The organism is Acinetobacter halobius, assembly GCF_044130335.1.
Lineage (GTDB): Bacteria > Pseudomonadota > Gammaproteobacteria > Pseudomonadales > Moraxellaceae > Acinetobacter.
In genome coordinates, this window is record NZ_JBIQOD010000011.1 from 57,672 (window position 1) to 114,185 (window position 56,514).

At 39.2% G+C, this 56,514-nt stretch carries 63 protein-coding genes, 1 tRNA gene and 1 pseudogene (2 of these 65 running past the window's edge); 21 read left to right on the plus strand and 44 right to left on the minus strand.

Annotated features, from left to right (window positions below):
* Together ACE01U_RS10905 and queA are read right to left on the minus strand one after the other, a co-directional pair.
* On the minus strand, positions 1–737 hold the 5' portion of the coding sequence (locus ACE01U_RS10905; protein ID WP_395579438.1) for a hypothetical protein. The gene continues 292 nt to the left of window position 1, outside the view; only the first 737 of its 1,029 coding nucleotides appear in the window; it begins with the start codon at positions 735–737; its stop codon lies beyond the left edge, outside the window.
* Positions 738–745: 8 nt separating this feature from the next.
* On the minus strand, positions 746–1,786 hold the full coding sequence (gene queA / locus ACE01U_RS10910) for a tRNA preQ1(34) S-adenosylmethionine ribosyltransferase-isomerase QueA (protein ID WP_395579439.1): 1,041 nt from the start codon (positions 1,784–1,786) through the stop codon (positions 746–748).
* A 183-nt stretch (positions 1,787–1,969) separates the two neighbouring features.
* On the opposite strand from queA, the gene ACE01U_RS10915 reads away from it, so the two are divergent.
* The 3 genes from ACE01U_RS10915 to ACE01U_RS10925 all read left to right on the plus strand — a co-directional run bounded on the left by ACE01U_RS10915 (position 1,970) and on the right by ACE01U_RS10925 (position 3,920).
* Positions 1,970–2,056 (plus strand) — tRNA-Leu (locus ACE01U_RS10915).
* Positions 2,057–2,244: 188 nt separating this feature from the next.
* Positions 2,245–3,309, plus strand: coding sequence for a tyrosine-type recombinase/integrase (locus ACE01U_RS10920; RefSeq protein WP_395579440.1), 1,065 nt, complete (start codon positions 2,245–2,247; stop codon positions 3,307–3,309).
* A gap of 20 nt (positions 3,310–3,329) precedes the next feature.
* Complete coding sequence (locus ACE01U_RS10925) at positions 3,330–3,920, plus strand: hypothetical protein (RefSeq protein WP_395579441.1); 591 nt, start codon at positions 3,330–3,332, stop codon at positions 3,918–3,920.
* Here the strand turns inward: ACE01U_RS10925 and ACE01U_RS10930 are convergent.
* From ACE01U_RS10930 to ACE01U_RS10945, 4 genes are all read right to left on the minus strand, one after another.
* Positions 3,917–4,207, minus strand: a complete 291-nt coding sequence (locus ACE01U_RS10930) for a hypothetical protein (protein ID WP_395579442.1) — start codon at positions 4,205–4,207, stop codon at positions 3,917–3,919. The genes ACE01U_RS10925 and ACE01U_RS10930 overlap by 4 nt on opposite strands.
* A 93-nt stretch (positions 4,208–4,300) precedes the next feature.
* Complete coding sequence (locus tag ACE01U_RS10935; protein ID WP_395579443.1) at positions 4,301–7,042, minus strand: toprim domain-containing protein; 2,742 nt, start codon at positions 7,040–7,042, stop codon at positions 4,301–4,303.
* Between the two features lie 9 nt (positions 7,043–7,051).
* Entirely contained in the window at positions 7,052–7,447 is a 396-nt protein-coding gene (locus ACE01U_RS10940) for an ogr/Delta-like zinc finger family protein (protein WP_067666240.1), read from the minus strand.
* A gap of 131 nt (positions 7,448–7,578) precedes the next feature.
* On the minus strand, positions 7,579–7,752 hold the full coding sequence (locus ACE01U_RS10945) for a toxin-antitoxin system HicB family antitoxin (protein WP_151836570.1): 174 nt from the start codon (positions 7,750–7,752) through the stop codon (positions 7,579–7,581).
* Positions 7,753–7,858: 106 nt separating this feature from the next.
* Between ACE01U_RS10945 and ACE01U_RS10950 the strand changes: the two genes are divergently transcribed.
* The 3 genes from ACE01U_RS10950 to ACE01U_RS10960 all read left to right on the plus strand — a co-directional run bounded on the left by ACE01U_RS10950 (position 7,859) and on the right by ACE01U_RS10960 (position 10,383).
* Positions 7,859–8,215 (plus strand): helix-turn-helix domain-containing protein, encoded by a 357-nt coding sequence (locus ACE01U_RS10950; protein WP_395579444.1) that lies wholly within the window; start codon positions 7,859–7,861, stop codon positions 8,213–8,215.
* Positions 8,216–8,320: 105 nt separating this feature from the next.
* On the plus strand, positions 8,321–9,694 hold the full coding sequence (locus tag ACE01U_RS10955; protein ID WP_395579445.1) for a hypothetical protein: 1,374 nt from the start codon (positions 8,321–8,323) through the stop codon (positions 9,692–9,694).
* 5 nt (positions 9,695–9,699) lie between these two features.
* Positions 9,700–10,383: a hypothetical protein gene (locus ACE01U_RS10960; protein ID WP_395579447.1), complete on the plus strand. Its 684-nt coding sequence runs from the start codon at positions 9,700–9,702 to the stop codon at positions 10,381–10,383.
* A gap of 13 nt (positions 10,384–10,396) precedes the next feature.
* Here the strand turns inward: ACE01U_RS10960 and ACE01U_RS10965 are convergent, their stop codons facing one another.
* The 5 genes from ACE01U_RS10965 to ACE01U_RS10985 are packed head-to-tail and all read right to left on the minus strand — an operon-like array spanning position 10,397 to position 11,888.
* Complete coding sequence (locus ACE01U_RS10965) at positions 10,397–10,558, minus strand: hypothetical protein (protein ID WP_171494584.1); 162 nt, start codon at positions 10,556–10,558, stop codon at positions 10,397–10,399.
* 12 nt (positions 10,559–10,570) lie between these two features.
* Entirely contained in the window at positions 10,571–10,876 is a 306-nt protein-coding gene (locus tag ACE01U_RS10970) for a hypothetical protein (RefSeq protein WP_395579448.1), read from the minus strand.
* Positions 10,866–11,558 carry a hypothetical protein gene (locus tag ACE01U_RS10975; protein WP_395579449.1) on the minus strand — a complete coding sequence of 231 codons (693 nt, stop codon included), beginning with the start codon at positions 11,556–11,558 and terminating at the stop codon, positions 10,866–10,868. The genes ACE01U_RS10970 and ACE01U_RS10975 overlap by 11 nt, the downstream gene beginning before the upstream one ends.
* Positions 11,558–11,734, minus strand: coding sequence for a hypothetical protein (locus ACE01U_RS10980; protein ID WP_004984352.1), 177 nt, complete (start codon positions 11,732–11,734; stop codon positions 11,558–11,560). The genes ACE01U_RS10975 and ACE01U_RS10980 overlap by 1 nt, the downstream gene beginning before the upstream one ends.
* Positions 11,735–11,744: 10 nt before the next feature.
* Entirely contained in the window at positions 11,745–11,888 is a 144-nt protein-coding gene (locus tag ACE01U_RS10985; protein WP_171264921.1) for a hypothetical protein, read from the minus strand.
* Between the two features lie 318 nt (positions 11,889–12,206).
* Here ACE01U_RS10985 and ACE01U_RS10990 point away from each other — a divergent pair, with 318 nt between their 5' ends.
* The 3 genes from ACE01U_RS10990 to ACE01U_RS11000 all read left to right on the plus strand — a co-directional run bounded on the left by ACE01U_RS10990 (position 12,207) and on the right by ACE01U_RS11000 (position 14,226).
* Positions 12,207–12,623 carry a WYL domain-containing protein gene (locus tag ACE01U_RS10990; protein WP_395579450.1) on the plus strand — a complete coding sequence of 139 codons (417 nt, stop codon included), beginning with the start codon at positions 12,207–12,209 and terminating at the stop codon, positions 12,621–12,623.
* Positions 12,624–12,761: 138 nt separating this feature from the next.
* On the plus strand, positions 12,762–13,733 hold the full coding sequence (locus ACE01U_RS10995; RefSeq protein ID WP_395579451.1) for a YidC/Oxa1 family membrane protein insertase: 972 nt from the start codon (positions 12,762–12,764) through the stop codon (positions 13,731–13,733).
* Positions 13,734–13,743: 10 nt separating this feature from the next.
* Positions 13,744–14,226, plus strand: coding sequence for a hypothetical protein (locus ACE01U_RS11000; protein ID WP_395579452.1), 483 nt, complete (start codon positions 13,744–13,746; stop codon positions 14,224–14,226).
* Between the two features lie 65 nt (positions 14,227–14,291).
* Here the strand turns inward: ACE01U_RS11000 and ACE01U_RS11005 are convergent, their stop codons facing one another.
* From ACE01U_RS11005 to ACE01U_RS11130, 26 genes are all read right to left on the minus strand, one after another.
* Positions 14,292–17,042 (minus strand): TrlF family AAA-like ATPase, encoded by a 2,751-nt coding sequence (locus tag ACE01U_RS11005; protein ID WP_395579453.1) that lies wholly within the window; start codon positions 17,040–17,042, stop codon positions 14,292–14,294.
* 304 nt (positions 17,043–17,346) lie between these two features.
* Positions 17,347–18,336, minus strand: a complete 990-nt coding sequence (locus ACE01U_RS11010) for a contractile injection system protein, VgrG/Pvc8 family (protein WP_395579454.1) — start codon at positions 18,334–18,336, stop codon at positions 17,347–17,349.
* A complete protein-coding gene (locus ACE01U_RS11015) occupies positions 18,333–18,758 on the minus strand; it encodes a phage tail protein (protein ID WP_395579455.1) in 426 nt (141 codons plus the stop codon). The genes ACE01U_RS11010 and ACE01U_RS11015 overlap by 4 nt, the downstream gene beginning before the upstream one ends.
* 10 nt (positions 18,759–18,768) lie before the next feature.
* A complete protein-coding gene (locus ACE01U_RS11020) occupies positions 18,769–21,351 on the minus strand; it encodes a phage tail tape measure protein (RefSeq protein ID WP_395579456.1) in 2,583 nt (860 codons plus the stop codon).
* On the minus strand, positions 21,348–21,485 hold the full coding sequence (locus ACE01U_RS11025) for a GpE family phage tail protein (RefSeq protein WP_308463952.1): 138 nt from the start codon (positions 21,483–21,485) through the stop codon (positions 21,348–21,350). Before ACE01U_RS11025 ends, ACE01U_RS11020 begins: the two co-directional genes overlap by 4 nt.
* A complete protein-coding gene (locus ACE01U_RS11030) occupies positions 21,482–21,808 on the minus strand; it encodes a phage tail assembly protein (RefSeq protein WP_395579457.1) in 327 nt (108 codons plus the stop codon). Before ACE01U_RS11030 ends, ACE01U_RS11025 begins: the two co-directional genes overlap by 4 nt.
* 43 nt (positions 21,809–21,851) lie before the next feature.
* Positions 21,852–22,358 carry a phage major tail tube protein gene (locus ACE01U_RS11035; RefSeq protein ID WP_151707221.1) on the minus strand — a complete coding sequence of 169 codons (507 nt, stop codon included), beginning with the start codon at positions 22,356–22,358 and terminating at the stop codon, positions 21,852–21,854.
* A 19-nt stretch (positions 22,359–22,377) separates the two neighbouring features.
* Entirely contained in the window at positions 22,378–22,986 is a 609-nt protein-coding gene (locus tag ACE01U_RS11040; protein ID WP_395579458.1) for a phage tail sheath C-terminal domain-containing protein, read from the minus strand.
* Positions 22,987–22,989: 3 nt separating this feature from the next.
* Complete coding sequence (locus ACE01U_RS11045; protein ID WP_395579459.1) at positions 22,990–24,024, minus strand: phage tail sheath protein; 1,035 nt, start codon at positions 24,022–24,024, stop codon at positions 22,990–22,992.
* Positions 24,025–24,129: 105 nt separating this feature from the next.
* Positions 24,130–25,020 carry a phage tail-collar fiber domain-containing protein gene (locus tag ACE01U_RS11050; protein ID WP_395579460.1) on the minus strand — a complete coding sequence of 297 codons (891 nt, stop codon included), beginning with the start codon at positions 25,018–25,020 and terminating at the stop codon, positions 24,130–24,132.
* 8 nt (positions 25,021–25,028) lie between these two features.
* On the minus strand, positions 25,029–25,553 hold the full coding sequence (locus ACE01U_RS11055) for a phage tail protein I (RefSeq protein WP_395579461.1): 525 nt from the start codon (positions 25,551–25,553) through the stop codon (positions 25,029–25,031).
* Entirely contained in the window at positions 25,546–26,445 is a 900-nt protein-coding gene (locus ACE01U_RS11060; RefSeq protein WP_395579462.1) for a baseplate assembly protein, read from the minus strand. Before ACE01U_RS11060 ends, ACE01U_RS11055 begins: the two co-directional genes overlap by 8 nt.
* Entirely contained in the window at positions 26,442–26,660 is a 219-nt protein-coding gene (locus ACE01U_RS11065; RefSeq protein WP_395579463.1) for a hypothetical protein, read from the minus strand. Before ACE01U_RS11065 ends, ACE01U_RS11060 begins: the two co-directional genes overlap by 4 nt.
* Positions 26,657–27,022: a GPW/gp25 family protein gene (locus ACE01U_RS11070; RefSeq protein ID WP_395579464.1), complete on the minus strand. Its 366-nt coding sequence runs from the start codon at positions 27,020–27,022 to the stop codon at positions 26,657–26,659. The genes ACE01U_RS11065 and ACE01U_RS11070 overlap by 4 nt, the downstream gene beginning before the upstream one ends.
* A complete protein-coding gene (locus ACE01U_RS11075) occupies positions 27,019–27,537 on the minus strand; it encodes a phage baseplate assembly protein V (protein ID WP_395579465.1) in 519 nt (172 codons plus the stop codon). Before ACE01U_RS11075 ends, ACE01U_RS11070 begins: the two co-directional genes overlap by 4 nt.
* 95 nt (positions 27,538–27,632) lie before the next feature.
* Positions 27,633–28,457: a DNA adenine methylase gene (locus ACE01U_RS11080; RefSeq protein ID WP_395579466.1), complete on the minus strand. Its 825-nt coding sequence runs from the start codon at positions 28,455–28,457 to the stop codon at positions 27,633–27,635.
* Positions 28,458–28,500: 43 nt separating this feature from the next.
* Positions 28,501–28,614 (minus strand): Com family DNA-binding transcriptional regulator, encoded by a 114-nt coding sequence (locus ACE01U_RS11085; RefSeq protein ID WP_216070289.1) that lies wholly within the window; start codon positions 28,612–28,614, stop codon positions 28,501–28,503.
* Positions 28,611–29,048: a phage virion morphogenesis protein gene (locus ACE01U_RS11090; RefSeq protein ID WP_395579467.1), complete on the minus strand. Its 438-nt coding sequence runs from the start codon at positions 29,046–29,048 to the stop codon at positions 28,611–28,613. The genes ACE01U_RS11085 and ACE01U_RS11090 overlap by 4 nt, the downstream gene beginning before the upstream one ends.
* Positions 29,049–29,444, minus strand: a complete 396-nt coding sequence (locus ACE01U_RS11095) for a phage tail protein (RefSeq protein WP_395579468.1) — start codon at positions 29,442–29,444, stop codon at positions 29,049–29,051. It lies immediately after the preceding gene.
* Positions 29,445–29,447: 3 nt separating this feature from the next.
* Entirely contained in the window at positions 29,448–29,969 is a 522-nt protein-coding gene (locus ACE01U_RS11100) for a glycoside hydrolase family 108 protein (protein WP_395579469.1), read from the minus strand.
* A gap of 12 nt (positions 29,970–29,981) precedes the next feature.
* Positions 29,982–30,353 (minus strand): hypothetical protein, encoded by a 372-nt coding sequence (locus tag ACE01U_RS11105; RefSeq protein WP_151707233.1) that lies wholly within the window; start codon positions 30,351–30,353, stop codon positions 29,982–29,984.
* Between the two features lie 39 nt (positions 30,354–30,392).
* Positions 30,393–30,596, minus strand: a complete 204-nt coding sequence (locus ACE01U_RS11110; RefSeq protein ID WP_395579470.1) for a tail protein X — start codon at positions 30,594–30,596, stop codon at positions 30,393–30,395.
* Positions 30,593–30,991 (minus strand): head completion/stabilization protein, encoded by a 399-nt coding sequence (locus tag ACE01U_RS11115; protein ID WP_395579472.1) that lies wholly within the window; start codon positions 30,989–30,991, stop codon positions 30,593–30,595. Before ACE01U_RS11115 ends, ACE01U_RS11110 begins: the two co-directional genes overlap by 4 nt.
* A 5-nt stretch (positions 30,992–30,996) precedes the next feature.
* On the minus strand, positions 30,997–31,824 hold the full coding sequence (gene gpM, locus ACE01U_RS11120) for a phage terminase small subunit (protein ID WP_395579473.1): 828 nt from the start codon (positions 31,822–31,824) through the stop codon (positions 30,997–30,999).
* The gene (locus ACE01U_RS11125) at positions 31,824–32,852 is read right to left on the minus strand and encodes a phage major capsid protein, P2 family (RefSeq protein ID WP_395579474.1); all 1,029 of its coding nucleotides are present in this window, start codon (positions 32,850–32,852) and stop codon (positions 31,824–31,826) included. The genes gpM and ACE01U_RS11125 overlap by 1 nt, the downstream gene beginning before the upstream one ends.
* Before the next feature lie 26 nt (positions 32,853–32,878).
* Positions 32,879–33,763: a GPO family capsid scaffolding protein gene (locus ACE01U_RS11130; RefSeq protein ID WP_395579475.1), complete on the minus strand. Its 885-nt coding sequence runs from the start codon at positions 33,761–33,763 to the stop codon at positions 32,879–32,881.
* A 137-nt stretch (positions 33,764–33,900) separates the two neighbouring features.
* Between ACE01U_RS11130 and ACE01U_RS11135 the strand changes: the two genes are divergently transcribed.
* Positions 33,901–35,682, plus strand: a complete 1,782-nt coding sequence (locus ACE01U_RS11135; RefSeq protein WP_395579476.1) for a terminase large subunit domain-containing protein — start codon at positions 33,901–33,903, stop codon at positions 35,680–35,682.
* A complete protein-coding gene (locus tag ACE01U_RS11140; protein WP_395579478.1) occupies positions 35,679–36,740 on the plus strand; it encodes a phage portal protein in 1,062 nt (353 codons plus the stop codon). Before ACE01U_RS11135 ends, ACE01U_RS11140 begins: the two co-directional genes overlap by 4 nt.
* Before the next feature lie 481 nt (positions 36,741–37,221).
* On the opposite strand, the pseudogene ACE01U_RS11145 reads toward ACE01U_RS11140, so the two are convergent.
* Positions 37,222–38,154, minus strand: a pseudogene (locus ACE01U_RS11145) (IS5 family transposase).
* Positions 38,155–38,216: 62 nt separating this feature from the next.
* Positions 38,217–38,585, minus strand: a complete 369-nt coding sequence (locus ACE01U_RS11150; protein WP_395579479.1) for a hypothetical protein — start codon at positions 38,583–38,585, stop codon at positions 38,217–38,219.
* Between the two features lie 135 nt (positions 38,586–38,720).
* Between ACE01U_RS11150 and ACE01U_RS11155 the strand changes: the two genes are divergently transcribed.
* From ACE01U_RS11155 to ACE01U_RS11175, 5 genes are all read left to right on the plus strand, one after another.
* On the plus strand, positions 38,721–39,653 hold the full coding sequence (locus tag ACE01U_RS11155) for an IS5 family transposase (RefSeq protein WP_395579480.1): 933 nt from the start codon (positions 38,721–38,723) through the stop codon (positions 39,651–39,653).
* 791 nt (positions 39,654–40,444) lie between these two features.
* Positions 40,445–41,713, plus strand: coding sequence for a sensor histidine kinase (locus ACE01U_RS11160; protein WP_119064684.1), 1,269 nt, complete (start codon positions 40,445–40,447; stop codon positions 41,711–41,713).
* An 82-nt stretch (positions 41,714–41,795) separates the two neighbouring features.
* Entirely contained in the window at positions 41,796–44,540 is a 2,745-nt protein-coding gene (gene glnE / locus ACE01U_RS11165; protein ID WP_395579481.1) for a bifunctional [glutamate--ammonia ligase]-adenylyl-L-tyrosine phosphorylase/[glutamate--ammonia-ligase] adenylyltransferase, read from the plus strand.
* 33 nt (positions 44,541–44,573) lie between these two features.
* The gene (locus ACE01U_RS11170; RefSeq protein ID WP_086210440.1) at positions 44,574–45,500 is read left to right on the plus strand and encodes a branched-chain amino acid transaminase; all 927 of its coding nucleotides are present in this window, start codon (positions 44,574–44,576) and stop codon (positions 45,498–45,500) included.
* 198 nt (positions 45,501–45,698) lie between these two features.
* Positions 45,699–46,574 carry an ATP-grasp fold amidoligase family protein gene (locus ACE01U_RS11175; protein ID WP_086210439.1) on the plus strand — a complete coding sequence of 292 codons (876 nt, stop codon included), beginning with the start codon at positions 45,699–45,701 and terminating at the stop codon, positions 46,572–46,574.
* A gap of 230 nt (positions 46,575–46,804) precedes the next feature.
* Here the strand turns inward: ACE01U_RS11175 and ACE01U_RS11180 are convergent, their stop codons facing one another.
* On the minus strand, positions 46,805–47,827 hold the full coding sequence (locus ACE01U_RS11180) for an NAD-dependent epimerase (RefSeq protein WP_395579482.1): 1,023 nt from the start codon (positions 47,825–47,827) through the stop codon (positions 46,805–46,807).
* Complete coding sequence (locus ACE01U_RS11185) at positions 47,824–48,993, minus strand: nucleotide sugar dehydrogenase (protein ID WP_086210437.1); 1,170 nt, start codon at positions 48,991–48,993, stop codon at positions 47,824–47,826. The genes ACE01U_RS11180 and ACE01U_RS11185 overlap by 4 nt, the downstream gene beginning before the upstream one ends.
* 183 nt (positions 48,994–49,176) lie before the next feature.
* On the opposite strand from ACE01U_RS11185, the gene ACE01U_RS11190 reads away from it, so the two are divergent.
* Genes ACE01U_RS11190 through ACE01U_RS11205 form a run of 4 tightly spaced genes read left to right on the plus strand, consistent with a single transcriptional unit; the run spans position 49,177 to position 52,697 of the window.
* Complete coding sequence (locus ACE01U_RS11190) at positions 49,177–49,950, plus strand: glycosyltransferase (protein WP_086210436.1); 774 nt, start codon at positions 49,177–49,179, stop codon at positions 49,948–49,950.
* Between the two features lie 40 nt (positions 49,951–49,990).
* Entirely contained in the window at positions 49,991–50,962 is a 972-nt protein-coding gene (locus ACE01U_RS11195; protein WP_395579483.1) for a stealth family protein, read from the plus strand.
* 9 nt (positions 50,963–50,971) lie between these two features.
* On the plus strand, positions 50,972–51,730 hold the full coding sequence (locus tag ACE01U_RS11200; RefSeq protein ID WP_395579489.1) for a glycosyltransferase family 25 protein: 759 nt from the start codon (positions 50,972–50,974) through the stop codon (positions 51,728–51,730).
* A gap of 43 nt (positions 51,731–51,773) precedes the next feature.
* A complete protein-coding gene (locus tag ACE01U_RS11205; protein ID WP_086210434.1) occupies positions 51,774–52,697 on the plus strand; it encodes a glycosyltransferase family 32 protein in 924 nt (307 codons plus the stop codon).
* 37 nt (positions 52,698–52,734) lie between these two features.
* On the opposite strand, the gene ACE01U_RS11210 is transcribed toward ACE01U_RS11205, so the two are convergent.
* Both ACE01U_RS11210 and ACE01U_RS11215 read right to left on the minus strand, forming a co-directional pair.
* On the minus strand, positions 52,735–53,664 hold the full coding sequence (locus ACE01U_RS11210) for a lipopolysaccharide biosynthesis protein (protein WP_110974665.1): 930 nt from the start codon (positions 53,662–53,664) through the stop codon (positions 52,735–52,737).
* Between the two features lie 69 nt (positions 53,665–53,733).
* A complete protein-coding gene (locus tag ACE01U_RS11215) occupies positions 53,734–54,636 on the minus strand; it encodes a glycosyl transferase (RefSeq protein ID WP_395579484.1) in 903 nt (300 codons plus the stop codon).
* A 414-nt stretch (positions 54,637–55,050) separates the two neighbouring features.
* Here ACE01U_RS11215 and ACE01U_RS11220 point away from each other — a divergent pair, with 414 nt between their 5' ends.
* Complete coding sequence (locus ACE01U_RS11220) at positions 55,051–55,770, plus strand: putative nucleotide-diphospho-sugar transferase (protein WP_086210431.1); 720 nt, start codon at positions 55,051–55,053, stop codon at positions 55,768–55,770.
* Here ACE01U_RS11220 and ACE01U_RS11225 read toward each other — a convergent pair.
* Positions 55,763–56,514: the 3' portion of a WaaS/CpsH family glycosyltransferase gene (locus tag ACE01U_RS11225; RefSeq protein WP_395579485.1), read on the minus strand. Its footprint extends 328 nt past the window's final position; 752 of the gene's 1,080 nt are visible here — the last part of the coding sequence; its start codon lies beyond the right edge, outside the window — the gene reads right to left on this strand; it ends in the stop codon at positions 55,763–55,765. The genes ACE01U_RS11220 and ACE01U_RS11225 overlap by 8 nt on opposite strands.

Consider the following 56,514-nt stretch of genomic DNA (forward strand, 5'->3'; position numbering starts at 1 on the left):
ATGTCACTGCTATGCCACGGAAAGCTATAAGGATAATAAAATTTTTTATTGTATGCTGTGATGGCAATCCCTTGAGTCGGTACATCAAACACAAAACATCCCCATAGGTCTTTGTGCACTTCTTTGACTTTCATTTCATTGCCATCTTTGTCTCGCACCCGAATTTCATCGACAAAGTGATATTGAAATAATAAGACCTGATGTTGTTGTCCGTCCTCATCCTGCCAAATCGTGCTGGCATAGTAGGGAATATCATTACTGATGGTTCCTTGGTTAAAGATCGGAAACAATTGTTTGAGTTGTGGGATAAAATACGCAGGTTGTAGCGGAACACCAATGTACTGCGGTGGTGTGAACTCATTGAGCTGATATTTTTTATGAATAATTTGCTTTTCGAGGTGGTCTATGAGTTCCTCAAGGGCATCATCCTGTTCATAGCTTAAATAGGCCCAAAGCAAGCAAGCTAAGCCAAATAAAAAGCTAAATAATGTCCAAATATGTTGTCCTGCAAAAAACACAGGCACAATAAAAAAAATGCCGATTATTCCCAGTAGAATGGGCAACACATTTTCAAATTTAAGGGTAATCGGTGCTTTCCATGGATGCAACCGATCCAAGATTTCTTGGGCAGTGTCCGCACTCCGAGCAATGTCCCAAAGCCTGTCGATATTATCAAACACGACCTGATTCTTTTTACGTCGAATATGAATAGAATGTTTGATCGTATCGAGAGGCATGGTTCTTCTTATTTGGGTTGAAGTTGGTCGACTAACATGGCATCGCCATAACTAAAGAAGCGGTACTGGTTTGCAACTGCATGTTGATAAGCCATCAAAATATTATCACGATTTGACAGCGCTGAAACCAACATCAAGAGAGTCGATTCAGGCAGATGGAAGTTGGTGATAAGACGATCCACCACTTTGAACTCATAACCTGGGTAGATAAAAATTTGGGTATCTCCAGTCCAAGCTTTCAGTTCACCATCATGTGCCTGCGCTGCACTTTCAACCGCACGTGTCGCTGTCGTTCCGACAGAAATGACTTTATTACCACGTGCTTTGGTTTGACGAATAAGCTCAACTGAATGCTCAGGAACATCACACCATTCACTATGCATAATGTGATTGGCAATGTCATCGGTACGTACAGGCAGAAAGGTGCCTGCACCCACGTGTAAAGTGACAAACGTTTTTTGAATGCCTTTAGCTGCAAGCTGATCTAACAGTTTTTGATCGAAGTGTAGACTTGCGGTTGGTGCCGCGACACTGGCTAACTTGGTTGGATCATTAAATACTGTTTGATAGCGCTCGGTATCAATCGCTTCGGCTTCGCGGTTAAAGTACGGCGGAATGGGTAGTTGGCCGTATAAATCCAAAACATTGAGAATTGGCTGCGAAAACTCCACAATAAATAAATTTTCATGACGACCTAGCACCGTGACTTTAACAGCATCTGGACCAATAAAGAGCTCAGCTCCCGCTTTGGGTGTGTTGCTGGCTTTGATGTGACAGTGTGCAATAAATGCATCTTGCATGCGTTCGACCAGAACTTCGACTGCACCACCACTAGCACGCTTACCTTTGAGACGTGCTTTCATCACTTTGGTGTCATTGAGCACCAATAAATCGCCTTCATTGAGTAATTCGAGAATATCGGTAAATTGGTGGTCGTGGTATTGACCTTGTGCATCGAGGTGTAAAAGACGAGAAGCACTGCGCGTGTTTAAAGGATAACGAGCAATGAGTTCATCGGGGAGGTCAAAATTAAAATCAGAAAGTTGCATGATGGAAAAGCAGCGTCAAAATAGAGGATATAAAATTGGCGTTAGTATATGCTTTTTTGGGCATGAACGCTGATATTGCACAAATATAAAGCTAAAAAAGCACATGTGACTTAAAAATAGACAATTGTCATCAACTTACGTTGACAAGTTTTTCAAAAAGTTTAATATACGCATCAACACCTTCCCGAGGTGGTGAAATTGGTAGACGCGGCGGACTCAAAATCCGCTGTCAGAGATGACGTGTCGGTTCGAGTCCGACCCTCGGGACCAAGATTCAGAATAGAAATATTCTCCAAAGCCCTGAAGCCTTTATACAATAAGGTTTCGGGGCTTTGTCGTTTCTGGCGTTTGGGTTTTTTTCAGGTATTTAAATCTATTTTGAGGTATAAATCTCCACATATTTTCCACACGTTTTGAGAGTGGGTTTTTAGTTATAAGCTATTGGGTTTATTAAATTTATGAGCTTGTCGATTTATAAACAAAAAAATGGGACTTGGCGAGTTGATCTCGTTGCTTATGGACAAAGAAAAAGTAAAGTACTGAGTTCAAGGTCAGAGGCAAAAAAATGGTCAGAAATTGAGGAACGGGAACTTTTTCTAAATTATTCGACTCAGGTTGCACTCCAGCGAAAAACAATAGTGACCGTTAGTGAAGCATTGACTAGATATGCAGATGAAGTCTCGTTTTATAAAAAGACAGCCAAAAAAGAAATTCAGCGTATTAAATATTTTCAGAATCATTTACCCAATGTAGATTGGCCATTGATGGATTACCGAACGGAATTTCTTAAGCAGTGGGAAGATTTGGTTATGAAGCGGTCTATTCGTCCGTTAAAAGCTTCCAGTGTTTTAAGAGATTATTCCACATTGTCGGCTTTTTTTAATTGGTGTCGAAAAGATAAGGGGTGGATGGATTTTAATCCAGTTGAAAATCTTAGAAAGCCGAAGAAACCACCACATCGAGAACGTCGAACTGAGTTAGAAGAATTACAAGCCATTCTTGCCGCCTTAAAATATGTTCCTGGTACTGTTCCCGAAACTAAGATGCAAGAAGTGGGTCTGATTTGGTTAATTGCGATGGCTACGGGCATGCGGTCAGGTGAAATTGTCAATCGCCCAGTTTCCGAAGTATTTTTAGATAGAAAGTATATTTTATTGCCCGACACAAAAAATGGCACTTCTCGAAAGGTACCCTTAGATAATTTTGCGTTGCACTTGTGGGATTTGGCCTTGCGGATTAAAAGGAATAAGTCCAATCGGGTGTTTACAGTTGATAATGCATCGAGGGATACGCTTTTTAGAAAGGCTAGAAAAAGTGCAGGCTTGGAATTTGCTGATATTACCTTTCATGATTCAAGGCATGAAGCTGCTAGTCTTATGGCTAGGCGGATTAAGAATGCCTTAACCTTGTGTAAAATCTTTGGTTGGAAAGACCCGAAGCAAGCATTGATTTATTACAATCCGACCAATGACGAAATTTTAGATGAATTGAATCAATCCTCAGGTTTAAGTAAACTTATTTAAATTCAAGTCACTAGTGAAATATGAAATTAGAATTGGTTGAGCCGACACCCGAAGTAATCCATGAATATTTAAAAAAATGGGATTCATTAGTTAAATATCAATTACATGAAAAATCTTTAAATGAGTTATTTAATGTTTATTGCCAAAATAATATTGATTTATATAAGATAATTTTAAAGGTTAGTGCATTAAATGACTTTTATAGTACAAATATATTAGATACTTACTCTGTTGCGTTGCACATTCATAGTATGAACATTGATGAGCGCTTAGATAGAAGCGACTTATCTTTAGTCAATCAAATAGCAAAAATTAAAATAAAAGATAAAGAGTTAAATTTTTATTCGTTTGCTACTAAATATTGTAGTCATCATTATCCTGATGTCTATCCTATTTACGACTCCTTTGTTTCTAAAATGCTTACGGCATACAAAAAGAAGGACAAATTTGATCAATTCACATTAATAGATATGAAAAATTATGAGAATTTTGTGAGAGTTGTCTATAACTTTCGACAGTTTTATAAATTAGAAGAATTTACTATTCGTCAAATTGATATTTTTTTATGGCTCTTAGGTAAGGAATTTAAAAAAAGTACAGAGATAAGCTAATCTCTGTATTTTAACGCTTTCTTATCAAAGGCCATAGCGTATTTGATGACATCAGTGGCTTTCCATTTAGGAACAGTACGCTCCCCATCAATTGATGTAGGTAAGTCCCGACTTGGTGGAAAATAAGGATTTTTAATGATGTGCTTACGAGTGTAGTCTTCAGAATATTTAAAATATTGAGCGATTTCTTTTTCACTCCACAGTTGATGTTCGATAGGGATGAGGGGCTTGGCATCCAAATGCTTAATTATCTTTTGAAAAAGTTTTTCCAGTGATTCTTGGCTCATAATGATTCCCTGATTACTTCAAAGTTTCAGTCAAAAAATAGACAGCACCACAAAGGCTTGAAGTGCTTAATAAAATGGTTACTTCGGTCATATTCATTTTTTTCCACCTGTAACCTTTGCTTGATAAGGATTAGAGAAAATCCAGCATTTGACGATACGATCTTCTTTAATACTTGGCTGATTGCCATAGCCTTGAATGGCTTTACTTTCATCTGCAGGTTGGTGTGATGAACGAACGGTTTTGTTTGCCTCAATAAATTTGTAGCGTTTACTCGTTTTTAATAAATTCCGCATTTCATTGATCTCAGGTAAAGCCTGATAATTACGTGCAGCAACTTTATAGACTTCGTTTAGATTGATGGCGATCTGCGAGTCTGTATTTGAGTAATGGTTCAATTGGAAACTGGTACCACGAATACTATTGAGATATTCAAAGGCATCCCAAAACTGTTGAACAAATGGATGATCTGCTGCAATTTCTTCAATACGTCGCATAGCCATACCCTCTAAATATCTTTTGGCATCACAGATGTCAGATAAATCGATTGCATCTTTAAAGACATGCTCCGCAATGGCATCAATCATGGCCGACACTTGGGCATGACAGAGGGCGATACGGGTATTGGTAATGCCTTTTTGATGCATCTCAATTTCAATTTCTTTATGTTTTTCGGTATATGTTTTGAGGATGCTTTCCTCATTCTTTAAGCAAAAAGTCATGTATTTACATGCATCTTCTAAACTCATCTGCGTCAGTCGAGTGGCAACATGCTTTTTCTCTAAGCTGTGGTTTTTAGTGTCTACAGAAATATGCAGAGTACGAGATAGCACTGCTTCAGATGCTTGAATCGGGGTGTTTTGGCTAATCATCACCGCAGCACGGAAAGGAGGCTCATAGGTTTCATTGCCTGCGGTTTTTAAGCCTTTAGAGCGAATTGCTCGACCGTTATAAGCATCTTTTAATTCGTCCCAACTAAACTTTGCTTTTTGAGATCCAGCCTGGTCGTTACGGTCACCCTCAATCAGTACGATGGGCATGTTGGACGTTTGGGCAAAGTTACGGTAAATCGCCACGTTGGTTGATTTGTTTGGATCGAAACCTTCATAGGCTTCACGGCCACTCAGCTTCCATAAAAACTCAATGATGGTGGATTTACCTGAGCCAGCTTGTCCAACGAACTCAAAAAATGGATAAGAGGAATTGATAGCGCGAATCTGCTCGGCAAAATATGTGCCTGTCCACCAAGCCAAAAGGATTAATCCTTTCTCACCTTGAAGCGCATAAAAGTCTTTCCACCATGTCGGTGAAAACTCTTGTTTTGCATTTAAATGAATAACAGGAGATGCAGCTAAGGTTTTGATTTCCTTATTCCCTGTTTTGAAAAAGTCATGCTGATTTTTGTGGATAACTTGACCTTTATGCACAGCAAACTTATCAAAAATATAGGCTTCATATTCTTTAGAGTAACCAATAAAGTCGATAGTTTTTACTTCACGTAGACGCTCTGTTTTACGCTTGATGAATGTTTCTAGCTGATGGTCGTTACCTGACCAAATGGTTCCCGATAATACAGCTAATACACGCGGTTTAAACTTGCTGCGTGAGGACATTTGCTCTGCTGTAAATGTGGTTTTAACTTCACCCCACGGTGACTGAATATGAAAGTAGTACCAGGACTCATCGGTAATTTCATTTCGTTGGAAATAAAGCGGCTCAAGTTGAGCATTGCAAATTTCTTTCGCTGAAGAACAGGTCTTTAAGGCTTGAATCCGTATTTCTTCTTCAGTCAGTACAGTGCTTTGAGATTCTTCTACATACTGAACAGCCTTGTTATATTTTTCATAATCAAGCTCCCACCAGTAGGTACGGAAACGGTGATTAAAAAAGAATTGGCTTAGACTGCTGCCGTAAAAGTTATAGATAAATAAGCCTGTTTCTTCAGGTGTTTCAGAAATCTGTAACTTTCCAAAGTGTAGATATTTATCCTGGTCTTTTGCTGTGAGCTGTCCTCTTTGGAATAAATCATTCCAGTCGACAGATTTACCATTCATTGGCGCAGGCGGTAGGGCAGCAGTAGAAATCCAACCTTCATCCGTTGCACGTTTATGGTGTTTTGCTAGATATTTTTTTCCTGCAGGATCATTGTCCAAAGCCCAAACTATGCGCGGTCTGCTCTTATTGAGTTCATGGCAGCGGTTTTTAATTTGCTCCAAAAGAACAGAAGGATAATTCCCACTGTTCATATTACTCATACTGATCAATTCGGACTGACTAAGTGCGATCGAATTAAAGATACCTTCAGTAATCCAAATGCTACCCGCATTACAAAGTGCATCTAAATCATGCACTGTCCATGCTAGTCCAGACCACTTTCCAATGAAGTTAGCCTTCATGCGCTCGAAGCGCTCAGGACGATCGATCAGACGTTCCCAATAAATGCCTTCAGCTAATTTAAAACGAACGGTCGCTGTAACGAGGCTTCGGTTTTTAGGTGAACGATACAGCTCTTGGGTATACAGTCCCTTGAGCTTTGAGATATCAAAACCACGGCCTTCTTTGAGGTAAGCATCTGCTGCTGCATGTGGGTTTGCTGTTGTTTGAGGGTGATACTCTGACCAGTCTTTAAAAAGCTCCTCACAGATCTCTTTGACATGTTCTTCATAACCACATTTATTGATCCGTCCGCACTTCACCATGCGTGGGGTGATGGCATGTGTGTAGAGCTCTTTTTCTTTACATTTCGGACAGACTCCCTCTCGATACCATTCACCTTTTTTCTTGAAATGGAATAACTGGTTGAGTCGGTCATCTATCCGTTGCTGTAGTTGATACATATCTACGCCTTATAAGAGTCTGATTTGTTTAAGCCGATTGCGGTAGACACTGGCTTTGGTCAAATCAATCGTGGATGAGTGAAATAAGGCAGAGATAAAGCCTTCAACATAGTTTTCTTGTTGTTTGTCGATCACGGTCATCGTTTCTAAACTGGACAGGTGATGTTCAAGTTCTACTTCCCATTGACGTTTGTGTTGCGGTAACCCGGTTTGAACTTCGATATTTGGATTGATGCTGTTTTGAATGGGACGAACCATTTCTAGACTGGCTGCAAAGCTAGCAAGGCACTGGTCGTTCTGACAGCTCACAATCAGTTCGTGTAAGAGAGGAGAGGGCTTTTTGCGACTAGATACATACATACGTCTTCCACAGTGCGGGCAGTAGAAACCAATTGATTTACTCATCATTACCTCTGAATTGAATTAAGTAGTTGTTGCTCCCGACACCAAGTACTTAATATTTCTTGCTTTACACAGAATTGTAAAAATCTGTAAACGGAACCCCGCAAATCTGTGAGTGGCTCAAAAGGTGTGCCTTATGATGATTTTGTTTCTTGAGAGGAAGTATCTAGTTCAGCTTCAACAAGGCTTTTAATCCATTCGTTCAGTGACATGTTGAGCTTTGCTGCTTCGATACGAGCGAGACGACGATTTTCTGGTGTAGTGCGAAAGCTGATCTGTACTTCTTTTTGAGACTCTTGAGTAGCCATGTTTGTTTCCTTTTGAGTCCACAGTTATTAAACTGTGGTGAATAGAGAACTTTGTTAAAATGGTAAATAAGCAAAGCAATATTATCCCAATTGGGATAATTAATATATGGATTTATCCCAAATGGTAAATGAGAATAACGATCAAAGAGGCGAACGCCTTCGTCAGGAACGATCACGCTTAGATCTGTCACAAAAAGATTTCGCTGCGTTATTTGGTAAGAAAAACATGGCTGTAATGCGCTACGAGAAAGGCGAGCGCGTTATGGGGCAGGAAGACTTAGAAGCACTGCATAAAGCGGGTGTGGACGTTTGGTATTTGATTACTGGTGAACGGACTCAACCTGATTTGCTTTCTGATGAAGCCAAAGAGTTAATGAAATGTTGGGATCAGGTTGATCCTGAGCAGCGTCAGACGCTAATGACTTTAGTGCGTAATTTTGCAGAGAGTTTTGGGAAAAAGTAATTAAGAGGGTAAATGAGAAAAGCCCATTTACCCGAACTTCTATAAACAAAAGAAAAATGCTATAAATTGAGCAATTTAAAATTGTTAAGTTTATAAGAGCATAAAATGTATATTACAAAAGTACTTAGCTATAACGGAGCTTGGGAGAAATTACTAACTGACCATGAAGCCGAGCTTAATGAGTTGAAGAAATTTATTAAAAACTATGATTTTGAATATTTGAGAAATATTAAATTTGATACAGATATTCTACAAAAAATAATGTTTACAGGTAATGATTTTGAAAAAAAAATGGAAAAAGAAGGATGGATTGAATCTATAGAAATAAAAGATGTTAGAGAAAGCAGAAACTCTTTAGGATTAATCAAAAATAGAGTCTGTGTTAAGTTTGAATCATCTTCAGATACATTAACTAATTATATTTTTCGCAGATTGAGATTTGCAGAAGAAAAATTGAAAAATAACATTGATATTGGAATTCTGCTAAACCTAAATAAAAATGTTTTGAATTTAAAACGTAATAATATCACTGATATAATGGGTGATTGGGAAAGTACTATCAAAGAGTTCGAGGAGATGTTACCGATACAGAGTACACTTCCATTTTTGATTTTTGGTTTGAGCCTTGAAGCTGATAATATAGAATTAATAGAAAAAGAAAATTCAAATGAACCTATTATGATTGAACGTTCCATAGAGTTTAAACCAGAGCATTATCAAGCTGGATTAGGGATTCTCAGTTATTTTGGCACGGTTATGCGCAAAAAATATCCTGAACAAAATGCTAAAGTGAAAATTGAACAAGAAGATGATAGAGTTCGCTTAATTGTAGAATGTGAAAATGGTAATAAGGAAGTCATAGAACGTGCATTTGACGAATTTGGTCTTGTCATTCATCAGGATATAAAACCAGAGGAATTCTATGATAATTATTTAGATGTTGCTGAATTAAAAACCAAATTAGGGACTTTTGAATCAGAGTTAAAATTTCAGCATCAGCTTGTTGAAATGAAAGAACATAGAATTATTGAACTGCAAAAAGATAAAGAGTTTTTAAAAAATGTTATTGGTCAGGCATTAGTTCGTCCAAACTCACCGATTTATATCAATAATCAGCTACAAAACTCTCAAACTACTGTTATTAATCACAAGGCTGAATTTACTAAATCTAATGATGTGCTAGAAGATTTAATTGATCTTGCGGATAGTGAAGCTTTGAAGAATAGACTTGCCACAATTCAGAATGCATTAGAAGTTAATAGAAACTCTGAACAACCAGAGGAAGTTAAAGACTCCAGTGGTATGAAGAAACTTGCTAAGTTTTTAAGAGATGCTAACGAAGTTGGTACAGAAGCAAATACTTTAGCTGATAAAGGGGGCAAAGCGTTGGATCTGATCAAAAGTTTAGGAAGAAGTTACAATAGTCTAGCGCAGTGGTGTGCTATGCCTATTATTCCAAGTGTATTTGTAAAAGAATAAAAACTATGGAAATTGATTGGAAACTCGTTGCCCCTATAGCTGGAGCTCTTGTAGCTATCATTACTTTATTTCTTAAAAGACATGAGATAACAAGTCTGAAGCATAAGAAAATTTCTGACAGGCTTTCTTCAAGTATTCAATATTTTGAAAAATATTATGAGAGAGGGCAGACGAATCAGCTTGTGTTAGATAGAGCTGCTCAGGATTTAGCTAAAAGCCCAAATGTAGACCATAACTTGGTCAATAAACTGATAGAGCTACATCAAAATTATTTAGTTAATTTTGATCGGATGATTTTTTTATTTGATTACGGTATTCAATATATCTCTTATAAAAAAGGCCAAACTTTGGATATATCAAGAGATTTGACTATCAAGTCTTTTCCACTCCTAGGCCCTACCATTAGACGTTATTTATTTATAGCGGGATATTTTATTTTTGCTTTAATAGGGGCTGTGTTTTTTCTAGCAATAAATACTTCAAGTGGGAAGCAGGTAGTTGTTAATATTTCACTTTTTTTTATTGGGTGTGCTTTTATCGGATTAGCATTTTTGTTTTTAGTTTTAGAGGATCGGCTTAAAGACGCAGATGATTTCATCAAAGAATTAAATGCAGCAAGTGAAAAATATAAAGCAATAGAAAAACCTAGAACTATCATTCTTTTAGACAGAAATAGTAAGCCCTCCTAAGAGGGCTTTTTTATTACTCTTTATCTACAGCCTTTTGAATCTGCCGTACCTGTTCCTGAATGATAAATAATGTCGCAGCCACAGACTCTCCAGTTAAAGAATCACAGCTTTCCGTCGACTCAATGAGTAAAGATAAGTGCTGATCTAATAATGATAATCTTGTTTGAATATCCATGATATTCCCCCTCTAACGGTTAAAACCGTTGTTTATCAGGTCGGACAGTTCATTGAAGAATCGCCAGCTTTTTTCTGTATTTTCTAATATCAAAATGGCCTGCACAGCACAGATTGAAAGGTTGTAGGTTTCGTGCTGCTCATTGAAATGGTAGTCGATATTTTCACGCAGGCGAGACCAGGTAATGTTGGTTTCAACGAATGTTTTATATGACACGTCTGTGTCTAGTAAGCGATACAAATGCTTAGAACTGATGAAGAACTTACGCTTCTTCGTACTTGGCTCTTGTAGGCGCATAACGTGCTTTTCAATACCCATGATCAGTCCCTCGTAAAAATTCGCTTGGTAATATTTGTTCAGGCGTGTGCCATTGCCATCTGTTGATGTTTAGCCGTGTTGGTGCTGAAGCGGTGTAGGTAATTATTTTTCGGGCGATATTAAGCCACTGGTGCAGTCGTGGATCGTCATGAGCAATGTCCAGTTTGTATTGGCGAAGCTGTAAATACAGTGAACGATAGTCGCTATGGAAGACTGATAAATCTTCTTTTGTTGCAACTGGATGAATAGGCGTGTCGTTGCCTTTGATTGGCTCAGCAGGGGATGGAGAACCAGGATCTTTTTTAGTTGGCTGTGATGTGACGATGCCGAACAGTTGCTTTAGTTTTTTATAGTTGATGGTGTAGTAATTCACCCGTATAGACTTAATTTTTGAGAGCTTATTAATCTCAATTAAACCGAGTTCCTTGAGTTTGGCCACAGCTCTTTTGATGGTCGAAACACTAAACAAACCCAGTGTCGATTGCCATTCTTCAAAGGTGTGAAACCACCATTTACGGTTTAAGTAAACAGTGAGATTTTTCTTCTGCTTGTACTTGCGTGTCTCGCTGATAAGGAAGTGCAATTTCTGTAAGAACGTGGCTGCTGCAGTCCCCAGCTCTTTTACAAGCTGAGGGGAGGCAATGAGTGGATATTCCTGTTGTTGAAGGAGGATATTTTTCATTATTTTTCTCCCCGATAGGTTTCAGTGAAGCAAGCTTTACAATGTGATCTCCATTGTGTTTTGCCACGCCAAATACCATTTTTATAGAAGAAATCTGTGTCGAGAGGGTAGTAGTCGCCACAAAGGGTACAGCGTTTTTCTGTACCGAGTTCAGTGTTGATATAAATTTTAGGCATACGATTCCCCTTAACGTGTGAAACGTAGGCGAATAAAATTTAAAATTTGTTTATGAATTTGAGGTTGAGCAAAGTTAGATGCTTGTAAGCGTTGTAGACAGAGGGTGTCGAGGCGTACGGGTGCTGAATGCACACTTTTGTTTTGAGTGTTCATGTTTAAGTCTCTTGTAGATAAGTTTTAACACCTACCAACATCCTTTCCACGGAATGGTGGCAGACTAAACAGGGGTGGAAATACCGCTCTACAAGTAACGGCCAGCACGAAGCTGCCCTGTCTAGCCTACCATTACGGATAGACCTAAACAGTCAGACAAAAAAAATGCCGCATAAGCGACTTTGATTTTGCGCTTGTAGATAATAAACAGGTTTCCACGCCTGATCACAGATTTTGCTGTGATTTTTAAAAATATAGCTAGGTTGTGATTTTGAGTCAAGATAGAATTTAGCTTTTAGTGTTTTCTAGGGGGTGATAATGTTTGAATTAATAGCTATTTTGTTGGTTGTATGGTGCATTTACAGTTTGGCTACTGGGCAATTTAAGCCAGAAAATCAAGCAAAAAACAAAGAAGAATTAAGAGAAGCTTTGAAAAAACTATTTCCTCAAAATGTTGAGAAGACTGAAGTCGATTCTATAAAAAAGCTTAACCCAAGAAATCAGGATTATGTAATTCATTATGAAGACTTTAAACAAAATTTTTCATTCAGAAGCATTACGATCAATAGGGTGTATAAAGAAAATCGGCATTGGTATGTCGATGCATATTGCCACAGTGCTGGTGAAGACCGAACTTTCAGAGTAGATAGAATTCAAAGTATGTCGACTGAGAAGAATAGTTTTAACTTGCAGAGTACTGATGAAATTTTAAGTTATTTGAAAAAATATTTTTAGCATTCTTTTATAACTCTATTCTTTATTCTATTTATATATAGAAGAAAAGTTCTTTTTGATACAATGCTTTGGCTCATTGTGAGCTAATGGATCGGGTCATGCTGATACGATGCATGGGGGCAGAGTAAAGAGATAAGTATGTTTGATGATAACTATAATCGAGAAGAAGTTGATAATATAATTGAATCCGTAACACATCATATTGTTGGATTCAAGGAGGGCCTTGAACATCTAGGTATCAGACAAATCGAAGAAAATGTATCTCCGATGTCACTTCATGATTTCAATAAATTAGTAAAAATATTTCTTTCAAAGTTTGATTATTTAGTTTCTCTTGTTAATGAATTGAAAGAGTTTCGTAATACATCAGAAATTTTTGAGGAGTTAAATAATTCCTTAAGTTGGTTTGATCATGAGACAGAGACCTTACTTCATAGCCCAACGGATACAGATAAAATACAAGAACTTATAGATATTCTTGAGAAATCAATAATTTTACTAAATTCAAAAATATTACCTATTAGAATTTCTAACCAACAGTCTCAACAGTTAATTGAAGAAAATTTAGCACCTAAAATCAAAGAAATAGAAGAAAAAGTAAAGGATTTTGACTCAGCACGTTTAGCGCTTGAAATGAGAGAAACAGATCAAATTTATTTAGATTTACATAATAAATATAATAAAGAATATGAATTAAATAATATTTACTTTGGTGGAGCACTGATTACTAGTATTGTTTTTACACTGGTTTCTATTTTAGTTTCAGCTATATTTAAGCCTATAGATTGGGTTATTTTTATTTCTGTTAAAGTACTAATCTTAACTGTAGGAATAACTCTATGCACAATTTTTTTAAGGCGGTCTGCACATGCCAAAAAATTAAAAGAACAAGCGTACCAGACCCATGTTGAAATAACAGCTTTTCCAATTCATGTTCGATCGCTGAAAGAAGAAGACAAGCATGAGTTAATTAAAGAGTTGGCATTGAAGTACTTCGGTAAAGAACTGGATCAAACTCAGAATGATAAAGTTGGGGACTTGATAAAGGATCAGCTTGCTGCAGGAACAGAGTTAGTTAAAGCTAGTAGAGAATTACTTAAAAAACCATAAGGATGTAACTATGAGTTCAGATGAAATAAGAGATATGGCTGTAAACTTTAGAAAAGCAATTATTGCTTTAAAGCAGTTACCACCTGTAATTACAAAAGGCTATTTAGAAAAATTTCCTAGAGGTACTTGTGGCTGTACTTCTGATCTTTTTATGTATTATTTACTACAAAAGGGTATTAATTCTGAGTATTGGAAAGGTGATTTTTCATTTAATGGTATTTCAGTGATACATGGGTGGTTGAAAGTCGGAAACGATTATTTAGATTTAACTGCTGATCAATTTAATTATCACAATGAATTAAACTTTTCTGAACTGATTTATATGAATATGGATGAGTATCCTTTAATGCCGTATTTGCGCAATGTAGAAAAGGGAATTGGCTGCCAAGGTATGTTGAAAGCAAATATAAAGGAATATAATTTGATAATAGATGTAATGGAAAATGGATATTCAGAAGAAAGAATTATAAGAAGTACTTTTAATTTAAATTAATATGCATAAATTTGCATAAGAGAAATACGCATGTTCTTCATGCATGAAAAACATGCGTATATGTATTATGGAATCATTCGACGATATCGTTGTTTTAAAGCAATTTCACCACCTTCCATAATTTCACAAACTTTCTGCCTCACTTCTGCATCCTGCAAAGCTCCAGCAGAGCCAATCATGATTTGACCATGACCTTTTAGTGAAACTACGTATTCAGAGTCTCCATTGACTACAATGTTTGGGTTATGAGTTATTACAATGATTTGCCTTTTATGTTTGTTTTCATTTAATTTTTTTACAATTAGACTTGTAATTAAACCGTTATCTAGATCATCCTCGGGTTGATCCAAAATAAGCGGCTCTGTCCCGTAAGACAATAGGAATGAAAGAATTGCAGAAGCTTTTTGACCAGCGGAACCTTGAGATACATCCTTGAATTTTTTTCCATCGTTAAATTTGATTGTTAGCTTATCTTCAGGGAACCATAGTATTAAATCATCAATAGTACTTGGCGGTAATTGTGAAAAATAATCAATGAATCTCTTACTTAACTTTGTGTTAAGAATAGTTCCTTCTTCATATTTATATAGTTGTGATTTGAAGTTATCAAGTATTTCGTACCGTTTATCTAAAAATTCGTTTATATCATTTAATTCTCCTGATTCATTAATTATTTGATTTAAGTTGTACAAAATCCCAGTTTCTTTTTCGGTATCATAAATATCAGAGACAAATGTATTGTCATTTTTATGTATTTTTTTCCTAAAATCTCTTTCAATATCTCTTTCATCTGCAAGTGGAGATATTTTAATTTCAATTGCATCATTATCTTTTAAATTTGTTTTAATAAAAGATGCACGATTTTGGGTTAGTTTTTTTCTTAAATTTACTATTTCGTTGTATAGTATATTAATAGATGAGTTAATTTCTTTGTTTTCTTTTTCTGTTTCATCAAGGTCTAAAATATTTTTTTCGATCATATCTCTTTGGGTTAATAGAATGTGATACTGATCAGGGTTTTTAATATTTTCCTCGTTAAATTTACTATTTAAATTTTTATAATCTAAGTTGATTTTTTTGGAATTTTCCATATATGGGGACGTACTATAATAATTTATAAAATTGTTTAAACCGTTACGTATTATAGATGATTGTTGTTGTATTATATTTGAGGAGTTTTTAACAGTATTGTCGAGTTGGTTTAATTGATCTAAAAGTGGTTTTTCATTAATATTATTAGAGTCTAATATGCTTAAATAGGATAGGTTGATTTTTATTTGGTGAAATTTATTCATTTCTTCAAGTAGAGTTTGATATTCATTTATGATCTGATGGATAATTAACCCTTTGTTTATATTGTTGTTGTATGCTTCAAATATTGAACTATGACCTGAATTTTCAATAGTTTTAATTTTATTATTGATATCAAATAATTGTCCTTGTAACGTAGGTTTATATTGAAGTTTCACTTGTAATTCTCTTTGTCTATTTCGAAGAGTATTAAAGTGGGATTTTTTTTCGTTCCATTCCATTATCCATTGTTGATAATTAACGTTTGATGATTCATCAATTAATTTCAACAGAGAGTTTGGGTTTTTAGCTAATTCAAAAATTTGTTTTTGACTATAAATCTTTATTGGAAATCTACTCTTCACATCACCTGGTTCTATAGTCCATTGATTGCCATCCCATCTTGAAATTTTAACTTGATTAGATGAGTTATCCCAGTGAGTTTGATAGTAGAGGCCATCACGAATATACATACACATAATATTTGTATTTGGGAGCATGACACCTTCATCGTTTCTTTCATTCCCAGATTTCTTGAAACTTTCAAAAGTTCTTTTTAATTCATTATCTGCAGCAAGTTCTGAGAGTTCATTACTTCTATCCATTCCAATTCTAATAAATTCTAAAATTGAAGATTTACCACTACCTCGCCCTCCAATTATTGAATTCATCCAAGGATTAAAGTCGATTTGCAGGGGTTCCTTTCTTCCTGCATATTTTGCGTTATTGATTTGTATGCTATGTAAAAGTGTACTGGAGTATTGATTTGGATTTTCATTTTCTTGAAGATCATCGAATCTCTTTATTGACGTATTTCCATCAATTAGAGCTAACTTTAAGCCATCAATACTTGGCGTTGACATTTTTACCCATGTGTAACCTCTGCCAACATCATTTGGGTGATGCGAGTCTGAACCTATGACGGATGGTTTTTCAGAGTTTATATTTTTATATTTGGATAATGGGTATTTATCATTTTCTTTATTTGGAAAAATAATTTCTACAGCATGTATTTCTTCTAAAATACTAGTTATTGTTCTCGCATCTTGTGTACATAAACCAGCAGGACGATCAATGTGTGCAGGAATTGCAATACCGCCAAATTTTTTAATTTCTTTAATTACTTCTAATGCACTTTTATCTGAAACCGTTTCATTCTGGCCATGTTGGCCTCGATAACCTGCAGCACCTACTATCGCCGAAATTTCAGAACCTGTTTTTGAAGGATCAAATATTCCTAAAATATGAACATTTCCACTTGCTGTTATTTCCACGCCTGGAAATATATGTATCTTTTTATTCGTTTCTTTAAATATTTCCTCGGCAGCTATCTTTAGTGAATCTATTCCATCACCAGAGTTATGATCTGTAACAGCTACACATTCAATACCAGCAGCAATGTAATCATTTAACCATTCTTTAGGTTGAGGGAAAGTTAAGGATTTGTCTCCCTTTCCATAGTCGCAAGAATTTGGCGTGTGTGTATGAAAATCAAACTTCCACCATTTTGATCCTACTATATTCACTTAAAAAACCTTATAAATTATATAAATAAAGTTAGATTAATGCTTTGCGTGTGAAAATCAATCTGTAAATTCTTGTTTTTAGTCTTATATATTTTTATTGAATATAATTATTTAAAAGAATTATGTGATGTAGAGCCGTTAAATCTCTTATCTGAGCTACTCTAAATACTTCAAGCATGCATGCCTTAATTTACTCTTGAACACATTGTAGGCAGATACTTACACGCACATTAGTATTAATATTATGAGCGTTGCAGGCAGTGAGGATGACTAAGATCGTAATACACACTAAAAATTTCATCATCTAATGTTTGTTTGCCTCTAAATCCAATTGAGTAGTCAATCCGCCACTTTTAGCATAGCTATGAGTGGCTTTTTCAACGATCCATTTCAGCTTATCTACCTCAGCCTTAAAGCCCTGTAGATTGATTGGAGACTCAGTACTGATCTCAGGTAGCCCATAAGCTAAATTGATGCTGAATTTCGCCATTTGACGCTTAATCTCAGCCATCTTCGAAGCACTTGCTCGTTCCGCTTCAGCTTTGTTCGCAAATGTCCCTTTTAGGTGTTTAACCTTGCCTTTGTCACCATTCACCACCTTTTCACGTTTAGCTTTACCAGTGTCCTGATAACTGGCTGATACACCAGTATGGTCGGACTCACGATCCTGTTCACTGTAGCGGAATTGGTCGCCACTGTTCCTGGTCAAAGTGATGGTGGGTAAATCTTTACCTGAAGCGGTTTTGGCACTGCCTGCAGTAAAGATTAAAAGCCGATCTTTTTTCACCGCCATTTCCGCACCATTTTGTTTGGTCAACCGTTGCAGTAGGTTGAGATCCGACTCATTGGTTTGGTCAATATGGCTTAAAGTAATCGCCTTTAGAGCTGCTGCCATGACCAGCGTCAGTTTATGGTTTTGCGCGATTTCAGTTGCAATCGCACCAAAGGTTTTGCGGTGGTATGACTTAGACTTCGCTTCTTTGATATTACTTTTAAAATTGGCACTGGATGCCTTAATGGTGATTTGATCGGGCGTACCAGACCATTCAGTCTCATCAACAATAAAGTCGCCTTTATCGTGTAAGCCTTCACCTTTAAAACCCATCAGACAATTCAGACGTACACCACGTTTTGGCAGTTGTAATGCACCGTCATGGTCATCGAGCACGATACTCAATTCATCTGCTTCATTGGCGCGATTATCTGTCACAGTAACGCTTAAAATTCGCTTAGAAATAAGCTCATTTAACGGTTTATTGTCTGCGCTAATCATACAAATAGGCGTTTTAATCATGCTGAACCTTCTTGCTGTGGAGCAGATTGCATTTCAATGCGTTCATCATCAACACGGCTCAACTTGAGGGTGTAATCAACCTTACGCGGGACACCGTTGTCCATCAAAATAGATTTGGTTTCGTCGATGCTGTCGATGACAAAGACACCGTATAAATAACCTGAACCATCCATCAACACATAGCCTTGTCCTGTGTCGGCCATGCTTGCCAATTCATCCAGCGCAAAGCGTGTACCGAAGCCATATTCCTCATAAATGAGACCAGGCATTGTCACCGTGTCTGAACCTGCGCCAGTGAACTGCTTTTTCGCACGTCCATTGGCCACGGCATTTTCGGCATAGCTCCATGAGCGTTGGCGTTGGATCTCTTGAAAGGCCAATGTACTGGTCTGAAAAATGAATTGTCCTAAACTCATCAACATGATTGTCCCCTTAATCGTTGTCGCTATAGCTGCGGACGTTGCTTGGTTGTTGCATGCGCTGCGCCTTGGCCACTTCGATTGCCACCAATTGTGCTAAGGCATTTTCATCCATACCCGGTGCAGCATAAATATTAAAAATTTGCTGCACTGGAGCTGCTGTTGCAGAGACATTTTTGGTACTGGCTGAAATAGATGGACGTTGGTCAAAACTAAAAGCACTGGTATCAAAAAAGCCCAACATATCCTGACTGGCTGTACCGATTGCGTTGCTGGCTAGATGGCTATTGTTTGAGATCCCGTTCGCCAAACCTTGCATGTTGTATGCCCCCAACTGTGTAAAAACACGGGAGGGGGAGTGGATGCCAAAAGCACCTTTTACTGTATTGGTGACTTGAGCTGCAGCAGCTTTTGCCCTACCGATCACACCCGCAATGCCGTTACTGATCCCGTTGGCCAGTCCTTGCATGAGCATTTGGCCAAAGCCTGTGAATGTACTTGGCAATTGCACCCCAAAGTAATTCATCACGGCAGCAAAGGCGCGATAAAACAGTCCGATCGGAGACCAGTTCAAAATGAAGGTGGTAATTTTCTGAAGGGCAAGCTGAAAAAATAAAACGATCTTTTGCGTGGTCGTCATGCCTGACGTACCAATCGAATTCCAAATGTCCGCAAAGAATTGTTTGATTGAACCCCAATTGCGATAAATCAAATAGGCTGCCGTGGCCAAAAGTCCGATCGCTAAAAATAGAGGGTTGGCCATCATTAAACGACCGACAAAAAAGATGCCTTTACCGAGCCACATAAAGGCCGATCCAATCAGCTTGATGATATTAATTAAACCGAAGCCTTTGGCTCCCAGTACGCCAAACGTCAGACGCAGTAAAGCCATTGGACCGAGTATGGTCACCAGTGCAAGCGATAGCGCACTAAACGCAGCGAGCAGAATCACGATAATCGCAATGGTCTTCATAATGGCATTCGATAATTGAGGATTTTCTTTAGACCAGGCTCCCAGTTTTTCAGTCATATCCGTTAAGCCAGTGACGACTTGCTTTAGTTCAGGTGCGATCGCAGCACCGAAGTTTGTCATCGCACTGGTGAATGTTCCTGAAGCAGCATCCCATAGATTTTTTAAGGTACCGAGCTGCTCATTAACACGTGTCTGTAAGTCGGCTTGAGCATTCATTTTTGCCAATGTTTCGTTATAGCCTGCTTTGCCTTTGTCGATCAGTAGGTTTAAGGCTTGGATGGTTTCTGCATCATTGCCGAACATATCCGACAAGATCGGTAAACGTGCTTCGGTTGAAAGGCCTTTGAGTTTTTCAAGCTGCTTGAACATATTGTCCAGTCCACCAAACTCACCTTTACCATTGGTAAAGTTCATGGACATACCTGAACCTTTCAAGGCCTTTTGAATACCTTTACTGTCCATCATTGAGGCAAAAATCTTACTGTAAGCATTACCTGCAGATTCACCCGCCATAGCTGCTTGATCTGCCATGACCAAGAGGGGAGCCATCGCCTGAGCGCCTTCTAAGCCCTCGGCTTTAATCGTTTTCATCCCTGCCGATAGTTTGGAAAAACCTTGCAACATGTTGGTGGAGTCGACACCCAAGTAATACGAACGCTGAATCGTATCCATTAAACTGAGCATGTCTTTTTCTGAGGTTTTGGTGGCATCCTGCATTTTTGCCGCAAACTCAGCAGCATCTTCAAAAGGCATTTTCAGTTGTACGGCCAAATAACCCGCAGCCTGACCAACACCGCCAAGAATGGCTTTGTAGCTGATCCCTTGCTGGACGAGCTTGGCCATCATTAATTGGAAGTCTGCCGTTGTACCAGGAAGCTGTGTGCCTAACTTATTGGCCAGCTCATTGATGGCTGTAAATTCATTGGCCACTTGGCCATTCGATTGCATCATGGAGACTTTTAAAGTCGTTGCTGCATCTTCTGCTTCAGCAAAAGCTTTGATTGGGACACCTAAAGCACCCGCACCGACTGCAGCGGCTGCACCTGCACGTACTCCAGTATCAGAAACTTTACCAATTAAGTCCTGTGCATTTTTATGTTGCCGAACGAGGTCATTGAGCCGTTTTTGACTGGCAACTTGTTTATCGAGTTGAGTTTTTTTGCGTTGTAAAGCTTGAGTCGCTGTATCCACTTTGGCCTTTAAATCACGTTCATCACGACTCAGGGATTTGGTACTGATACCTGCTTGATTTAAGCCTGTACGAAGCATCTGCAATTGCCGAAGCTGATCTTGCTCTGCCTGTTTTAAATCTCTAACCGTTTGTTTGGCTTTTTCAAATTCTTTAGTCATTGCCCGAGTGGGTTTGGCAACATTGGCATGCGCTTGGGCAAGTTGAGCAACGGTCTGCTGTGCCGATTCTAAGTCCTTTTGAGTACCTTTAAGCGCACTGGATAAACGACGAAAAGAGGTAATATCAGATTGAGACTTGCTCAATTTCTTTAATTCTTCACGTTGGGTACGCAAAGCATCAGAGGTCTTTTCACTTGAACCCATGATGTCTTTAAGTGGGGCAGTGGCTTTGTCCACCAGTTCTAACATGGCTTTTAGGCTAATTTGACTCATTTGCTCTCTGTTTCCCAACGTGCCCGCGCACGTTCATGCCAATCCATCAATTCATCCAGTTCATAGTCATCACAGACGTCGGGCGTCCAATGGAACACCACGGCTAAATCTGCAATGACTTCATCGGTACTTATTGGAAGTCTTCGTCCTCGGCCTTCACAAAAAAACCGATCACTTCCTTTGACAACTTGGTGAGATCCGAAGGTGCCAGTTCATAAACGTCATTTTCAGTCATGGTTGGTGTGGTAATACGTGGAGCCAGTTTTGCCAAAGTGTCGACGTCGAGTTGCAGCACGTTCACCAATGTCAGTCCACGAAGGGCACGGGTTTTGGGTTTACGGATCACGATTTCGGTAATGGTCTGCTCACCGCGTTTAAAGCCTTCATCAAAGATGATGGTGCGGAGGTTTGGGGCTTGAATCGTGTCTTGGTTTTGTTGCTGTACTTCAGGTGTCATGTCATGTGCTCATTAAAAATATGGGGAGAGGAAAAGCCTGGTCTTATAGACCAAGCAATTCTTTGATGGTTTGTGCTAAATCCGTTTCACCGAAACGTTCAACACCGTTAATGAAGTCCAATTCGACTTCAACCACACCATCCACTTCCATGCGGTAATAGGTATAGTTGTAAGACATTTTGATCTCTGTCTTTTCGCCATTTTTTGAATCACCAGGATCAAGTTCAATCGCTTGGCCACGGGTATAAATTTCCACGATTTGCGATGTGCAATTGTCTTGACGCTCATACATCCCGACATAACGAACAGGGAGATCCGAAGTGCCACAGACTCCTAACTGGCGGTACTGTTTGACATCAAAGCCTGCATATACCACTTCACCCTCAAGCTTTTCGTAGCCAAATGACAAAGCGATGTCACCAATCATCCCCGCGCCACGATAGTCTTCAGTTTTCTTGGTAATTTTGGGAATGGTGACGCTTTCTGCGACACCTGCCCATGAATGTGTATTTACGAACACATTAAAATTTTTCAAAGTACGTGGAAGCATTGCATCCAGCTCCTATACGTTAAGCCGCGTTATTGATAAGTTGATCAAAGTTGACCAAATAACGGTCGGTAATGCGTTGATTGAGACCTAAGTTTTCCAGTGTTGGAACTGGGGTGTAGTCATAGTCAATCCACATCAAACCTTGCGATAAGTTTTCAGTGGTATTTTCAGCAGGGTCATACCAAACCGAAGCTCCAATCAAGCGTTTGGCATTTACATGCTCAGTCAATTTGGCATTGATCGAATCAATAATGTCTTTGGCCAAGAAGGGCGTAAGGGGTTGGTCGACAAATGGAAAACAGCCATTGATGATGGTGTCTAGCAAAAACTGTGCAGTTCGGGTCGCCACTTCAAAAGCAAAACGTGGATCATCAGAACAGTTACGGTTACCCCAAAAACGAGCACCATCATGCAAAATCATCGTGGTGATCTCATTGCTATTGAGGTAGCCAGCATCGGTGTCGGGGTCCTCAAGATCCCACGTAATGGGTTGGCTAATGCCCGTTGGTCCTGTCACTGCGATATTGGAAAGTGACTTATGAAAACCGACTTTTTTGTCAGTTTCGGCACGTAGTGCTGCGGCAACGACAGCAGCGGTTAAAATGCCTGATCCGTATTTAAGTGCCATAAGTTAGAGCCCCATGAAATTAGAGTCGCCTAAAGAAACAAGTTCGGCAGGACTGGCAAGAGATAACCCTGTGTTTTGATCAAGGAATAATGGGAAGATGTCATCAGCAGCTTGGCTATTACGCTTTAAAATAATGCGAACAGGTAAGTACATTTCTTCACCTTTTCCACCATCGACATAATTAGACTTAATTTGGAAATGTCCAAAACCTCCGCCAGCGTCTACAACCATTACTGATGGTTGACGATTAGCTAAGATTTGGTTGATGAGATTAAAGAAAACACTAGGAGCATTAGGTTGTTCTGCAGTTCTAACTACAGCATTACTTTCTAGTTTGTTCCCTTGAATATAGAGATCATAGGTTAGAGAGCCTTGGGTTATTATTGAGTCTTGCCGAATGTAAATTCGAGTCGCTGTAAGTTCGGTATCAATATCCTCTCCAAGTAGAACATTACCACTTGTCCATTCAGGCCAAATCAGTTCAATTTCGCGAAATGCCAACATGTTTCGGAAGTTCACCACATCTTCAGGATTTTCAAAAATAACGCCCTGGTCATCGCGGGGGGTAATGTAAGAATAGGCACGTAGCTTTTTACAAATTGCGCCCAATGCATTTGCAACGTCGATGGTTTCAGTGTCAGACACACAAATGATTTTCGGGATAAGTCCTAATTTTGATTTAACCGTGAGTAGGGCCTGTAACCCTGTACGCTGTCCATTATCAACTGTTGTACCAATGACTAGAGATTGATCAAACTCTTCATTTATAAATGGATTGGCAATGCGAATGACAACTAATGTTGGGGAGGTGATTGCGGAAATGATTTCGAGATTTTTACGTAAATTTCCCGTTGCACCAGCTTTTGGTAAAACACGATTAATTGAGGTAACCAATACAGGTGTATTTAGCGGAAATGTATCTTCATCTGCATCATCCGCATACGCTAGCATGGCCATAGTGTTGGTATCAGCATTGCGAATAGGAATTTTTCCTAGAGCGGATTCTTTCGCTGTAATACCGTGGTGAAACTCTGTCATGATGACTCCATAAAAGTTGAATTACTTTTGAAATCATCATGAATTGAAGGGGGCTATTTTTCTATGTGGTGAATCCTGAATAAGCTTTAATCAGGATTTTTGATTCTATGCAGTACGTTTCCATGCATCGACGATAATAGATTGTTGAATAATATTGTGTGCTTGACCGCTGCCAATTTCTTTCGTTTGTAAATTTGAAGCTGCATCTGTTCTTGTACTCAAAGATGGTCTTGCTGAACCTGCACTATCACTGGTATTTACATCAATATCCATTTTAAATTTTGGAAGTTCCGCCACGGTAAGTTGATGATTAAATTCACCACCAGTATTCTCTAAAGTTTTAAGCCAAGCAGGTGCATCTGCATTGGATTCTAATGCACGACTGACCAAGGCGTGTCCATCTCCGAACTTTTCCCATTCTCCAAAACCTTTATGCTCCTGAACGGCATTTGAGTCTTCAAAAAGGGTAGTGGTGATAAATAAATCTCCAACCTTAATGTCTTCTTTACGGTTGATCACATCCATCATTTCATTCAGCTTTTGCTCTACCCAAGCTTGGGTGGCTGTATTGGTATGAGGATCTACAACCAAGCTGATGTTATTGGCAGCTACGCTTCTAATGTCAATGGAAACGGATAGTTCTCCACCTGCACCATCTTCAAAAACTGATTTGTACCCACCATGGTAATTACCAATATAAACCAACTGTCCAGTTTCGTCCGTAAGACCAATTTCATGAATATTAAAGCCACCAATGTTTGCACCGACGGTTGCTTGAATACGAACAACATCGTCGATCACTTCTAGGTGCTGGATTAAAACACTGGCTTTTTGATTGACCAACTGCGTACGGTCAATTGCATTTAAGGGGTCATAGGGCACACCATTGGCATCGCCAATTACTAGATTTTTTAAATTTAGCGGTGCAGACTCATGCGCTTGGGCAATGAGATCTGAGCCATAAGTGGTCAAAGTTAAATAATATTTAGAGCTCATACATTATCCTAGATTGCTTCCATATAAACCGTTTCACCTGTGATACATGCTCCACCGAGCCATAAATAGCCTTCAGATTGAACATGTGCAGAAATGGAATAGTTATCTCGTGCAGATTTGGTCGCTTCAATTGCGGTTTGAACTTGTAACAGTTGATCAATACTAAGTAGGTGGAGTGGGTCGATAATCACCACGAAAGAAAAGGGTTGGTGCTTGGGGGTAAATTCGTACCATGCTTTGATTTGGAAATGACTGACTACGGTACTGAGCAGGCTTTGAATGGACGATCGTGTTCCGCGCTGCGCATTAAAGGATTGGCTTTGCTGGATGGCATTTCGCTTTTCTTGCTCATCCCATTCAGGTAGCCAATATTCGACACGGTGTTGCCATGCAAGCCACGGTAAATGAGCAACAGGACAACGATCAATACGATGTAAATCGACAAAAGGCACTGAAAGGTTAGAAATTTTTTCACCAAGCTGCTCTATGTTTTTTTCAAGTTTGGTTGCATTGGGAGGCAATAGCTTAGACATCGCGGAACTCCACAATATTGATTGTTACACCTGTACATTTTGAATATTTATTCTTCGGCAAAATAATATCTGCAGCGGGACTATTCAGAAGGACGTTTTGAACCCCACCTTGATGTAATGCATGAAATAGCCCGCTGCGAGCAACGTCATAGCCAAGCGCAGAAATCTTTTCGATATACGCTTGGGCATCTGCTTCGGCAGCTGCTTTGACCACGGCAGAATCAGGACCAGGGAAAAGCACTAATGTGGCATTCAATTGCCATTCTTGAACAGTTGCCGCTTTGACATGCACTTCGTCTGTAAACGGACGACGCGTATCAGGATCAAGCGATAGATCGACTGCATCCAGTAAAGTTTGGGGGGCAAGCTCATCCATATGGCTTTGAACCCAAATATTGACATGACCTTCTTGTGGCGTTTCGACGGAGATATCTTTGACGTGGCCATGCGCACTCAGTCCCCAAAACTGATATGCACCCACTGAGCCAGCAGACATGCTTTCAGGCTGTAAATGTGTTCGACGACGTAAAGATTCATCGGACTCCATCACTGCTTCAATAGGCGGATTTGCATTGGGCTGTGCAGGATGAATCGTCAGTCGATATACACCACGATTGGCAGCTAAATGGTCTAAATCCGATCCTGTTGCATAGGCCAACATAAGTGCTTTGGCTTTAGCATTGATTTGGCCAGTTTTAAGCAAAAGACGATAGGCGAATGTTTCGAGCACCTTAACAATCGGTTCACTTTCAAAATTAAGTGCCTCGGCAAGCTCAGGATCACGCGCCAAAATATCATTTTTGCATTGTTGAAGTTCGTCCTCAAAATCGAGCTGCTCGAGGACGTTTGGAAAGGGGAGTGACGAAAGGTCGACTCGATTGAGAGAACTCATTTTTTAAACCATCCATGCTCATTCATAATTTCTTCAGGTATTTTTTCGATCTCAAACTTTTGCCCATTCGGAAACGAAAAAAATAGAATTGGTCTCTTATTTAACTGGTTAAGCACATTCACGATTGATTCAATCTCTGATGGATCTTGTATAGAGATATGGATTAAGTCCCCATCTTGAAAAGATATAATTTTTTTAATTTCCATGTTATTCATGCAGCAGCTCCAATAGTAAAGGCTTGAGAAAATGCTTGTTCGCGATATTGGCTGATGTAATTTCCAATGATAGTAATGTCCCAAGCACTGGCTTGATCTGTACTTGAAACTTGAACTTGCTTAATTTTGATACGCGGTTCAAAACGAACGACCGCTGTTGCTGAAGCATTCATGATTTTGAGTTTGGTAAAGTCATTGCAGGGTTGGTCAATCAGATTCGGTACCAATGAGCCATAGTTGCGACGGCACAAACGTGTGCCAATCAAAGTGGTTAAAAGATCATGTAAAGATTGCTGTAAATGAGCAGGGAGTTGGCCATTATCTGAAATCGCTCTGCCTGTATGACGAGACATACCTTTCATGGTTGAGGCTCTCCTGATACGCTATTTCCACTTTGTACTTTGAGATGTTTATGTCCAACTAAACTAATGGTTTTGGCTTTGACATCGACATCTGATGAAATGGTTTTTTCAGCATGAACAGTTCCAGTAAAGACTGTTTCAGGCACATCAAAAGTGCATTTATTGAGTTTGAAAACGGCTTCGCCTGAAGCAATATTGACCTTAAAAAAATACTCACCGATTTGTACAAATACTTCATTTTGATCTGTACTCGGAGGTGGGAATGCTTCAGAGAAAAGGCTGATTTGTGGTACCGCACTGGTAAGCTCACCGCCTTGTGCAGATACGGAAAATTGCTCTCCTAACGAGGGGCATCGCCAAATTTTGACGATGCCTGCAGCCATCGTTGGAATGGGAATCCAATCCGTTTCATTTTCATCAATTTTTAGGCGCATTTTCCATGCAGATGCATCGACGGCAATGACTGTACCGATGCAAGCGAGATTCTGAAACTGGCGTAAAAGTTGATTATTCATGCTCATATAAACGTAGATTGCCCATGACCGAAATCATGGGCAATTTAGTTTTAAAGTGCGAGGAGCTGTATCCTGATTAACGCTTATTCAGGAATTTAAAAATTGGTAATAATAAGTTCTTTCCCGTTATTTTCATCTTGAGAATTACAGTTTAATGACCAGCGTATTTGTTTGGTATGAAAGTAAAAGCCCTCAAAAAGTTCTCGGACTGCAGGGACATCATTTAGGCTCAGAATGAATTTACCTTTAATATTTTTGAGTAAGTCTCGCAATTTTTCAAAGTCAGTACGGCTAAAAATATCTTTACCATAGTAATTTTCACAATTGTAATAGGGCGGATCCAAATAAAATAAGGTATCAGGGCGATCCATTTTACTGATTAAAGTGTCGAAATTTCGGTTTTCGATATTAACCTTTTGAAGGCGTTGATGGATGGTCGACAATACAGTTTTTAATTCGTCTCCTAGTTTTAAATGTGGTTTACGTTCCACATGGGAGAAGAAATTTGGCTCTGCAATTTTCGCCCCAAAACAAGTGCGAAGCAGGTAATAAAAACGCGCTGCGCGCTGAATATCTGTTAAGGATTTACTATTTTCAGCCTTCAATCGTTCAAACTCTTCGCGGCTCAAAAGTTGCATTTCAAATTCTTTTTCGAGTGCATCAGGATGATATTTAAAGACGCGATACAGATTGATTAGATCGCCATTCACATCGTTAATGGTTTCCAGTGTTGATGCCGATTTTTTAAAGAGCACCCATCCAGCACCACCGAACACTTCACAATAATGTTTATGCTCAGGCATCATATCAATGATGGTACGTGCCAGTTGTGATTTACCACCTAACCAACCTGAAAATGAACGACCTGAAGCGTTATACGTTGGTTTGGTTAAAGTATTCGGGTTAGTTTTCGGGGACATAAGTCATCTCCGTTGGTAGCTCTAGGCTATCTAACCTGACGCTCTAGGCGTTCCAATGATTGACCGCTCGACAACGAGGGCATTTGATTTCAATTTTTACTGTAATTTTTTCAATGCGACCCAGTAATTTTCCGCATTTACATCTAAGTTCGATCATATTAATAAGAATTTTTGTATTTCTGATTGAATCCAATTTTCATCATCTTTACTGAAGCCGACCAATTTCCGAATCGGGTATTGTGTGGCCTTGGCAAATTTATTCGGCTTAATATTTTCACCCTCTTGGTGAACTTTGGCCACAAATGCAGTACGTCCACCAAAACCGACGGCAGCATGGTCAGATGAATATTCCGTTTTAAGTTGCTTTCCAATGTTTTGAAACAGCGCACCTTGACGCTTAATCCGACCGATTTGATTGCGCTTGCGTGGAATAAATCGATAGCCATCAGGATCACGCTGCTGCTTGATTCGATCACGATGCCGAACTCTTAAACCTTGAGCCAATCTACGCATTAACTCTCGTCGTTGTCCTGGTTCTAAACGCAGGGCAATTTGGTCAAGCCAATGGTTTAAGCCAACGATCGCATCCACTTATTCAGTTCCTACTGGGACAAATTTATCCTGATCATCACTCCAAACCATTTCGGGGCAAACATGGTACCCACTTTCACCTGAAACAATTTTGTCACGTTGTGGAAAATCAATTTCAAGGTCAAAGGTATTGGTATCAATAATTTCGCTGCTAAACGAAATTTGAATGTCCTTTTTTGCCGCATCTAAATGCAGATTTTTAGACTGTAGCCAATTGCGCAACAGCATCAGGACTTCCACTGGATCACCACGATAATCCAATAATAAAATCCGAACCGTATATTCCATGTAGCCTTGAGCTTGGTTGCCATTTACGATGAGTAAATGGCATTTGTCTTGACTCATTTCAGGCAATTTTTCTGCAAGAAATGATTTCAAAGGGATAAGGGCTTTCATACCTTAATTATCCAAGGCCGCATAATTGAGCTGATCAGCCGTGCGAATTGTCCAGCCTTTACCGTAGCGAGGCCAAGTGCTCAAACTGGTGTAATGCTTGAGTTTTGCAGCATTGAATTTCATTAAAACATCATTCAGGTCTGCTTTTTTGATGGCTTTAATGGTCATCGGGCCAATGATCCCATCTTCGGCCATATTGACCGCTTTTTGCAGTTTACGCTTGGCCGTTCCCATGCCTGCATTCACGGCAAAGTCCCAAACCTGAAACACAATTGCAGAATGAATGTCATCGGCATTAATCCGATCCCACCAATCACGCTTATAAATGGCTTTGGCCTGATCTAGGGTTAAGTTTCGGATATCTAGATCAGGATAAGTCATGGCTGAAATGCCGTACTTAGTCCCTTTACATTGGCCTTTACCAATCACACCCGTTGTCCAGTTACCGCGATCTTTGGGATCGTCTGTAAAATTACCTTCATGGCCAATCAAGCGATCGAATGCTGTATCAAAAGTAAGACTCATATTTTGAGATCCTTATTTGAATAGTGCTGAAAAGGCTGCTTTCACTTCAGCGATAATTTCACTGACAGTTTTGCCTTTCCACAACTGTAAAGATTGATACCAAATGCCGATCATCAACATGCCAAATACCGCAAAAATCAGCATGACAAAACCTTGCGACATCAGGGTGTAAGAGGTGAGTTGGTAATATTCAATAAAGGCAGAACCACCATATAAACTGATGGCCACACTAATGGTGAATTTTAAAACCACACCTACTGTGATTTTGATTCGACCTTCCGTGTCGATGTCGCCACTTAAAATTAGTGCCAAAATTGCACCTAAAATGGCAGCAGCAATTTTTAATAACCACGGTAATCCTTTAATTGAAATCGGATCATTCATTGATTTCCCCTTCGGGGCTGTTATGCGCTCTAACATAACTTAATCCCATAATTTAAGTGTTTGGGTGGTAGATGTTGTTATCGCTTCAGGCAAAACCACAGCTTGGTGCTCAACTAAAATGACACTTTCAAGTGTCGGATTTAGCTCAATCAAGTCTGCTAAAACCTGAACCGGGTTATTCGGAAAATAACGGGTAGCAATTGAATCAAGCGTGTCCCCTTGGACGGCATAAACGGTAGTCATACCAGTTTGATCCGATTGCGTTTTTGATTGGTTAAGTCTGCGATCGTGTGGTTGACCACTCGACGCAATGACTGCGTTTTTGCTTGTTGGTTTTCACCGCGCGATTGACCTGCCGTGGTGGTATCAAAATCCAAATTGTCTTCACAAATCAGTGCTGCTGTTTCATAACAGACAGCACGTTTGTATTTGCGGATCTGCGCTTCAGTCTCAATTTTTAGCAACAGGACTTGATCATTAATGATGTCCATTGCCAGTGTGATTTTTTCGGCAAGCAGATCCTGACCTTTGGACTTGTCTAAACGAACCGTTCCGAGCAAGTCTGTGATACTGACGTTTGGACGGTCAGCTTCAGGGTTTTGCACCACCTGTTCAGAAATGGGTTCATTTAGCAGCATGATCCTTACTCCGTAGGCGTAGAGTCGGTGGACGCAGGATCAGACTCAGCAGCTGCCGAAGCAGTCGTTGAATCTGCCTGCGAGCCGACAGTGGCGTCGGGAGACGACTCGGTTGATTGCTTGTTCAACAGTTTTTCTAGTGCTGTAACTTCTTTTTTACAGCCGACTTTACTGTTGAGTCGCAACGCATTTTTATAAGCATTCAGGGCTTCTACAGGTTGAGCTTCATTGAGAGCATCACCTAATGAACGGAAAATCTTGGCGCGAACTTGATCGACCATCTGTTCTCCGACACCAAGATCAATGATTCGCTGAATCACTTCCGCATTCTCAATGGCGAGATCAATATCGTCATTAAAATCACTGGCACATTGCTCAGTAATAAATTCTGCAATACCACGGCTATGACCTTCAGGCATCACCATGTCATTTAAAAGGGCATACTCAGCAATACGGACGGCTAATTCATATTGACCCGCATCGACTGCCCAAATCATTAAGGTCACTAGTGAGGTGTTTTGAGCTGAAGGTGAAATTGCGAGGCAGCCGTCGATATAGCCGTAATATTCAGGTAACCATTGCTTTTTCAGCTCAATTTTATCCTGCACCGATTTATTGTCTTTCAACTGGTTCAAATGATTGAATAAGCGAAGCTCAATATTAGCCGTCGGTGTTGTTGCATCTGTATCCGCTTGAACAGCAGCATTTTCAGGAGCGGTTTCTAATCCTTTGGCCACTCGTTTTTTTAGCAAGCGTGGATCAGCGCTGAGTTCCATTCTCAAACGCTTTTCAGCTAGTTTTTTTTCACGATCTTGACGCATTGAATTTGACATTAGGCTGTTACCTCAATGTTTTCGATGAGGACGCATTTACTGTAGTCTTCGACCACAAAGTCTTCATTCACAGATTGGAAGTCAACCGCGCGATCCCATTCAGGTTGCTCAACGATAGAACGATTCAAAGTGCCTGACTGCAGATAAATCGAAAGGTTATCAGGCGTGGTAATCAAAATCGTTTTTGCAGGGAATTTCGGAACGTGCATAGCAGGCAAGGTGCCGAGTTGCTTGTTGGCATAAATGGTTCGTGCAGCCAGCTGCTCGGTTGGATCTTGAATGGTATTTAACAATGGCAGATATTTGTCACTTAAAATGCCACGGCCACAAATGGCAATCAGACCACTTTCACGGTGCTGTTCAGCAATATATTCTTCAACGGCAAACTCCACCAAGCCATCGACGGTTTTGAACTCATGGGTTGCACCGATCGCAGTGACCAATTTACCCGTACCATCGTCTTTACCTTCATAATGTTGCTCAGGGGCAAGGTCACGAATTTTTTGTAGCCAACCTTTTTTCACGTCTTGCAACATTGGATTGGCTACACGGTCGGAGGTTGGAGCACGATATAAACCATTAAAGCCAATACATAGTTTGTCTAATGCAATCGCTTTAATCACCATTGCCTGTAGCTTTGCTTTAAAGTCAGGGTGATGCTTCCACGCATTTAACAATGACCAGTAATAAGCCACGTCATAGTTGGTTTGGGTACAGTCATACTCATCCAGTAAATCTAGATTTCCAACTGGAACAGGAGTACGCGCTTTGACACGTGTGTCCGTGGTACCTGCGACGGTTGTACCTACTTGCAGACCGATTTTTTCCCCTTTGGCATTATCAACAGGGAATACGTTGATCATCTTTAAGAAGTCTGCAGATTCTTGATAAGCCGCAATAATTTTTTGTTCAGGTACAGGCTGAACCGCAAAGGTATGACGTGCATCTTCAACATTATTGGCACGTGCAATGTCTGCGATATAAGAGGAAAGTTTTGTCCGTGCAACTGGACTGAGAACGACTGCCATAATTGATTATTTCCTAGATGATTGAATTAGTATGAAACCTGGTCGGTATCACCACCGCTTGCAGCGGGAGGCAGGTTCACAGCAGTGGTTGAGAGCTGAGTAATCTGCGTTTGCATACCTTGAATCGACAGAAGAATTGGGGCTAATGCTTGGCTGAATTGGTCACTTGCACTAGGCACAAGTTGTTCAACTGGAGCAACGGGCGTAGTGGTTTGTTGGACGGGTGTAGTCGCAGGTGGAGCCGATAATTTGCTGAACTTTTCATTCAGGTCTTTAATACCATTTAAAGCCGTCACTAGGCCTTGAGTCACCACCGCTTGAAAATCGTCAGGCTGAGCAGGAATTTTCGGTTGGCTTGGGGTGAGCAAGGTTTTAAGCTGCTCAAAAAAGCCTTTTTGGTCATTTGGAACTGAATTGTCTTGATCAGTTGGAGCTGTCAGGGACATAAAAATCTCCACGTTGGGTTGAGTGCGTAAGGCAAATTGATTCGATGAAAATTTAATGGGTTCAGTACCAAGCGAAGCAGGAGTATCTGTTAAACCAAGGCCGACTTGATAGGCGATGCCAGTCCCCGCAAAGTTGCGATAGAACTCAATTGATGGATAAATTTTCTGACCTTTTTTATTCATCGCCACAAAGTTCGGTAGGGCTGAAAGGGTGTTATAGAGCACCCATTTACCATCCTCTTGTACGGCTTCAACTTTGACGATGTCGCCATAGGCATTGAAAGGTGGTTCAGGTGACCATCCTGAATAATGCTCAAGGTTGATTCGAGCACCATATTTTTCCAGACTGTAACTTGCACCCATCTGCTGAATTTCTTGTCCAGTGAGTTCTCGTCCATCGACTGTTTGACCTTCACGAGCTACACGAAAGCGTTTTTCTACACGTCCTTCACCTGCAAGTCCCATATAAATTTCCATCTATGTTTCTGATAAATGCAGTCTGCTGACTAATAAACTTGCTCGCAATTAGTCCAATCCTGAATAAGCCTTAATCAGGATTTTTTGATTCATAGCTTTCGTGGTCAAAAGGCTACATTAGGCACATGAATACGACCTCACCTATTACTTTTGATCAATTAAATCCTCGGCAACATGGACGAATCCTGTTTGCTATGGGGATGTCTGTATCTGAAATTTCAAAGCAACTTGATGAGAATCGTTCGACCGTTGAAAGCTGGAAACAGCGCGACGGTTGGGAAAAGGCGGATTTATTCGATGATGTGACTTTAGGCCTAAAAGTTCGATATATGGCTTTGACTTTCATGGATGGTAAGAGCAATGCGAATTACAAAGAAATGGATTTTATTGGGAGTCAGTTTGAACGTTGGGCGAGAATTGAGCGTTATCGTGAGGGCGGTAATCAAACCGATCTCAATCCAAAACTAGAAAATCGTAACGATAAACCGAAAAAACGAAAACTTAAAAATCAGCTGACCGAAGATGATCTCAAGTTGCTCGAGCAAGCCTTTGAAGATTTCTTATTTCTTTACCAACAAGAGTGGATGCAGGCGATTGAGGAAAGTGACATCTTCATTTTGCTTAAATCGCGTCAGATTGGTGCGACCCATATCATTGCACTATGGGCATTGATTGACTTGCTCAAAACTGGAAAGAATAAAATTTTCATGTCGGCATCTAAGGCGCAGGCCTACCAGTTCATTGAATACATCAAAGCCTTTGTACTTGAAGTTTGCGGGATTGAATTGACTGGTGATCCAATCGTGATTAACGGTCCAGTTAAGCAAGCAACGGTTTACTATTTGGGAACCAATGCCCTAACTGCGCAAGGCCGTCATGGTGATGTAATCATGGATGAATTCTTTTGGATTCGTAAATTTTTACAGTTCAAGAAAGTGGCCAGCGCGATGGCATCGCAGAAAATGTATAAAGAAATTTATATGTCCACGCCATCCAGTATTTTGCATGAAGCCTATAAATTTTGGACAGGTACGGATAGCGGTAGAAAGTTGCCTATCGAAATTGATGTCAGTAAAGCTGCACTCAAAATGCCAGTGAAATGTGCGGACGGAAAAACCCGCCAAATTGTGACGTTGTCGGATGCGGAAGACAAGGGTTGTGATCTGTTTGATCGTCAAAAGCTACTTAATCAATATGGCGATGATGAATTTTCAAATCTATATGACTGCGAGTTTATTGATGACTCAGGCTCCTATTTCCCTCTCAAAATAATCACACCAAATATGGTGGATTCATGGCAAGTGTGGAAAGACTTTAAGCCGAATGAGACTCCGCATTATCAAGGTGAGGTTTGGTTAGGCTATGACCCATCTTTTACAGGGGACAATGCAGCGTTAGCAGTTATTGCTCCACCACGTACTCCGCTTGAACCCTATCGAATCTTAGAGGTGAAACAGTTCAAAGGACTAAGTGCCCAAGAACAAGCGCTGTATATTAAAAAAGTGTGTGGGCGCTATAACGTCACGTTTATCGGTATTGATAACACAGGTAATGGTATTGCCGTGGCTGAGCACGTGGCTAAGTTTTACCCTGCACTAACTCGCCTGAACTATAACCCCGAACTTAAAATTCGCATGGGATTACGAGCGAAAGAGTTGTTTCAAAAAAGACGTTTGCATTTTGATGCTGGTCTCACCACGGTGGCCAAAGCATTCCTTTCAGTCAAAAAAGCATTAACAAGCGGTGGTGGCAACAAAACATTGATCACGACACGGTCAGCAGAAAACGGTCATGGTGATATGGCTTGGGCAATCATGAATGGATTAGAGAACGCTCCAATTGTCGACACTATTGATCCATCACAACAAGGCGTACAACGTAGCCGAATTCGAGTATTCAAATCATGAACTTAAAAAGTTTAGTCCCTAAAGCTTTACAACGGTTCAGCTCACCCGCAGCTGCTCCAATGGAAGCCCCAAGTAAAAAATCCATCGTTTGTAGCAACTTTGGCCAGCCGGAACCTGTTCTTGATGGTCATACCTTGTTTGAGTATGGCTATTGCCCGAAATGGCAGGACTGGTATGAATTACCTTATGACATGCTGGCCACTGCTAAATTGTTCAGAGCTACCAGTCATCATACCAGTGCCTTGATTGTGAAGCGTAACATCCTAACCAGTGATTTCATTCCTCATCCATTGTTAAGTCGACATGACTTTAATGCCTTGGCACTGAACCTTTTAACCTTTGCAAATTGCTATGCGAACATCAAAAGAAATCGCTTTGGTGGAATTATTGGACTTGGATCTCGTCCCGCCTTAAACATGCGGAGAGGTTTGGACTTATCCAGTTATTACCAACTGGATTATGATCAAACCCACAATCATGTATTTCAGCCACAGGATATGATTCATTTATTTGAATCAGACATTGGGCAAGAGGTATATGGTATCCCGAATTATCTGAGCAGCATCAATGCGATTCTTCTCAATGAATCTGCGACGTTGTTTCGTCGACGTTATTATAGAAATGGTGCACATGCAGGATTTATTCTGCATATCACAGATGCCATGCATACTCAGGCAGATGTTACTGAGCTTGAGGATGCACTAGAGAATTCAAAAGGAGCAGGCAATTTTAAAAATCTATTGCTCTATACACCAGGAGGGAAAGAAAAAGGGGTGAATGTCATCCCACTGGCAGAGGTCGCGGCTAAAGATGAATTTTATAATATTAAAATTGCAAGTCGAGATGACCAATTAGCAGGGCATCGTATCCCACCTCAATTGATTGGTGTGGTACCACAAAATGCGGGTGGCTTTGGTGATGTTGAAAAGGCTGCAAAAGTTTTTTATTACAATGAAATTATTTACTATCAAAACCTATTGAAACAGATCAATGAAAGACTGGGCGATGAAGTGATTAAGTTCAAACAGTATGAGCTGTTATCTACAAACGTGGCGTGAATAGCCACCTATATTTTACTAAAAAAAGCAAAGAAATAATGTGGTAATAATGTTTTAATTCAATTGTTTATATCTAAGTTGGCTATCATTGGTCAGCTTTTTTTATGCCTGAGATTTAATTGGTTTCCGCCTCCAGTCTTGGAGGACTATGATCAACTGCGATGGTAGGCAATGGACATCTTCTTTGATTCATTAAATATCAAATTTTCAAAACACAGCAACCAATAATTTCACCTTTGCCCCATGACCAAACGCAATCTCCTCTCCCGCCTGCGCGGTTCCTAAATATCGCGTTTTTGATGCAACAGCATAGAAAACCTAGCCCCTATGATCTAAAGGGCTTAGAGGCGATTCTATGGCTACTCAGTGACGCAATTTGATGCATATAGATGCGTATTACTTTATTTAAAGCTTTTTCTATTTTAAAAGGGCTTTGTTGCATAAAGATTTTAAAGATAGAGCTTTCCTAAGTTGCTCAAATTTAAGTTACAACTTGGGTATGAGGTCGGCCTAATTCTGTAAATTTATTTAAAATGGCTATACGGGCATGTACCTCATTGACTTGGCTTTGAAAGTTCCTAGCACTAAGTTTATCTCCTAATAATTTGATGCAGTGCATCTTGGTTTCAACCAGACTTCGCTGATAGTAGCCCGACCATTTTTTCCATAGTGTCCTGCCTAAATGTTTAACTGTTCGAAGTAATTCATTTCGCTCTAGCGAGCTGCTTTTTGTATCTTTCCATGGTTTCGCATTTTTTCTAGGTGGAATCACTGCGTGTGCTTGCCGATCTGCAATAACCTGACGGCATTGCTTGGTGTCATAAGCTCCATCGGTATAAACAGAGTCAATCTGTTCATCTTGTGGAATCTGATCGAGTAAATCACCAAGTACCTGTGAATCACTGACATTATTGGTTGTAAGCTGAACAGCTCGTATTTGTAGGGTTTTAGCATCTATACCAATATGTAATTTACGCCATTGGCGATGATATTCAGGCTGATGTTTCTTACGCTTCCATTCGCCTTCACCTAAAAATTTTAAACCCGTAGAGTCGACGAGTAGGTGTAACCCATCACGACTTTTCTGGTAGCTAATTTGAATATCAATATACTTTTGTCGTCTACAAAGCGTCGTGAAATCTGGTGCTGTCCAATCTAATCCACAAAGTTTAATTAAGCTTTGAACAAAGCCAGTAACCATGCGTAAAGTGAGTCTAAATAGAGATTTAATCATCAAACAGCATTGAATCGCTATGTCGGAGTAGGTTTGACTTCGACCTTGTTTGCCTTGAGGTTCTGCATACCATTGTGTTTTTGGATCGAACCAAATGGCAATATTCCCACGATTAATGAGAGCTCGGTTATATGCGGCCTAATTGGTTGTGCGGTAGATTTTGTGTGTAGGCTTCTTCATTTGGAAATTATATTGCCGAAGAAGCCCTTAAGAACAGCTTTGTGCAACAAAGCCCAATAAATCTACCTATTTGATTTTTTTGAAATATATTTAATGTAATGTTCAATATCTTTTCTTTCATACCCTAGAAGATAACCGATTTCCCGCTCTAACTCTAAATCTATTTCCTCTTTTGTGAACTTAATTTGAATTAAGGTGAAAAGCTTGTCAGCACTTAATTCTTCATTGGGAAGGAAAAAAATATATACACTTAATTTTTTATTAAGATGTTTATGATCAACTTGTTCTAACTTTAATTTTATTTCACCAAATTTAACTGGGTCTTCGAATTCTGGTGGGAAAAAATCAAATAATGCTATTTTTTTTCTGTTCGATCGCATTAATTCAAGTTCAATTTCTTCATGTGGTCCGATGCGTGGATTCTTACTCATACTAATCTCAATTTTAATAAAGGTATAGGAGTTGAAATACAACTCCTATAGATACTAGATTTTAGTTATCTAGTTTTTATAGGCTTTGTTGCACAAACCTACCGATAAAGTCTTATTCGGCAATATAATTCGCAAATGAATAAGCCTACGCCTAAAATTTATTGTACAACCAATTGGTCATCCTACAATCGCGCTTTGATCAATCGTGGTAATCTAACAATTTGGTTTGGTCCTGAGACTCAATGGTATGTGCAGCCACAAGGCAGGCATGGTCGAAATCAAACTTATTCCGACACAGCCATCCAATGCTGTTTAATGATTAAATCCTTATTTCGTCTGTCTTTACGCATGGTCACTGGCTTTGTGAAAAGCCTGATTAAACTTTGCGGATTAAATTGGACAGCGCCAGATTATTCCACCATTTGCAGAAGACAAAGGCATATTGATATTTCGATTTGTTATCAAAAAAGTAGTGATGGGCTCCACCTACTTATCGACTCCACTGGTTTGAAATTTCTAGGTGAAGGTGAATGGAAACGTAAGAAACATCAGCCTGAATATCGTCGCCAATGGCGTAAATTACATATTGGTATAGATGCTAAAACCCAGCAAATACGCGATGTTCAGCTCACGACCAATAATGTGAGTGATTCACAGGTACTTGGTGATTTACTTGATCAGATTCCACAAGATGAGCAGATTGACTCTGTTTATACCGATGGAGCTTATGACACCAAGCAATGCCGTCAAGTCATTGCAGATCGGCAAGCGCATGCGGTGATTCCGCCAAGAAAAAATGCGAAACCTTGGAAAGATACAAAGATCAGCTCGTTAGAGCGAAATGAATTACTTCGAACAATTAAACGTTTAGGCAGGACACTATGGAAAAAATGGGCAGGCTATCATCGGCGAAGTTTAGTTGAAACCAAGATGCATTGCATCAAATTATTGGGGGATAAACTCTGTGCGAGAAACTTTCAAAGCCAAGTCAATGAAATTCATGCACGTGTGGCAGTCTTAAATAAATTTACGGACTTAGGCAGACCTCACACCCAAGTTGCCACTTAAATTTGAGTAGATATGGGAAATCTTAATTTTTAAATCTTTGTGCAACAAAGCCTTTTAAAAGTCGAAGTAAAAATGGGGTTACAAAAGTTACGCCCATAAAAAACAATATATAAACACATGAATAATAACAGAAAAAGTTGTAACCTTTATGGGGTTACATGAGGTTACAGGAATTGGGTTAAATCCAATAAATATATTAAAAACAAATAGATATGAGGTTACATTTGTAACTTTTTTAAATGGTTACATGTAACTTAAAAGTAACCTAAATGTTACCTTTATAAAATAAATATTTAATTATTAAAAACATATAGTTAATACCTATTCTTGAAATCTGTAACTTTTGTAACCTCTTTTTTTTATGACCTAAATTTTTGAGCATTAATTACAAATCCCTTTAAATATTTGTTTGTTTTTCTCTGTTTCTCAAGTACTTTTCTCCACAGACTTCCACACTATTTAAGTAAGTACTTGCTTGGTAATAAAAAATTGGTTCCGACCCTCGGGACCAAGATATTAAAAACCCCAAGCATATTCAGTCTTGGGGTTTTTTATTGCCCGAAATTTATGGCTGAGGCTGTTGATGACTTGAAGTTATAAAAGTACAGATAAATCATGTTTTTTCAAATAGTAAAATAAATCCAAAGATAAAGTCTCGCCATAGTTGATTTTTTTGTTAAATGCCATCATCGTATTGTTGTATTTTTATATTGTTTTAATAGTGAAAGTTTGCTAATACATAGAATAAATAATGGGTTTGTGCCGATAAAATCACAAAAGATGAGGCAGAAATGGGTATTCAATTACTGGAAATCGGGTCTGATACAGAACAATTAAGTGCTTGTCACTTATCTTTATTATTGGGTGTAAATACTCAAGATAACAAAATTCAAAGCTTCCTTAAGTTTGCAAGAAAAATTTTGCGAGCAAGAACAGCGATTTTAACATTTATAGATGAGCCTTATATTTGGTATGTTGCTCAAAATTCCTTTAACGCTGTTCATCGACCCGCTGAAAGCAATTTTTCAGTTTATTTTGATGACCATTTCTTTATAGATGTACAACATCCAAATTATAAAAAAATGTCGCAATCTCTCTCCGATTTGGGCTTTGTGCATCATCGAATGGTCGCAATAGACTTAAAAGAGGATGCAAAGTCGATTGGTCAGTTGATTTTGTTTGATGAGCAACAGGATGCTTTTGATCGAGATGCGATTGACAGTGTGAAAGAGCTTGCAATGAGTTTTCTTAATATTCTGTATTTGCGTATGGAAAATGCCGAACTTAAGGAGTTATATGAGCAGCAAGTGGCTATGAATGTCAGTAAAACCAAGTTTTTCCAAATTATTGCACATGATTTAAGGGCACCGTTTCATGGCTTAATTGGCTTCTCAGAGGTGTTGGCTGAAGAGCGTGAGAGTTTGGATGAGTTGGGTATACAAAGTATTGCAGACTATTTACATGATACTGCCCAATCGACTTATAGCTTGTTAGAAAGCTTGCTGAATTGGGCTATGGCGGAGGGAGGGCGTTCTTTCTACCATCCGATTCATTATAAACTTAAACAGTCTTCACAAATTGTCTTTGATGTACTAAATGGTCTAGCGGTCAATAAAAATATTCAACTGATCGACCGTGTCCCTGATGATTTAAGAATTTTTGCCGATATCAATATGGTGACCTCTGTCATTCAGAACTTGGTCTCAAATGCACTCAAATTCACCCATATGCATGGCAATGGTGTGGTAACGATTGATGCTAAACAGCGCGATGACTTTATTGATATTTATATTCAAGACACAGGTTTAGGCATGACGCATGGGCAAATTGAATCATTATTTGAACCGAAGTTGACGATCAGCTTTAAAGGTACAGCGGGGGAAAAAGGTACGGGTCTAGGATTAGTACTCTGCAAACGTTTCGTTGACTTAAATAAAGGCGAAATTTCTGTAACGTCTAAAGAGGGCGTTGGGTCAACCTTCATCGTCAGCTTACCGCGCTCAAACAGCGCACACCAAGCTTTGTCTTTGGTTTCGCCCCAACAAGAATTTATTGAATAATCATGTTTTCTTTATAAAAATAATTCGCTTAATATCATGATCTGCTGTTATAAATAACCAAAATAATGTGAAAGGGTCGATCATGAATGCTGAGCAATTGCAAAAGACATTGCGCGCAAGTCAATATGCTGAACAAGTCCTATCTATACATCATATTGATATCGAAAAAGATTATGCTATTGATCAATTTTCTCAGCCACTGACGACCGAACAAATTTTTGCTGTAGTTCAGCAGACTTTACAAGATATAAGTGATGAAAATACATGGATGCGCGCACTCCGTGTTTTACGGGCACGCCTCATGTTTCGTTGGATTTGGCAAGATGCCAATCAGTTGATTGATGTGATGACCTTGACGCGCGAGCTCTCTGATTTTGCTGATGCGGCGATATGCGTTGCTAAAGAATTTGCATTAGTACCCTTGATTGCTAAATATGGGCAACCTGTAGGCTATAACCATAAACTTCAAGATTTAATCGTGGTTGCGATGGGGAAACTCGGTGCACAAGAGCTGAATTTGTCCAGTGATATTGATCTGATTTTTGCCTTTGACGAGCAGGGTGAAACAGATGGGCGCAAGTGTATTGATGTACAACAGTTTTGTATTTTGTGGGGACAGAAGCTGATTTATTTGCTGGACCATATCACTGCGGATGGTTTTGTTTTCCGTGTAGATATGCGTTTGCGTCCTTGGGGTGACGGTTCAGCACTGGCGATTAGTCATGCCGCTCTGGAAAAATATTTAAGTCAGCATGGGCGCGAGTGGGAGCGCTATGCGTGGATCAAGGCGCGAATTGTTACGGGTGGAAAAGAGGGGAATGCGTTATTGGGCATGACTCGTCCTTTCGTATTCCGTAAGTATGTCGATTACACTGCTTTTGAAGCCATGCGCGAAATGAAAGCCATGATTGAGCGTGAGGTGCTACGCCGTAATATTGAAGACGATATTAAGTTAGGTGCGGGCGGTATTCGTGAAGTCGAATTTATTGTACAAGTGTTCCAATTAATTTATGGCGGGGCAAAATTAGAGTTACAAGACCGTCAATGTTTAGTCAGCTTGCATCATTTGGGTGAAGTGGGTCTACTGGATGGGCAAGCAGTCAATGAGCTAGAAGATGCTTATTTGTTTTTGCGCCGTGTAGAGCATGCGATTCAAGCCTTGAATGATCAACAAACCCAGTCTTTACCAACAGAACCTGAACTGCGTCAGCGTATGATTGATACTTTGGGCTTCGCAAGTTGGGATACATTTATTGAGTATTTAAACCAAAAGCGCGCCAAAGTCATTTACCAGTTTGAGCATTTAATTAAAGAAAAAGAACATGACCCTTTTGTGGAAAGTTTTAGTCAACTTGAGACGCGTTTAAATGAAGTCTTGGATGAGGGGGCGAAAAATCTTATACACGAGTTTTGGCATGGTCATGCGTTAAAAAAATTGCCTGCCAAAGCGGTACAACGTTTAAAGATGTTTTGGCCACATTTGATTGAAGCGATTTTACAGTCAGATAAACCACAAGCCGCATTGCTACGTCTCATGCCCTTGGTGGAGTCAGTGATGCGACGCACCGTATATTTTGTCATGTTGATTGAGAGCAAAGGGGCTTTACAACGCTTAGTCAAAATGGCAACGGTGAGCCCATGGATTTGTGAAGAATTAACCCATTATCCAGTGCTGTTGGATGAATTCTTGTCAATGGATTTTGAGCTGCCTCGCCGTCAAGATTTGGAAGATTCGCTACGTCAACAGTTACTCCGCATTGAGCTGGATGATGTTGAAGACTTGATGCGTGTACTGCGCCTATTCAAAAAATCCAATGTGTTGGCAGTCGCGGCTAGCGATGTCTTGGCAGAAAGCCCATTGATGAAAGTATCTGATGCTTTGACGGATATTGCAGAGGTTTCGGTCAGTACAACTTTGAATTTGGCTTACCAAATCACCGCAAAGAAACATGGTTATCCGCTTGATACGGACGGTCAACGTTGTTCGATTGATCATTTGGCATTTGCAGTCGTGGGCTACGGTAAAGTTGGCGGGATTGAGCTGGGTTATGGCTCAGACTTAGATTTGGTCTTTATTCATTATATGGATGAGCAGGCTGATACTGATGGGTTAAAGGCCATCAGTGGATTTGAATTTGCCATGCGGGTAGCTCAGAAATTTATGTCACTAATGACGACTCAAACGCTTGATGGTCGGGTTTATGAAATTGATACCCGCTTACGTCCATCAGGGGAAGCTGGGGTATTGGTGACGAGTTTAAAGGCTTTTGAGCAATATCAATTGAAAAGTGCATGGATGTGGGAGCATCAAGCATTGGTGCGTGCTCGTTCGATTGCAGGTGAGGCCAGCCTACGTGATAAGTTTGAAGCACTGCGTTGCCAAATTTTGACGCAACCGCGTGATGAAGAAAATGTACGTGCAGAAGTGTTGAACATGCGTCAGAAAATGAAAGACCATTTGGGTTCTTCTAAAGAACAACAAAAAGATGGAATTTTTCATTTAAAACAAGACGCAGGTGGTATCGTCGATATCGAATTTATGGCACAGTATGCTGTGTTGGCGTGGAGTGGGTCTCATCCAGATCTTGCCCATTATTCCGACAATGTACGAATCCTTGAAGACGCCGCAAAAGCCAGTTGCTTATCCAGCGACGATGCGACCGCATTGATTCAAGCTTATCTCAGTGAACGAGCCGAGAGCCACCGCTTAGCCCTTGCGAATCAATCCATGCAAGTAAATGCTGCGGACTGGCGCGATACCCGAGTGATCGTTTGCAAATTATGGCAAAGATTAATTGATCCAAGCTCAATTGTGAGCATTGGGTAACATGACTGTGTATATAAATTTGGAGTGTGTGTCATGAATTTGGCTGATCGTGATGGTTTTATTTGGCAAGATGGACAATTGGTTGACTGGCGTGAAGCGAAAACTCACGTCTTAACACATACCTTGCATTATAGCATGGGTGTGTTTGAAGGTGTCCGTGCCTATGAAACACCGAATGGCACGGCTATTTTCCGTTTAAAAGAACACACTAAGCGTTTATTGAACTCTGCAAAAATTTATCAAATGAAAGTTCCATTTGATCAAGCAGCACTAGAGCAAGCTCAAATTGATGTGGTTCGTGAAAATAAATTAGCATCTTGTTACTTGCGTCCAATTATCTTTATTGGTTCGGAAAAGCTGGGTATTGCTGCCACAGATAATACTATTCATGCTGTTGTTGCTGCGTGGAGTTGGGGTGCCTACCTCGGTGATGAAGCGATGGCGAAAGGTATTCGTGTGAAAACTTCATCGTTTACTCACCACCATCCAAACGTGACGATGTGTAAAGCAAAAGCGTCAGGTAATTACACTTTGTCGATTTTGGCTCACCAAGAAGTGGCACATTCTGGTTATGACGAAGCAATGTTGCTCGACCCACAAGGTTATGTATGTCAAGGTTCTGGTGAAAACGTATTCTTGGTCAAAGATGGTGTATTACATACGCCAGACATCGCAGGTGGTGCACTGGATGGTATTACACGTCAAACCATTATTACCATTGCAAAAGATTTAGGATATGACGTGGTTGAGCGTCGTATTACCCGTGATGAGTTCTATATTGCAGATGAAGCATTCTTTACAGGAACGGCTGCTGAAGTGACGCCAATTCGTGAATATGATGACCGTGAAATCGGTTCAGGTACGCGTGGCCCAATTACTGAACAAATTCAAACCACATTCTTTAATGCGGTTAAAGGTAAAGATCCGAAATATGCACATTGGTTGACTTATGTAAAATAAGTAATTTGATGTGAAAAGGGCTCTTCGGAGCCCTTTTTTATTTTCTCTATTTTATTTTTATTGACTAATTTTGATTTTAAAATGATCAATACCACATTATCTATTAGTTTCTGAAAAAATATAATATTCACAAAGCATACACAATTGAATAAATTTGTTATCATTTGGTAAAAATGAGATGTATTTAAAATTTAACCAATGATTAACAATCTTATATATCAAGCAAAAGTAATTAGAACGATGTTTGTTTCGGATGAAAAATATCTAACAAAAAGGTTTATTAATAAATTGGGATATACCCCAAATTTTAATCAACCAGAAAGTTTTAATGAGAAAGTGACTGCGCGAATGATTTTTGAAAGAAGCGCACTACACACTAAATTAGCAGATAAATTCGCTGTCAGAGAGCTGGTGATAGATCGAATTGGTGAAGAATATATGGTTCCATTGATTGGGACATATTGTGATTTTAATGATATCAATTTTGATCAATTTCCAAACCGGTTTGTTTTAAAATGCACGCACGATAGTGGAAGTGCTACGATTTGTCATGATAAAGATTCATTTGATTTTAATCGGACAGAAATTAAGCTCAAAAATAGTTTAAAGATGAATATGTACTACCGCAAACGCGAGTGGCACTATAAAAATATTTCGCCGCTTATTTTGGCGGAGCATTATGTTGATTTATATCGTGATGCTGAAACACTTGCGACTATTACGACCTGCCGAGTTCACTGTTTTGAAGGGCAACCGATGTATGTTGAGGTTGATGTTCGTGGGCATGATGGTACTGAATATTCAAATATTTATGATACTTCTTGGTCATTACAGCCGTTCACCGTTGACTTGAAAGAAAATACACCGCAACCAGTTATTGAGCCTTGCAGGATGAAGAAGATGATGGAGTTATCTGAAAAACTTTGTTTGGAATATGGCTATAGCCGAATAGATTTTTTATTGTCGCAAGATGCAATACTGTTTAGCGAAATTACATTAACACCAAACGCAGGGCGTATGGTTATTTCTCCTGCTGAGTGGGATATCAAACTGGGAGCCTTATGGCGCTCTTAATGTGGCCTACAGAGTATTATTGGATTAATTTAAAAAAATATTTGATTATTCGATATTCTGAAATAGGATATTATTTGAATACTGTGCAGATGCTCTTTAATGATTAAAAAGCCTGACAATTAAAATTGATTATATCTAAGATTGTCGATTTAAATATCATGGAAAATAAAACCCCTAATCATAAAAAATTAGGGGTTTTATTTTGTACAGCTTAATGACCACATTCGCCTTTAAACTTGGTAGAAATTTCGATACCACTGTACAAACTGTTGGACGCCGTCTTCAACTGAAACTGAAGGCTTATAGCCTACACTTTGTTCCAAGGCTGTACTGTCAGCAAAAGTGTCGGGTACATCGCCTGCTTGTAAAGGTAATAAGTCCAAAATGGCTTCTTTATCTAATGCTTTTTCAATTGCATGAATATATTCAATCAATTTAACAGGATTATTATTGCCGATATTAAAGACACGGAAAGGCGCATTGCTGGTCGATGGATCTGGATGGTTGCTATCCCAGTTTGGATTGGCTTGTGCAATTTGATCGCTTGAGCGAATCACACCTTCGACAATATCTGCAATAAACGTAAAATCACGGGTATGGTTACCATGATTGAATACAGGAATTGGCTTGTTTTCAATGATATTTTTAGTGAATTTGAATAAAGCCATGTCTGGGCGACCCCACGGGCCATAGACCGTAAAGAAGCGTAAGCCAGTGGTTGGCAGTTGGAATAAATGACTATAACTATGAGCCATTAACTCATTCGCACGTTTGGTGGCAGCGTAAAATTGCACAGGATGGTTGACCCCATGTTTTTCACTAAATGGCATGGTGGTATTGGCACCGTAGACGCTACTTGTGCTGGCATAAGTGAGATGCGGTGTTTTCGCATAACGACATGCTTCAATAATATTGGTAAAGCCAATAATATTGCTTTCGACATAACTCATTGGGTTTTCAAGTGAGTAGCGCACGCCTGCTTGTGCGGCCAAGTGAATGACGCGATCAAACTGATGCTGTTGAAAGCATTGATCAACTGCTATTTTATCGGCAAGATTGGCTAGAATGAACTCGAATTGTCCTGCATTTTGGGTGGCTGTTTGATTTAATAAATCAACACGTGCTTGTTTTAGCGTAGGATCATAATAATCATTCATGTTGTCAAAGCCGACAACGCTATCACCACGTTCAAGCAACTTTTTAGCAACATGAAAACCAATAAAACCTGCTGCACCTGTGACTAAAACTTTCATTCATCACCTCCAAAAATATCACGAGTATAAATTTTATCTTCAACATCACTTAAGTCCTGAGACTTGCGATTGGCAATGATGACATCACTTTGCTGCTTAAATTGATCTAAATTATTGACTACTTTTGATTTAAAGAATTCTTCTTCATTTAAAGTTGGTTCATAGACAATCACATTAATCCCTTTGGCTTTAATGCGTTTCATAATGCCTTGGATAGCTGAAGCCCTAAAGTTATCTGAGCCACTTTTCATCACTAAACGGTAGATACCAACAGTGTTTGGGTTTTTGGCAATAATGGAATCTGCAATAAAGTCTTTACGTGTACTGTTGGAATCGACAATCGCTTGAATTAGGTTGCTTGGCACTTGATTGTAATTGGCAAGAAGTTGCTTGGTGTCCTTAGGTAGACAATAGCCACCATAACCAAAGGATGGGTTATTGTAATGGTTGCCAATACGTTGATCTAAACATACGCCTTCAATAATTTGACGGGTATCCAGACCGAAGGACTGCGCATAGGTATCGAGTTCATTAAAATAAGCGACGCGCATTGCAAGGTAAGTGTTGGCAAATAATTTAATTGCTTCAGCTTCTGTAGAGTCTGTAAATAATACTGGACTATCTTTTTTAATGGCACCTTCAATCAACATGTCTGCAAACAATTGAGCACGTTCTGATTTTTCACCGACAATAATACGTGAAGGATAAAGATTGTCATGTAAAGCCTTACCTTCACGTAAAAACTCTGGAGAAAAAATAATGTTTTCGGTGTTGTATTGTGCTTTTACTTTCTGAGTAAACCCTACGGGCACCGTGGATTTAATAACCATGGTTGCTTGAGGATTAATTCCAACTACATCTTGGATTACGCTTTCGACACTTTGAGTATTGAAATAGTTGGTTTTTGTGTCGTAGTCGGTAGGTGTCGCAATAATGACAAAATCAGCGCCTCGATAAGCCTCATATTTGTCAGTTGTAGCACGAAAATTAAGCGGTTTCTCGCTTAAAAATGTCGATATATCTGCGTCCTGAATCGGAGATATTTTTTTATTCAACATGTCGACTTTTGTGTCGATGATATCCAGTGCAATAACTTCATGATGTTGTGAGAAGATCATGGCATTAGAAAGGCCGACGTAACCGGTGCCTGCAACTGCTATTTTCATATCAACCTGATTCTATATTCTTCATATGGGAGCTTGGATTCAAACCATTTCTGATTTGTAAAAAGCGACTTCGTATCATAGCACAAACTATTTTGAGTATTATGAAGGCTTTGAAAAAGCCATACACTAACTTCTTGTCAGAGATGTTATGATATGAAACAGAATGCTGGTGGATGATAGAACATGCAGGAAAACGTGAACGATGCACTGTTAAAACAGGCTGATACCCAAGCAGAACAAAATGTTGTGTTGTGCATGAAATGGGGCACCAAATATGGGGCCGAGTACGTCAATCGTTTATATAATATGGTGAAACGTCATACCACGGTTGATTTCAAAATGGTCTGCCTAACAGATCGTTCTGAAGGAATTGACCCTGCAGTTGAATGTTTTCCGATTCCACCATTGGCATTACCACCGGGGAGTCCTGAACGAGGGTGGAATAAGCTGTCTACATTTGAACCAGATTTGTATGGTTTAAAGGGGAATGCATTATTTCTAGATTTGGATGTGGTGATTGTTGACAATATTGACAGTTTCTTTACCCACCCAGGGGATTTTCTGATTATTCATGATTGGAAACGCCCGTGGCGTATTACAGGTAATAGCTCGGTTTACCGTTTTAAATTGGGCGCTTTCCCGGGATTAATGCCTTATTTCCGTGAACATTTTGATGAAATTCGTCAGAAGTTTCGTAATGAGCAAGCCTATTTGTCATGGTATGTCGATCAAGAGAAAAAGTTGTCTTACTGGCCAGATAGTTGGTGTAAGAGCTATAAATATCACTGCCTACAAAAGATTCCTTTGGCATATTTCAAGCCGCCTGTGAAACCTGAAGGCGTTAAAATCATTATTTTCCATGGTGAGATCAATCCACCTGACGCGATTCATGGTGGCGGTGGGAAATGGTATCGCTATGTATTGCCATCGCAGTGGATTAAGGATGCGTGGCAATAATTGCCACTAAGTAGACTCATGTTTTGAAGTGATCAAGCGAATGCAAAATATTGATGTTGTGATTGCCTGGGTAGATGGTAATGACATTGAACTGAAAAAAAAGCGCCATAAATATTTGACGGGTGAAGATGCCTCTGATGCGATCAGTGATACGCGTTTCGCCAGCAATAATGAAATTTATTACAATATTGCTTCAATTTTAAAATATGTTCCTTTTTGTCGTCATATTTATGTTGTAGCGGACAATCAACGTCCTGAATTTATTGATGAGTTTGTCGCGCAGGGCCTATGTGCTAAGGATAAAATTCGGGTGGTCGATCACCGCGAAATTTTCAAAGGTTTTGAACAGCACTTGCCCACATTCAATACACGTTCTATTGAAACGATGCTTTGGAATATTGAGGGATTGTCGGATTATTTTATCTACCTGAATGATGATTTCTTTTTTAATTCGCCAGCAAAAATTGAAGACTTCTTAAAAGATGATCATTTGGTGGTCTATGGTCACTGGCAAAGTAGCTTTGCGCTTAAAGCCAAGCTGAAATATCGCCAGTTTATGAGTCGTCAATTGGGTCAACCTATACAGCCTAAGCATATGATTGCGCAGATGCTTGGTGCGGATATTTTAGGCTTCAATAAGTTCTTTGAAATTCATCATTATCCTCATATTGTAGATCGTGATGCATTAAAGGATTATTTGCTTGCGCATCCGCAGCGTTTAGAAACACAGATCAAGTTTAAATTTCGAAGTGTAGAACAGCTAAATCCAATTTCACTGATGAACCATATTAAGATTCAAAAACAGCAGGCGGAGTTGAAGCCTGATCTTGAACTGGCGTATCTTAAAAATCAGGATAGTTTGAATAGTTTTATACAGGCGCTTCAAAATCCCGAAATTAAATATGGTTGTATTCAAAGTTTGGATCAGCTGAGTAGCGATGCTGCAAAGCAGATCAGTGATGCAATGCATGAAAAATTAGCAGACTATTTACCCCATTCCGTTTTGGTTTAAAGGTTCATGATGAAAGTTGTTACTTATTTAATTAATTTGGACGGCAGTCAGGAACGACTTGAGCGAGCAACACAGCAGTTGGATCAAGTCAATTGGCCTTTTGAGCGCTTTTCTGCGGTCGATGGTCGAGGCAAAGCACTCACTGAGTTTACAAACTATGATGATCATGGTGCGAATCAAGCACTGGGTCGTAGTTTGATGAATTCAGAGTTGGGGTGTTATTTGAGTCACTACGGTTGCGCGGAGAAGTTTCTAACGACAGATGCTGATTATTTAGTTGTGCTTGAAGATGATATGAAGATTAATCAAGAGTTTAAAGACAAGCTTGATGGCGTACTTACCTATCTAAATCAGCATAAAGAATTAGATTGGTATTTGATCAATATTGCAGCCAAAAAGAAAAAACTAAGCAAAGATGTTACGAATATTGATGGCATGAGTTTATGGCACGCTTTTTATTTCCCTATTCGCGGTCTCGGTTTAGTTTGGTCACGCAAAGGCGCTGAATCGTTTATACACGCAGGAAAATCAATGACCATGCCTGTTGATATTTTCTTTCAAACTTGGCTCAGTAAAAATGGGAAAGGTTTAGGAGTATGGCCTGCATTGGTCAAACCAGCGGGTCTAGACAGTGATATTTTGGGCACTGTAGCCGCACAAGGAATTTCTCGTAAAGAAAGAGAAGGTCGAAGTTTTTCTTATGGGGTTAAAAAGCAAAAACGAATGTGGCGTGACAAATTTTATGCGGTGAAGCATAAGTATTTGTAATTGTCCTAAGGTGTTTCGATACAAGGCTAAATGATCGACTAAAATGAAAATTTTTAAAAAGTTATTTTATATTTTAAAGTTTTATACACTGCTTAATTTAAAACAACGAAATAAATGTGATGCCATAGATAACTATGCAGATCAGATCGTTTTACAGGCTAAGCCAGAGAATCAAAGCGTTCAATTACCTAAAAAGATATGGATCTATTGGGAAGGGAACATGCCAGCTTTGGTTCGGCATTGTATTGATCATATTCAGAAATTACATCCTGACTATACTGTGAATCTGTTAAATCCAAATAATGTCGCAGATTTTATTAGTTTTGACCTAACCTCACCTATTTTGCAAAAAGCAACATCCCAGCAACGCGCAGATTTAATCCGTTTTGACTTGATTTATCATTATGGTGGGATTTGGTTGGATGCAAGTATTATTGTTTATAAAAAATTAGATTGGATTGAAAATCTCATCCAGCAAACAGGAACACAAAGCTTTGCCTATTATCGGAAAAAAAATACGACGCTGGCTGATTTTCCCGTGATTGAAAATTGGTTACTGGCGAGTGTAGAAAAGAATCCATTTTATCAATTATGGTTTGATGAACTTTTTAAGGCGATTGATCTCGGACCAAAGCAATATATCCAATATATCCAAGCCAACTATGATAATTCTCAAGACTATTTTCAGCGTATTGGTCGGTTAGAGTATCTTGTGGCTTATGTCGCGTGTCAGAAGGTGATGCGAGATTTAGTACCGAGTATGGTATTAATCAATTGTGATAAAAATGCGTTTTTCTATCAAGTTAAAAATAAATGGGTTAAAGAAAAGACCCTCATTGATTTAGCTATTCATGAGTCACCAGATGAGTATCCGAATCTCATAAAACTTGCGGGGAAAGAGCGTCAGATATTGGATAAGCATTTTGTGCGAGGACAATATTTTAAGCACTCACTCTTAGATTTTTAGTCAGCACTCGAAAAAATAAACTTGAATCGGATGCATTTTATTGGGATTTAAATAAGTCCTTTGCATTTATTTTTGGAAATGCTTCCACAGCGCTATGTTCAGAAAGGTTATATACGGTAATTCCTTGAGCCTTAAAGAACTGTGCTGCTAAGTCGAAGGCTGGTAATGTGAAATCCAATGATCTGTCTAAAAGCGTTGGTTGTTTATTTTCAGCACTCTCATAGAAACGGGGTTGGGTAAAATTATTCATGTCTAACCCAGCTAAGTAAATCTCTTGATAGCGGAGTGAGTGAATAATCTGTAGTGCAACGTAGGCTACAGTAAAATAATCAAAGATCGCGGTATATATTTGAGTTGAAAAACCCAATTGATTGTTGGTATAGAAATAATTTTTTTGCATGTCGACAGCTTTTTTAGGCTGTAAGATTGGTTCAATTTCACCGCGAGTAATAGGCTCTACTACTCTAATGTTACATTGGATATCCTGAAATAAAACTTTTCGTAAAATCAGATCTAAGCAACGTGGTGTAGTGTAAAACGTACAATTGCTATTGAGAACTTTCAACACTAAATCAAAACGGCTCTCAACGAAATTATGGTCAATAATGACATAATGTTTAAACACAACATTAGGCATCGAAATTGCGCCATTTAATCCAACATAATCTATATCGGAGCGGGTAAAAGCTTCGGGAGGGATTTGTTGGACTGATGGCCCAGTTGCAATCATCATGCATAGTTTGTTTTCTGTACAAACAGCTTGTGTATTATCGACGACCAACTTCTGTTTGAAAAAAAGTTTTTGTAAACCATTTTCAGTATCACGTTCAACCTGATAATACGGCCAAAAACGGCGATTATGTTTGTATTGATTTGAATGACTCAGTTTGTAAACGACTTTATAAATATTTCTAAAACACAAGTTTGAAAAAAATAATTGCAAGGTCTGTAGCTTTTTAGGAATCATAAACAAGTCATTCAGGTTGAACATTTTAAAAAATAGGCTAAGTTGTGACTAAAGCAGTCACTTTAAGCTTTAGTCATCTAGTCTAAATTTGTTGCCACTGAGTTTAGACTTTAATTTATTGAGCTTTTGAGTGAACCAAGATTCTTTTTGCCCTGGGCGTGTAATTTTATTGCCGTGATAGTTGGCTTGAGTTGCTTTGGTAAAAGCGCCAAAAGGTTCAATCATATATTGTTCTGGTTTGTATCCAGCAGCTAGCGCTTCGTCATAATATTGATCAAAAAGTGCTATTAAATCTGCCCGAGGGTGAGGCATGATTTCACCATCAAACCAGTGCTTTTGGCCTGTTGCTTCAAGACGAGGTAATGAATACTTATGACTGAACTGCGTGCCCATATCTGAGTAATGTAGAATTTTGATCTGTTCAATCGACATCCCTTCGCCATCAATATTATTGTAAGAATCTTGATAAGGTTGTACGAGATTTGGTTTTTCTTTTAGAAGGCGCATTAAATTCTTATGTGCATCTGGATTGGCTTGAATGTCTTTCAATGCAGGAAGATATTGTTTGGCTTTTTCGCAATCCCATACACAAGTACATAGACGTGCTGAGCTTTTGCCACCCTTAGCGATAACAATGGCATCATCCTGCATTGGATGAGACCAAAGTTCTGCAATATCACAAAGTACAATGACGTCGGCATCCATGTAAATTGCGCGACCTTCGAAGTTACACGATTCAGGAATGGCCCAACGGAAACCAGAAAAAGGAGTAGCCCATTTTTCAGTACGCCATCCCTCACCAGTCTCCTGATTGGTGTACCAAGGACTGTTTGTGTCATGACTCAGTTGCATCCAAGTAATATTCACCGGATGCGAAGTGTGCTTACGAAGACTATATTCAAGAACCATCATTTGTTCTAAGTCACAATTATTGGGATCACAACCTACAAATACTTGAATTGTTTGAGTCATCTTACACACCGTTTTATATAATTAGATTTTAATACAAAGTCATCGCTATAACTATAATAGGATTATAAGTGCTAAAAGCTAGTTCTGCGTAGTAGTTTTTTGCAAATAGTGTCTTGCTGAATGCGGTGCCGCTAGAGATATATGATGTGATTGGTCGCTTTAAATTGATGAGTTTGGTGGGTTCAACTAATATATTGGATATGAGTTAGAGATCTTCCTTAGATTGAGTTTGGTCATCATTGTATTTTATGATTTTGGCGGAATATTTTGAGTGAGAATAGAAGTACTTTCTCTGTAATTTTTGCATTTATACGTTAAATTTTAAGTATAAGTGTTCGATGATTTATAGATTTAAGTATTTGTAATTAAATATAAAATAGCCTTGAGTGTTTTTCAGGTTTTACAGGATCGGTAATGTTAACAGTTTTTGGTTTCCATACGAACGATAAGTTATATACGAAGCATGCGAATATTTTAAAATGCTCGGCAAATAAATTTGGTATAGATGTACATTTTCAAAGCTTTTCCAAAGATGATTGGCAAAAAATTATTGCTTTTAAGCCATGTTATATTGCAAAAGTTCGGCATGAGCTACAAGGGCCGATTTTGTATATAGATGCCGATGCGATTATTCTCGAAGATATTCGACCTTATTTTGAATCAATCACAGAAGATATTGCGGTGCACTATATTCATAATAATCGTTTAATTAGTGCCACGTTGTTTATCAACGATACCCCAAATGCACGTCTATTGGTTGATGAGTGGGAAAAAAGACAGTTGGCTGAGCCTGATCGTTGGGATCAGGTTGTATTGCAGGAATTACTGGATGCATGGGTCGAAGAAAAACGCGTTACACTCAAAAAGCTACCGCCCGAGTATAACTTTATTTTTGACACATCGCGTAAAGCATACGGGGATACGGTTGAACCGATTATCGAACAATTACAGGCGAGTAGAGACATGCGTTGGGTGCAAAAATATCAGCGTAGAAATGCGTTTTACCGTTGGTTTATGCGCTCAACCACTTTAGCAAAAAGCACACGAAAAATTTTGACGCGTCACGCGGTTGTTAACGCACGGGCAAAGCAATTGGGAATTGATATACAGCTTGAACTTCAAGACCTCATGTAAATGGTGTTGAGGGCTGCTGTAGAGGGAGTTGGATCTGCTGGTAGGGAGCCTTTTTTAAAATATACCTGATCCAGTTGCCAAAGCTGTATTTCTCAATAATTTGTGGATCTACAGCGACATAAGGACTGTCTAAAAAGTCTTTCAATGTATCTAAATTTTTGCCATCCCAAATCAGAATGTTGTTGGGATGGTAAAAATCATAATTGCGTATTTGCGCATTGTTGGTGATTAATTTTTTTTGATAATACAGTGCTTCAAAGGTGCGGAAAGATAATCCTTTATGCACTGGATTGACTACATCTACCAATATATCTGCTTGATTAATATGTTGAAGGTTATCCTCATAGTCAATATTTTGGTTGATAAATTTTATTTCTGAAGTGTGATATTGCGTTTGCGCATCTGCTTGATCACCATGGCGAAATTTAATATTGAAATCTAAAGTAATACCATGCTCAATAAGCGCTTTTGCACAATGATCAATTGGTTGAGAGCGGTCGTCAAAATGTAGACCTACAAAGTAGGCAACAGTACCTGTGTGTAAGTTGGGTTTTGGAGGGTACACATCAAAATAGAAATTGGTACAACCTTGAAATTTGTAACTACTGTAGTTTGGATTTGATAAATCTTCTGGGTCAAATACAAAAAAATGGTCAAATAAATCAACAGATAATAATGTTTTAGGGAAGCGTTCTATGCCATTCCATTGGTAGCCAATAAAATGGTGACTCGAACCTGCTTTTA

Excerpts from the sequence above, each read along its gene's own strand:
- ACE01U_RS11135 (WP_395579476.1), top strand. The coding sequence starts at position 33,901 with ATGAATACGACCTCACCTATTACTTTTGATCAATTAAATCCTCGGCAA.
- ACE01U_RS11075 (WP_395579465.1), bottom strand. The coding sequence starts at position 27,537 with ATGAATAATCAACTTTTACGCCAGTTTCAGAATCTCGCTTGCATCGGT.
- queA (WP_395579439.1), bottom strand. The coding sequence starts at position 1,786 with ATGCAACTTTCTGATTTTAATTTTGACCTCCCCGATGAACTCATTGCT.
- ACE01U_RS11175 (WP_086210439.1), top strand. The coding sequence starts at position 45,699 with ATGATTAACAATCTTATATATCAAGCAAAAGTAATTAGAACGATGTTT.
- ACE01U_RS11080 (WP_395579466.1), bottom strand. The coding sequence starts at position 28,457 with ATGTCCCCGAAAACTAACCCGAATACTTTAACCAAACCAACGTATAAC.
- ACE01U_RS11130 (WP_395579475.1), bottom strand. The coding sequence starts at position 33,763 with ATGGGACTTGCAGGTGAAGGACGTGTAGAAAAACGCTTTCGTGTAGCT.
- ACE01U_RS10980 (WP_004984352.1), bottom strand. The coding sequence starts at position 11,734 with ATGCCTAAAATTTATATCAACACTGAACTCGGTACAGAAAAACGCTGT.
- ACE01U_RS11050 (WP_395579460.1), bottom strand. The coding sequence starts at position 25,020 with ATGAGCTCTAAATATTATTTAACTTTGACCACTTATGGCTCAGATCTC.
- ACE01U_RS11150 (WP_395579479.1), bottom strand. The coding sequence starts at position 38,585 with ATGAGTAAGAATCCACGCATCGGACCACATGAAGAAATTGAACTTGAA.
- ACE01U_RS11020 (WP_395579456.1), bottom strand. The coding sequence starts at position 21,351 with ATGAGTCAAATTAGCCTAAAAGCCATGTTAGAACTGGTGGACAAAGCC.
- ACE01U_RS10940 (WP_067666240.1), bottom strand. The coding sequence starts at position 7,447 with ATGAGTAAATCAATTGGTTTCTACTGCCCGCACTGTGGAAGACGTATG.
- ACE01U_RS10955 (WP_395579445.1), top strand. The coding sequence starts at position 8,321 with ATGTATATTACAAAAGTACTTAGCTATAACGGAGCTTGGGAGAAATTA.
- ACE01U_RS11160 (WP_119064684.1), top strand. The coding sequence starts at position 40,445 with ATGGGTATTCAATTACTGGAAATCGGGTCTGATACAGAACAATTAAGT.
- ACE01U_RS11200 (WP_395579489.1), top strand. The coding sequence starts at position 50,972 with ATGAAAGTTGTTACTTATTTAATTAATTTGGACGGCAGTCAGGAACGA.
- ACE01U_RS11000 (WP_395579452.1), top strand. The coding sequence starts at position 13,744 with ATGAGTTCAGATGAAATAAGAGATATGGCTGTAAACTTTAGAAAAGCA.
- ACE01U_RS11110 (WP_395579470.1), bottom strand. The coding sequence starts at position 30,596 with ATGACTACCGTTTATGCCGTCCAAGGGGACACGCTTGATTCAATTGCT.
- ACE01U_RS10945 (WP_151836570.1), bottom strand. The coding sequence starts at position 7,752 with ATGGCTACTCAAGAGTCTCAAAAAGAAGTACAGATCAGCTTTCGCACT.
- ACE01U_RS11035 (WP_151707221.1), bottom strand. The coding sequence starts at position 22,358 with ATGCTTCCACGTACTTTGAAAAATTTTAATGTGTTCGTAAATACACAT.
- ACE01U_RS11085 (WP_216070289.1), bottom strand. The coding sequence starts at position 28,614 with ATGATCGAACTTAGATGTAAATGCGGAAAATTACTGGGTCGCATTGAA.
- glnE (WP_395579481.1), top strand. The coding sequence starts at position 41,796 with ATGAATGCTGAGCAATTGCAAAAGACATTGCGCGCAAGTCAATATGCT.
- ACE01U_RS10970 (WP_395579448.1), bottom strand. The coding sequence starts at position 10,876 with ATGGGTATTGAAAAGCACGTTATGCGCCTACAAGAGCCAAGTACGAAG.
- ACE01U_RS11170 (WP_086210440.1), top strand. The coding sequence starts at position 44,574 with ATGAATTTGGCTGATCGTGATGGTTTTATTTGGCAAGATGGACAATTG.
- ACE01U_RS11180 (WP_395579482.1), bottom strand. The coding sequence starts at position 47,827 with ATGAAAGTTTTAGTCACAGGTGCAGCAGGTTTTATTGGTTTTCATGTT.
- ACE01U_RS11100 (WP_395579469.1), bottom strand. The coding sequence starts at position 29,969 with ATGAGTCTTACTTTTGATACAGCATTCGATCGCTTGATTGGCCATGAA.
- ACE01U_RS10995 (WP_395579451.1), top strand. The coding sequence starts at position 12,762 with ATGTTTGATGATAACTATAATCGAGAAGAAGTTGATAATATAATTGAA.
- ACE01U_RS11190 (WP_086210436.1), top strand. The coding sequence starts at position 49,177 with ATGCAGGAAAACGTGAACGATGCACTGTTAAAACAGGCTGATACCCAA.
- ACE01U_RS11195 (WP_395579483.1), top strand. The coding sequence starts at position 49,991 with ATGCAAAATATTGATGTTGTGATTGCCTGGGTAGATGGTAATGACATT.
- ACE01U_RS10985 (WP_171264921.1), bottom strand. The coding sequence starts at position 11,888 with ATGAACACTCAAAACAAAAGTGTGCATTCAGCACCCGTACGCCTCGAC.
- ACE01U_RS11185 (WP_086210437.1), bottom strand. The coding sequence starts at position 48,993 with ATGAAAATAGCAGTTGCAGGCACCGGTTACGTCGGCCTTTCTAATGCC.
- ACE01U_RS11030 (WP_395579457.1), bottom strand. The coding sequence starts at position 21,808 with ATGACACCTGAAGTACAGCAACAAAACCAAGACACGATTCAAGCCCCA.
- ACE01U_RS11125 (WP_395579474.1), bottom strand. The coding sequence starts at position 32,852 with ATGGCAGTCGTTCTCAGTCCAGTTGCACGGACAAAACTTTCCTCTTAT.
- ACE01U_RS11065 (WP_395579463.1), bottom strand. The coding sequence starts at position 26,660 with ATGAATAACATGGAAATTAAAAAAATTATATCTTTTCAAGATGGGGAC.
- ACE01U_RS10975 (WP_395579449.1), bottom strand. The coding sequence starts at position 11,558 with ATGAAAAATATCCTCCTTCAACAACAGGAATATCCACTCATTGCCTCC.
- ACE01U_RS10930 (WP_395579442.1), bottom strand. The coding sequence starts at position 4,207 with ATGAGCCAAGAATCACTGGAAAAACTTTTTCAAAAGATAATTAAGCAT.
- gpM (WP_395579473.1), bottom strand. The coding sequence starts at position 31,824 with ATGTCAAATTCAATGCGTCAAGATCGTGAAAAAAAACTAGCTGAAAAG.
- ACE01U_RS11045 (WP_395579459.1), bottom strand. The coding sequence starts at position 24,024 with ATGACAGAGTTTCACCACGGTATTACAGCGAAAGAATCCGCTCTAGGA.
- ACE01U_RS10950 (WP_395579444.1), top strand. The coding sequence starts at position 7,859 with ATGGATTTATCCCAAATGGTAAATGAGAATAACGATCAAAGAGGCGAA.
- ACE01U_RS11105 (WP_151707233.1), bottom strand. The coding sequence starts at position 30,353 with ATGAATGATCCGATTTCAATTAAAGGATTACCGTGGTTATTAAAAATT.
- ACE01U_RS10990 (WP_395579450.1), top strand. The coding sequence starts at position 12,207 with ATGTTTGAATTAATAGCTATTTTGTTGGTTGTATGGTGCATTTACAGT.
- ACE01U_RS11060 (WP_395579462.1), bottom strand. The coding sequence starts at position 26,445 with ATGAGTTCTCTCAATCGAGTCGACCTTTCGTCACTCCCCTTTCCAAAC.
- ACE01U_RS11040 (WP_395579458.1), bottom strand. The coding sequence starts at position 22,986 with ATGGCACTTAAATACGGATCAGGCATTTTAACCGCTGCTGTCGTTGCC.
- ACE01U_RS11210 (WP_110974665.1), bottom strand. The coding sequence starts at position 53,664 with ATGATTCCTAAAAAGCTACAGACCTTGCAATTATTTTTTTCAAACTTG.
- ACE01U_RS10920 (WP_395579440.1), top strand. The coding sequence starts at position 2,245 with ATGAGCTTGTCGATTTATAAACAAAAAAATGGGACTTGGCGAGTTGAT.
- ACE01U_RS11070 (WP_395579464.1), bottom strand. The coding sequence starts at position 27,022 with ATGAAAGGTATGTCTCGTCATACAGGCAGAGCGATTTCAGATAATGGC.
- ACE01U_RS11140 (WP_395579478.1), top strand. The coding sequence starts at position 35,679 with ATGAACTTAAAAAGTTTAGTCCCTAAAGCTTTACAACGGTTCAGCTCA.
- ACE01U_RS11115 (WP_395579472.1), bottom strand. The coding sequence starts at position 30,991 with ATGCTGCTAAATGAACCCATTTCTGAACAGGTGGTGCAAAACCCTGAA.
- ACE01U_RS11155 (WP_395579480.1), top strand. The coding sequence starts at position 38,721 with ATGAATAAGCCTACGCCTAAAATTTATTGTACAACCAATTGGTCATCC.
- ACE01U_RS10925 (WP_395579441.1), top strand. The coding sequence starts at position 3,330 with ATGAAATTAGAATTGGTTGAGCCGACACCCGAAGTAATCCATGAATAT.
- ACE01U_RS10960 (WP_395579447.1), top strand. The coding sequence starts at position 9,700 with ATGGAAATTGATTGGAAACTCGTTGCCCCTATAGCTGGAGCTCTTGTA.
- ACE01U_RS10935 (WP_395579443.1), bottom strand. The coding sequence starts at position 7,042 with ATGTATCAACTACAGCAACGGATAGATGACCGACTCAACCAGTTATTC.
- ACE01U_RS11010 (WP_395579454.1), bottom strand. The coding sequence starts at position 18,336 with ATGATTAAAACGCCTATTTGTATGATTAGCGCAGACAATAAACCGTTA.
- ACE01U_RS11095 (WP_395579468.1), bottom strand. The coding sequence starts at position 29,444 with ATGAAAGCCCTTATCCCTTTGAAATCATTTCTTGCAGAAAAATTGCCT.
- ACE01U_RS11015 (WP_395579455.1), bottom strand. The coding sequence starts at position 18,758 with ATGTTGATGAGTTTAGGACAATTCATTTTTCAGACCAGTACATTGGCC.
- ACE01U_RS10965 (WP_171494584.1), bottom strand. The coding sequence starts at position 10,558 with ATGGATATTCAAACAAGATTATCATTATTAGATCAGCACTTATCTTTA.
- ACE01U_RS11205 (WP_086210434.1), top strand. The coding sequence starts at position 51,774 with ATGAAAATTTTTAAAAAGTTATTTTATATTTTAAAGTTTTATACACTG.
- ACE01U_RS11215 (WP_395579484.1), bottom strand. The coding sequence starts at position 54,636 with ATGACTCAAACAATTCAAGTATTTGTAGGTTGTGATCCCAATAATTGT.
- ACE01U_RS11220 (WP_086210431.1), top strand. The coding sequence starts at position 55,051 with ATGTTAACAGTTTTTGGTTTCCATACGAACGATAAGTTATATACGAAG.
- ACE01U_RS11055 (WP_395579461.1), bottom strand. The coding sequence starts at position 25,553 with ATGTCTAAGCTATTGCCTCCCAATGCAACCAAACTTGAAAAAAACATA.